Below are 44,985 nucleotides of genomic sequence, written 5' to 3'. Positions count from 1 at the left end.
GGTTACGGCGGTCATAGCGTGGGGGAAACGCCCGGTCCCATTCCGAACCCGGAAGCTAAGACCCACAGCGCCGATGGTACTGCACCCGGGAGGGTGTGGGAGAGTAGGACACCGCCGGACACACATTAGGTCGAGACCCCCCAACCCACACCGGGTCGGGGGGTCTCCCACATTAACCAACAAACCAGACAGGACAAGCCCCGACCACCACGGCCGGGGCTTCCCCCATTTAAGACCCCAAAAGGCGCAGCGCCAACAAGGCTGTGAGACTTGCCACGGGATGCCCCTGCAGGTGCCTTGACGTTCGGCGCCTGAGGCGCTGTCGCCTAGAATTGCATAAGACATACGAGTCGGCAGCCCAGTGCTGCAGACGGCGTGACAACGAAATAAGGGTTATGAGCGACTACGCACGCGCCAGTGGTCGGCTCGCAACAGGAGGAATCCACCATGGCTGAGCACAACGGCGGCAATCGCGACGGCAACCGCGGAAACTTTGGCGGGAATCGCGGTGAGCGCGGTTCTTTCCGCCCCAACAACAACTCCGGTGGAGACCCTCGCGGATTCCGTTCCAGGGAGAATCGCGACGGTAGTGAGCAGGGTCGTTCCTTCGGTGGCGATCGTGATCGTAAGCCCTTTGGTGACCGCGGTGACCGCGGCGAGCGTCCGGCGCGCGATGGTGAGCGTCGTCCGTTCAACAGTGACCGTGGCGAGCGCAAGCCGTTCGGTGACCGCCCGCCCCGCGATGGTGAGCGTCGTTCCTTCGGTGGCGACCGTGATCGTAAGCCCTTTGGTGACCGTGGTGATCGTCCGGCCCGTGATGGTGAGCGTCGTCCGTTCAACAGTGACCGTGGCGAGCGCAAGCCGTTCGGTGACCGCCCGCCCCGCGATGGTGAGCGTCGTTCCTTCGGTGGCGATCGTGATCGTAAGCCGTTCGGTGACCGTGGTGACCGTGGTGACCGTCCGGCCCGTGATGGTGAGCGTCGTCCCTTCAACAACGACCGCGGCGAGCGTAAACCCTTCGGTGACCGTCCCGAGCGTGGCCCACGGAACTTCGATGGCCCGCGTCGAGATGGCGATGAGCGTCGTCCCTTCAACAATGACCGTGGTGACCGTCCCGCGCGCGATGGTGAGCGTCGTCCGTTCAACAGCGACCGTGGCGAGCGTAAGCCGTTTGGTGACCGTCCCGAGCGTGGTGGCGAGCGTCGTCCGTTCAACAGTGACCGTGGCGAGCGTAAGCCCTTCGGTAGCCGCCCTGAGCGTGGCCCGCGGAACTTTGATGGCCCGCGTCGTGATGGCGAGGAGCGTCGTCCGTTCAGCAATGATCGTGGCGAGCGTAAGCCGTTTGGTGACCGTCCCGAGCGTGGTGGCGAGCGTCGTCCGTTCAACAATGACCGCTCCAACTCCTGGGAAGACCGTCCCGCCCGCGTTCCCAACGCGAAGGACATTCGCAGCGCCAACCGCCCTGACCGCGAACGTTCTCCGGAGATCGATGAGGATGTCACGGGCAAGGAACTTGACCGCGCCACCGGGCACCAGATCAAGACCCTCGAAGAGCAGAGCGCAGGCTGGGTGGCGAAGCACCTGGTCATGGCTGGTCGCTTGATCGACATCGAGCCGGAGCTGGCCTTCCAGCACGCTTTGGCCGCCAGTCGCAGGGGTGGCCGGCTGTCGGCTGTCCGGGAAGCTGTTGGCTTGACGGCTTACGCTGCAGGTCACTATGGCGAAGCGCTGCGCGAATTCCGTACGTACCGCCGCATCAGCGGATCCAACGTTCACCTGCCCGTCATGGCGGACTGTGAGCGTGGCCTTGGCCGCCCTGACCGTGCACTGGACATGGTCCGGTCTCCTGAAGCGCAGGATCTGGATGCTCCGGGCAAGGTAGAGCTGGCGATTGTGGCTTCGGGCGCCCGTGCTGACCTCAACCAACTTGATGCTGCTGTAGCCGAGCTTGAGATCCCGCAGCTGGACATTAACAGGGCATTCTCTTACAGCCCCCGTCTGTTCCGCGCGTATGCAGAAGCACTGACTGCTGTGGGTCGCACTGAGGAAGCCGAAAAGTGGGCTCGTCAGGCACTGGTAGCTGAGAATGCCCTCGGCGTTGGTGACTTCGCCGAACCGGAAATTCTTGACCTCGGCTGGGACGAGCAGGAAGAAGCAGCGGCTGCGCGGAAGCCACGCTTCGAGAAGCGCGGCGAGGATTCCGATGTCGTGAGGCCGGAAAGCGAAACGGTGATCGCGGAGGCGGCTGCTGCAGACGCCGAACACGACGACGTTGACATTGATGATGCAGAGTCGGACTACTTCGAGTCGGACGACGCCGAGTCGGACATTGATTCAGCCGACGAAGCCGAAGAAGCTGACGAATCAGAAGAAGCCGAGGAAGCAGTGGCCCATTCGGAATCCACCGAGGAACAGGGCACTGACTCACAGCATGGCTGATTCACTCATTTCGTCCTTTGACGCGGTTCTTTCCGATCTTGATGGTGTCGTTTACGCAGGTCCCCATGCCATTCCCGGGGCTGTGGAGTCGCTGCAGCGCCTGGAGACCGTAGGCGTCGGGTTGGGTTACGTGACGAACAACGCCTCGCGTACTCCGGCCCAGGTTGCCGCGCACTTGCGGGAACTGGGGGCTCCTGCGGAGGATCACCAGGTGGTCAGTTCTTCGCAGGCTGCCGGGGAGCTGCTTGCTTCCATGCTGCCTGCGGGGGCTCACGTGCTCATTACTGGCAGTGCGGCGTTGGCCCACGAGATCGAACTGGTGGGCCTCAAGCCCGTGCATAGTGCGGCGGAATCGCCGGTAGCTGTTGTCCAGGGCTTCAACCCTGAGATCGGCTGGAAGGACCTCGCTGAGGCCTCCTATGTTGTTGCCGGTGGCGCCCAGTGGTTTGCGACCAACACGGATATGTCGATCCCGCAGGCGCGCGGTATGGCTCCTGGCAACGGTACTCTCGTTGCCGCAGTTGCGGCCGCAACGGGCAAGACGCCGATGGTGGCCGGTAAACCGGAGGCGCCGTTGTTCCACGCTGCTGCCAAGCGCCTGAAGTCTGATCGCCCTTTGGTGGTGGGGGACCGTTTGGATACGGACATCCTGGGCGGCAACCGTGCCGGATTTGCGACGGCGGCGGTACTCACCGGCGTCGATACGACGCTGTCGATTCTGGCTGCCCGGACGGAAGAGCGTCCCGACTATCTTCTGGCAGACTTGGGGGACCTTTACGCCCCTTACCCGGAAATCGTCAACGACGCCGGCACTTACCGTTGCGGTGCAGCGTCAGCAGTTGCTGAGGATGGCAAGGTCACGTTGACCGGGGATAAGGATGACCTCGACGCGTGGCGTGCTGCCTGCGCGGCCTGGTGGGCTGCGGTTCCGGATACTGCTGTAGCGCAGGCGCCCCAGCTGGAATGGCGAACTTACTAGACTGGTGCGATGACCGAGCCCAACAATTACCCGGAAGCTGAGGCTGAACGGCCCCCTGTGCGCTGGCCAGAGGCTCTTGAAGCCACCGGCGACGTCCCTGTGGACCGCGCCCTTGGCTTGCTGGAGGGCGTTCATGGGGCTCCGGTGGCAGACCACGCTGGGTTGTACACGGCAATTCATGACTCCCTCCTGGAGGCTCTGGATGCTGAGCCCGGCCTGCCGCCGGTAGTGGACCGGGATACCGCTCGTACCCGCCCGGAAGGCGAGAATTAGCGAATGGCAAGACTTGATCAGGAACTCGTCACCCGTGGGCTGGCGAGGTCCCGGACGCACGCTGCCAAGCTCATTAGCGACGGCAAGGTGAGTTCAGGCGGGGTTGTCTTCGCCAAAGCGGCCCAGCAAGTGGACGCCGACACAGACCTGGACGTCCAATCCCACCTTGAGGACATTTACGTGAGCCGCGCCGGGCACAAACTGGCCGGCGCGCTGGCCGCGTTTCCGGCGGTAGCAGTATCCGGTCGCCGGTGTCTCGACGCCGGAGCCTCCACTGGCGGCTTCACGGACGTGCTGCTTCGGCAGGGAGCCGCGCAAGTGGTGGCGGTCGACGTCGGGCATGGCCAACTGGTGCCGCTGCTCCGCGATGATCCCCGGGTGGTGGTCCATGAAGGGCTCAATGTCAGGTATATGACGCCGGACCAGATCGGTGGCACCGCAAGCCTGACTGTCGCAGACCTGTCCTTCATTTCCCTGACGTTGGTCCTGGGCCCCCTTGCTGCCTGCACGGAACCTGGCGGAGACCTTGTCCTGATGGTCAAGCCGCAGTTTGAAGTCGGCAAGGAGCGGCTAAGCCGCACGGGCGTCGTGTCTTCCGAGAATGAACGACGCCGGGCGGTGGCCCAGGTTGCCCGCGCTGCAGTTGATGCGGGGCTGCAACTTCATGGCCTGGCGGCAAGTCCACTTCCGGGCCAGGACGGAAATGTTGAGTACTTCCTGTGGATGAAGCGCAGGATGTCCGCTGTGTTGCCTAAGATCGAAGAGCGGGACGAGGACGTTGCTGCATTGATAAAGAACCTCTGGCCAAACGACTAGAAAGCAGAACCCGATGAGCAGGCATGTACTTGTCCTTGCCCACACAGGGCGGGAGGAATCGCTCCGGGCGGCGTGGGATGCTTGTACGCAATTGCACTCGTCGGGCCTGGTGCCGGTCCTTCAGAAGTCAGAATTGGCAGATGTCGAGCGCTTCTTTGGTGCCGTTGATACCCCCATTGAGATCCTCCACGACGACGTGAGTTTGGAAGACGTGGAATTGGTGATGGTTCTGGGTGGCGACGGAACCATCCTGCGCGCGGCGGAACTTGTGCGGGAAGTGGACGTTCCCTTGCTGGGCGTCAACCTCGGCCATGTGGGCTTCCTTGCAGAGAGCGAACGTGCTGACCTGGCCCAGACGGTCGAATGGATCGCGAGCCGCCAGTACACCGTTGAAGAGCGCATGACGATCGATGTCCAGGTGTGGATCAAGGGCCAGAAGATCTGGCATACCTGGGCCTTGAACGAGGCCGCAATTGAGAAGGCCAACCGGGAACGGATGCTCGAAGTCGTCACTGAGGTGGATGAACGGCCGTTGACCTCGTTCGGCTGTGATGGCGTGGTCCTTGCGACGCCAACGGGATCGACGGCGTACGCGTTTTCGTCTGGTGGGCCGGTGGTGTGGCCTGAGGTGGAGGCGCTCGTCATTGTGCCGATCAGCGCCCATGCCCTTTTTGCCAAACCCTTGGTGGTCTCTCCGCGATCCAAGCTGGCTGTGGAAATCATGAACCGGACGGATGCCTTGGGGGTCCTCTGGTGCGATGGCAGGCGCTCCGTTGACTTGCCTCCGGGAGCGCGTGTCGAGGTGACCCGCTCAGCCACGCCTGTACGACTCGCACGGACGCACAAGACTCCTTTCTCGGCACGGCTTGTGCGCAAGTTCCAGCTTCCCATCCACGGCTGGCGTGGTCCGGCTCCCCGCTCAGGGGAAGTCCACACCGGCCCCATCCCCGTGATTCGAACACTTTCACCGGCTCCTTTGCCTACCCCCCGGGACGCGAGTGATCTCCGGGATACTGAAACGTCCCTGAACCCGGGGCACGGTGAGCCATCCGACCCCACGAATGCGAAGTGAAGCATGCTTGAAGAACTCCGAATCCGTGATCTCGGTGTCATCACCGATGCCGCCCTGCCGCTAGGGCCCGGCCTCAGCGTCGTAACCGGTGAAACTGGTGCCGGCAAGACCATGGTGGTGACCGCCGTCGGGCTTCTCCTGGGTGCTCGTTCGGATGCCGGCGCAGTCCGGAGCGGCGCCAAATCTGCGTCCGCCGAGGCAGTCCTGAAGCTTGATCCAGGCCACACCGCGGTGGAGCGGGCCAAGGAGGCCGGCGGTGAGGCTGAGGAGTTCGACGGCGTCGCTGAACTCCTGCTGGCCCGCACCGTTGGTGCCGACGGCCGCAGCCGGGCTTACGTTGGGGGACGGGCGGCACCGGTAGGGGTTCTGGCCGAACTTGGCGAGAGCCTGGTGGTGGTGCATGGACAATCGGACCAGATCCGGCTGAAAAGCGCTACGGCACAGCGACACGCCCTGGATCGCTTCGCTGGTGCACCGCTGGCCAAGGTCCTGGGGGAGTACCAGAACCTGTACAACCACTGGAAGTCCATTCAGGCCGAGCTGGAGACACTTCGCAGCGAAGCGCGGGAACGGCTTCGTGAGGCGGAATCGCTGGACGCCGCTCTCAAAGAGATCGATGACGTGGATCCCCAGCCTGGCGAGGATGAGACCCTCAAGGCTGAGGCCGTAAAGCTTGCCAACGTTGAAGAACTCCGGCTCGCAGCGGCAGCGGCACATGAGTCGCTCATCGCCGAGGAATTCGGCGATGCCGGCGATGCCACATCGATGGTGGATGCGGCCAAGCGGACGCTGGAGCACGTTGCAGAACACGACGAGGCGTTGGGGGCTGCTGCTGCACGTCTTGCAGAAGTTGGCTTCCTGCTGAACGATATCGCCGCTGACTTGTCCAGCTACCAAGCTGCATTGGACACTGAAGGCCCGGAGCGGCTCTCTGAAATTGAGGAACGCCGCGCAGCCTTGGCCAAACTGATCCGCAAGTACGCCCCCAGCATCGACGAGGTGTTGGAGTGGGCGACTACGGCCCGGATGCGTTTGGACGAGCTGCAGGACGATTCAAGCCGCATCGAATCCTTGGATGCCGAGGTGGCTTCGAGCGAAGCTACCCTGCGCAAGCAGGCCGCAGCGATCAGCAAGGCCCGGCTGAAGGCGGCCAAGGACCTCTCAGCCCGCGTGAGTTCAGAGTTGAAGGCTTTGGCCATGGCGGATGCCACATTGATCATCCAGATAGAGGACAGCGGATCGCTTGGCCCCTGGGGGACTGACGAGATCGCCTTCCTCCTCCAGCCACACTCCGGCGCTCCGGCGCGCCCACTGGGCAAGGGAGCCTCCGGCGGTGAACTCTCAAGGGTGATGCTGGCCATCGAGGTGGTGCTCGCGGCGGTGGATCCTGTTCCTACGTTCGTCTTTGACGAGGTGGACGCCGGTGTGGGTGGACGGGCCGCCGTCGAGATCGGGCGTCGGCTGGCCATGTTGGCCCGCCACGTCCAGGTCCTCGTGGTGACGCACCTGCCGCAGGTTGCCGCCTTCGCTGATCAGCACATCCGGGTTACCAAAACCTCAGTGCGGGGCGCCGACGGAAAAACGTCCACCGGATTCACCTCCAGCGATGTGCAACTGCTGGATGACGACGAGCGCGTGAAGGAGCTTGCCCGTATGTTGGCCGGGCAGGAGGACTCAGAATCTGCCCAGGCACACGCGCAGGAATTGTTGGACGATGCGAAATTGCTTCCCCAGCGGGCCTAGGAAATTCCCGGCACGGGGCTGATTAAGGACTGCGACCACTATCACATCCGTGCACTTGGTCCCGCCCGGCTCTTGATTGCAGGCATGGTCTTGGGCAACTATTGACCATTTGGGGAATCCGGACGGACGCTTGGAAGGCGTAATTGATGATAAGCTCGAATTCCGTGGTGCAGCGATCAAATTCCCGTGTAAATTCCCGGTTCCCGGGCTCGTCCAAGACGACCAAACACATCTTCGTCACCGGTGGTGTGGCGTCCTCGCTCGGTAAGGGTCTGACGGCTTCCAGCCTCGGCCACCTGCTGCGGGCACGCGGTTTGTCTGTAACTATGCAGAAGCTCGATCCCTATTTGAACGTGGATCCGGGCACGATGAATCCCTTCCAGCACGGCGAAGTTTTCGTGACTGATGATGGCGCCGAAACCGACCTCGACATCGGACACTACGAGCGCTTCCTCGATGAAAACCTCGAAGGTTCGGCCAACGTCACAACGGGCCAGATCTACTCCACGGTCATCGCAAAGGAACGCCGCGGTGAATACCTCGGAGACACCGTTCAGGTCATCCCGCACATCACGGATGAAATCAAGCGCCGCATGCGCCTTCCCGCCGAAGGCAAGAACGCTCCGGATGTCATCATCACTGAAATCGGTGGCACGGTGGGCGACATCGAATCGCAGCCCTTCCTTGAGTCGGCCCGCCAGGTGCGCCAGGACATCGGCCGAAACAACGTCTTCTTCCTCCACGTTTCCCTGGTTCCGTACATCGGTCCTTCCCAGGAACTGAAGACCAAGCCGACGCAGCACTCCGTGGCAGCCCTTCGTTCCATCGGTATCCAGCCCGAAGCCATCGTGATCCGTTCCGACCGCGAAGTGCCGGACGCCATGCGCGAGAAAATCGGCCGCATGTGCGACGTCGATATTGACGCCGTGGTCAACGCCGCTGACGCACCCAGCATCTACGACATCCCCAAGACGCTGCACTCCCAAGGCCTGGACTCCTACATCGTCCGTGCGCTGGACCTGCCGTTCAAGGACGTTGACTGGAGCAAGTGGGACAAGCTGCTCGAAGCTGTCCACAACCCCAAGCATGAGGTCGAAGTTGCCCTGGTGGGCAAGTACATCGATCTTCCCGATGCTTACCTTTCGGTGACCGAGGCCCTCCGCGCCGGTGGGTTCGCGAATGAAACCAAAGTCAAGATCCGTTGGGTTCCCTCTGACGAGTGCGAAACCCTTGCCGGCGCCACCAAGTCCCTTGCCGGCGTCGACGCCATCTGCGTGCCGGGAGGCTTCGGCATCCGTGGCCTGGAGGGCAAGTTGGGCGCGTTGAAGTTTGCCCGCGAATCCAAGCTCCCGGTTCTGGGCCTGTGCCTTGGCCTTCAGTGCATGGTGATCGAGTACGCCCGCAACGTGGTTGGCCTGGAAGGCGCCTCGTCCAGTGAGTTCGAGCCGGACTCCAAGTACCCGGTTATCGCCACCATGGAAGAGCAGCTGGACATTGTGGAAGGCAAGGGAGACCTCGGCGGCACCATGCGCCTGGGCCTCTACGAAGCCAAGCTGGACGAGGGCTCCGTAGTCGCAGAGACGTACGGCACCACTTCGGTGAGCGAACGCCACCGCCACCGCTACGAGGTTAACAACAAGTATCGTGACCAGATCGCGGCAGAGGGCCTGGTCTTCTCAGGTACCTCTCCTGACGGCAAGCTGGTTGAGTACGTTGAACTTCCCCGCGAAGTGCACCCGTACTACGTCGCGACGCAGGCACACCCTGAGCTCAGCTCCCGCCCGACGCGCCCGCACCCGCTCTTCGCAGGCCTCGTGAAGGCTGCCTTGGAGCGTCGTGAAGGCGCCGTTGTGGGAACCAAGACGGGTGCCCGCGCGGTAGCTGCCAAATAAACGGTAAACGCAAGCACTAACGAAGGACGGCGCGATGCCCGGCATTTCTGAAACCCCCAGCACCTCAAGGCAGGTTTCGGATATGCCGAGCCCGCGCCGTCTTTTGTCCACCAGCAAGGTCTACGAAGGCCGTATCTGGGATGTGGTCAGCGACGCCTTCCAGCTCAGCGAGGATACGGACACCCTGGTCCGGGATTACATCGACCACCCTGGGGCGGTGGCCGTGCTGCCCATGAACGTTGACGGCGAAATCCTGCTCCTGAAGCAGTACAGGCACCCCGTTGGTATGGACCTCTGGGAAATCCCCGCCGGCTTGCTGGACATTGAGGGCGAGGATTTCGTCGTGGGTGCTGCCAGGGAGCTCGCTGAGGAAGCTGATCTTGTTGCTGCCACCTGGAATGTCCTGGTGGACTTCTTCAACTCTCCGGGATCCTCCAGCGAGGCTGTTCGCATCTATCTGGCTCGTGGGCTGAGCGCTGTTCCCGAGGCTGACCTGCATGTCCGCACGGACGAAGAGTCAGAAATTGAGTTCCACTGGATTCCGCTCGACGACGCCGTGAAAGCGGTCCTGGAAGGGCGCCTGCACAATCCGTCCGCGGTCCTGGGAATCCTTGCAGCCGCCGCCGCGAAGGCCGATGGCTTTTCCAGCCTGCGCCCCGCTGACGCGCCGTGGCCCGCGCACCCGAGCCAGCGCTGAGAATGGCCGAGGCCGCCACCCGCACCGCCAACGGCATCGATCGCGGAGTTACGGACTACCTCCAGCACGTCGGGGTGGAACGTGGCCTGGCTGCCAACACCTTGGCTGCCTATCGCCGTGACCTTGCCCGCTATTCGAACTTCCTGGCGGGTCAAGGAGTGGAACGGCCCGGAGACATCACACGGCATCATGTCACCGCCTTTGCCCAGGCCTTGTCCGACGGCTCCGATGGGGCTGCGGCCCTCGGCGTCCGCTCTGCCGCCAGAACCGTCGTGGCCGTGCGGGGGCTCCATAAGTTTTGGGCCCTTGAGGGAACCACGACGTCGGATCCCGCCAGCGATGTCCACCCGCCGATGCCGGGCAAACGGCTTCCGAAAGCCATCAGCGTTGGTGAAGTAACGCGGATCCTTGAAGCTGCGGGTTCGGACTCTGCGACCGGCCTAAGGGACCGGGCCTTGCTTGAATTTCTCTACTCCACCGGTGCGCGCATCAGTGAGGCCGTAGGGCTGGACGTTGACGATGTATCCCTGGAGCACGCCGGTGGCGAACCTGCAATCGTCAGGCTCTTCGGCAAAGGTTCCAAGGAGCGGTTGGTTCCTTTGGGCTCTTACGGTGCACGCGCAGTCGGAGCCTATGTGGTCCGGGGAAGGCCGCTGCTGGCATCCAAGGGCAAGGGCACTCCCGCCTTGTTCCTCAATGCCCGTGGCGGCAGGATCAGCAGGCAAAGTGCCTGGACAATCCTCAAGACTGCCGCGGAGAAGGCAAACATCACCAAGGATGTTTCGCCACACACCTTGCGGCACTCTTTTGCCACGCATCTTCTGGAAGGCGGGGCTGACGTGCGCGTAGTCCAGGAGCTGTTGGGGCACGCGTCGGTGACTACCACCCAGGTCTACACGTTGGTCACGGCCGATACTTTGCGGGAAGTTTACGCTGCTGCCCATCCCAGGGCGCTCGGCTGAACCTGTGGTCGGCAGGAGTCGCAACTAGTCCAGGACACTGAACGTCAATTCCACGGCATCGACGAACAAGGCCAGCAGCGACGTCCCCAATCCGGCCACCAGCAGCAGCCCGGGGTGGGCCAGCCCCACCACCACCCGCTTCAGCCGTGGCTGACCCTTGAGGAACTTTTTGGGTACCCGCGTCTTCAGGGGTATTTGCCGCCAACCGCGTAGCCGGCGGAGGAACCAGGCGCACCGCACTATGAACGCCATCCACAGGACAGAGAGCACCAGCGGGACCGAAGCCAGCATGAGGTTGAAGCCGAGTGCGGTCACCTCCTTTTCGGAGTCGCCGATGACGGTTTGCACGGTGGTCGAGATGGAAGCACTCATCACCACAGAGGCGGCCCACACCATGAAGGCCACTACCAGGGCGAGGAAGCGGACGAAAAAATGGCCCAGGACAGTGGCATCCACTGCCTTGAGGTGGCTGCGGGGCGTGGCATGCAGCACAGCCAGCGTGGACAGCAGCGTTGGCAAAGCAGCGGCGAGGACCAGCAAATACCAGGTCCATCCGGCCAGGTCCACCACTTCATCCAGAACAATGAGCCCGGCCCAGACCACCGTCCAGGCCCAGCCGACGTATAGCGGATGCGCTACCACCCAACGGGGCAGCCAGGCATCGCGCTCCTGCCCGGCTCGGACGTGTGCTGGTGACTCGGCCACAGGAACTGTTTCGACATCTTCCGCTGCCTGAGGCTTCGCAGGGTGATTGATGGCCTGCGCCTGCGTCTCGGCGCGCGCTTCGCTGCCACCTTCGTTCATGGGCTCACTGTAGGCAACTGCGCTCACGGTAGCAATTGGGCTGACGGTCGCAATGCCAGCCTTGGTAGAGGAGATCGGGTTAAGGTAGGCAGCATGACAGCAGCCCATGTGACACTGTGCTTCCTCCTCCGCGATGACGCGGACGGGGAACACGTCCTCCTCGGCACCAAGAAGACCGGTTTTGGGCGCGGCAAAGTGGTGGGCGTGGGTGGGCACGTGGAACCGGGGGAGACCGCAATCCAGGCGGTGTGCCGCGAGGTCATGGAGGAGATCAGCGTGGTGGTCCAGGCTGCGGACCTCATCCCCGCCGGCATCATTGATTTCGTGTTTCCTGCCAGACCGGAATGGAACATGGCCACCACCGTCTACCTGACGCGGATTTGGGAGGGTGAACCGGTTGAAAGCGATGAGATCGCGCCGGAATGGTTCCCAGTGTCCAAGCTACCGGTGGAACGGATGTGGGCCGACGCCGAGCATTGGCTGCCCGCGATGATTTCCGGGCAGCGGATCGCAGTTCGAGTGGACCTGGCTGCCGATAACGAGAGCGTGGCCAATGTCCACACCATCGATTGGATCGGAACAGAGCAGTAGAAAAGGTTTCCCAGCGTACGACGGCGGGCCGGTCGCCTTTCGGTGACCGACCCGCCGTCGTTTGCTTCCTTGGCAGTCAGGCGCCAATAGGCTAGGGCACGTGCCGCTCTTCGGGTCCGTTGTATTCGCTGAGCGGACGGATCAGGGAGTTGGAGGCAAACTGTTCCATGATGTGCGCTGTCCAGCCCGTGATCCGGCTGGCGACGAACAACGGAGTGAACGTCTGGGTGTCGAAGCCCATGAGGTGATACGTGGGTCCGGCCGGGTAATCCAGGTTGGGCTTGATGGCCTTGGCTTCGTCCATGGCTTGTTCGAGGCCGTTGTAGAGTCCCAGGAGTTCGGGCCGTCCGTAGTGGGCGATCATTTTGTCCAGGGCGGCCTTCATGGTGGGCACACGGGAGTCGCCGTGCTTGTAAACGCGGTGCCCGAAGCCCATGACTTTCTTCTTCTGGGCCAGGGCGTCTTCCATCCATGCCCGGGCACGTACTGCGGCTTCCTCCATGGATTCTTCGCTGCGGATGCCGATCTCATCGAACGTGTGCATCACGGCCTCGTTGGCGCCGCCGTGCAGCGGGCCTTTGAGGGCGCCGATAGCAGCGGTCACGGCCGAGTGCAGGTCCGAGAGCGTGGAGGTGACCACGCGGGCTGTGAACGTGGAGGCGTTGAAGGAGTGCTCCGCGTACAGGATCATCGAGACGTTGAACGCCTCCACAACCTCCACCACAGCTTCTTCACCGAACGTCATCCACAGGAAGTTCGCGGAGTAGTCCAGGTCCTCCCGCGGTTCCACTGCGTCCTGGCCGCGTCGGCGGCGCTGGTCATAGGCCACGACGGCAGGCATCGCAGCCCAGAGGTCAATCGCCTTCTTCATGTTGGCATCGGGAGATGAATCCTCGGCCAGCTCGTGCCGGGCTCCCAGCACGGACGCTGCCGTACGGCAAACATCCATGGGATGTGAGGTGGTGGGCAACGTGTCTATAACTGACTTGACCACAAGGTCCAGGGCACGCCCCGCGCGTTCGCGGGCAACAAATTCAGCCAGTTGGGCATCGTCGGGCAGTTCGCCGTTCCACAGCAGGTAGGCAACTTCTTCGAAGCTGCACTTGGCGGCCAGTTCCTGGACCGGGTATCCCCGGTACAGCAGCGAGTTGGTGTCCGGGTTGACCTTCGAGACGGCGGTGTAGTCCACCACGACGCCGGCAAGGCCTTTTTTAATGTCTTCAGCAGCCATGCTGAACTCCTTCGTTCATTATGCAAGCGCCCCGGTTTGCCGGAGTGCCTGCTGTCCCCTTGGTGATTCCCGGACCTAGCGGATGCCAGGAACCTGGAAGTTGAAAACGCCGGTATCGAACTGGTTGTATGCCTCGTAATCCACGAGTTCATAGAGGCGCGCACGCGTGAGCATGTTTTCCACTTGTGCCTCTTGAGTCCCCGCAGCCTTAATCGATTCCAGCGTACGCTCTGCAGCGCCCATGGCAATGCGGAGGAGGGTGACGGGGTAGATGACCATGTTTACCCCGACGCCCTGGAGTTGGTCCACGGTGAAGAGGTCGCTTTTGCCGAACTCTGTCATGTTGGCCAGGATGGGCACGTCCACGGCGTCCCGGATGGCCTGGAATTCGCTCAAATCGGCCATGGCTTCGGGGAAGATCGCGTCGGCGCCGGCGTCCACGAGGGCTTTGGCGCGGTCCTGGGCTGCTTGGATTCCTTCGACGGCGCGGATATCGGTGCGGGCCATGATGAGGAAGTTCGGGTCCCGGCGTGCGTCTGCTGCGGCGCGGATGCGTTTGGTGGCGGTGTCGATGTCCACGACGTTTTTGCCGTCCAGGTGGCCGCAGCGTTTGGGGTTGAACTGGTCCTCGATGTGGCAGCCGGCCAGGCCTGCGTTTTCGAGTTCCTGGATGGTGCGGGCCACGTTCATGGGTTCACCGAAGCCGGTGTCGGCGTCCACGAGGGAGGGCAGGTCGGTCATGCGGGCGATCTGCCCGGCGCGGGTGGCCACCTCTGTGAGGGTGGTCAGGCCGATGTCGGGCAGGCCGAGGTCGTTGGCCAGGACCGCGCCGGAGATGTAGACCCCCGCGAAGCCCTTTTCCTCGATCAGGCGTGCCGAGAGCGGGTTGAACGCGCCGGGGAACTGGTGCACGGTCCCGGAGGCCAGCAGTTCCCTGAGCTTCAGCCGTTTCTGTTCCGGGGTGACTTTGGAGTACAGCATTTAGAACAGTCCCTTCGGCGCGTTGGTGGGGTCGATGATGCCGGGGGCTGCGGTGATGTTCAGCTGGTCCAGTTCGCCGGCGGCCAGTTCGGTGACGCGTTCGACGGCGGTGAGGAACCGTTCGATTTCGGCTTCCTCGACCAAACCGGCAGCGAGGGTGCGGAACTTGTTGATGTATTGCTCGCGGGCGAACGGCCGGGCGCCGAGCGGGTGCGCGTCGGCCACGGCGATTTCATCGGTGATGACGGTGCCGTCCGTGAGGGTGATTTCCACAGTGCCGCCGAAGGCCTTCTCGGCGATGTCCAGGGAGTGGTAGCGGCGGGTCCATTCGGGGTCTTCCACGGTGCTGACTTTCTGCCAGAGTTCCACGGTGTCCGGGCGGGAGGCGCGTTCAGGGGCGTAGGAGTCCACATGGTGCCAGGCGCCGTCCTGCAGGGCGACGGTGAAGATGTATGGGATGGAGTGGTCCAGGGTTTCCCGGGACGCGGTGGGGGAGTACTTCTGGGGATCGTTCGCGCCGGAACCGATCACGTAGTGCGTGTGATGGCTGGTCTTGATCAGCACCGAGGCTACGTTGGCAGGGTCGGTGGTTTCGGGGTGCTCGCGGTTGAGCTTGCGGGCGAGGTCGATCCAGGCCTGGGCCTGGTATTCGGCGGAGTGCTCCTTGGTGTAGGTGTCCAGGATGGCGCGCTTCGCTTCACCGGGCAGCGGCAGCGGGACCTCGTAGGAGGCGTCCGGGCCGTCCAGCATCCAGGCGATCACGCCGTCTTCGCCTTCGTAGATCGGCACGGGCGAGGTCTGTCCGCGCATGGAGCGGTCCACGGCTTCGACGGCCATCTTGCCCGCGAACGCCGGGGCGTGGGCCTTCCAGGTGGAGATTTCGCCCTTGCGGGACTGCCGGGTCGCTGTCGTGGTGTGCAGGGCCTGGCCCACGGACTGGAAGATCGTCTCAACATCCAACCCCAACAACGTGCCGATCCCGGCTGCGGCGGACGGGCCGAGATGGGCCACATGGTCGATCTTGTGCTTGTGAAGGCAGATGGCCTTGACCAGGTTTACCTGGATCTCATACCCGGTGGCGATGGCACGGACCAGGTCCTTGCCGTTGGAGCCTACGTGCTGGGCGACGGAGAGGATCGGCGGGATGTTATCTCCCGGGTGGGAGTAGTCCGCGGCCAGGAACGTGTCGTGGTAATCCAGTTCGCGCACGGCCACCCCGTTTGCCCACGCCGCCCATTCGGGAGAGACCCGTTCCGTGATCCCGAAAACGTGTCCGCCCTTGCCGTTCGTGGACGGCCCATGCGTCAATGCCTGGGCACGTGCCGCGACAATCGGGGCCCGGTTCAACGAGGCAATAGCCACCGACGCGTTGTCGATGATCCGGTTGATCACCATATCCGTGACCTCGGGAGTGACGTCGACGGGGTCAGCGGCGACCACGGCGATCTTGTGCGCCAACTGCTCCTCACGCGGGAGGTTCTCTTCGGACTTGTAAACGCGGACGTGGTTGTTCTTGACCATGGTGCTCCTTCTAGGCAGGGGGTGGTTCTAGGCAGGGTCTTTAGCGGGCCACATGAGCGGCTTTGACGTGGGTAAGGCTTCGGTGCAAATGAAGTGTGGTGGCTGCTTCGGCCAGCCGGGGATTCCCTGCCGCGATCGCTTCGGCAATGGCCGCATGCTCCGCGGCCGCGGCATGAAGCCTGGCAGCATCATCGGCTGCCAGCCGGCGCACCCGTACCAGATGCACGCGCAGGCTCCGCATCGCCTGGGCAAGGTAGGAGTTGGAGATCGCAGCATCGATGGCCTCATCGAGCCGGCTAACCAACGCGTAATACTCGTGCCGGCCAGGATCCTTCTCGCTGAGCAGATCCGGAGCCCTCAGCAGCTGCGCCTGCAGCTCGGCGAAGACGCCCGGCTCTCCGCGCTGTGCGGCCAACGCTGCGGCCCTGACTTCGAGTGTTTCGCGCAGTTCAAACAGTTCGTCGATGCTGTCCAGCGAGATATCGGTGACGACGACGCCGCGGCCGCCTGCCGCCGTCGTCAATCCCTCAGCCATCAGCCGGCCCAACGCCTCCCGCACCGGCGTGCGGGAGACCCCCAGCCGTTCGGACTGCTCGACTTCTGCCAGAACCGTGCCGGGCCGAAGGCGCCACTCAATGATGTCTTCACGGAGGGCCGCATAGGCCCGATCACTGGCGCGCATGATCTCAGTGTATACACAAACTTGAGGAAATTGGATAAATCTTCAAAAAGAGTGGAGCAATGTATACATTTGCAGGCTCTGTGGGGAACTTGAGGTCCAGATCGCGGGCGGACCAGTCGTTAAGGCGCGTGTTAGCCCCGGTTCCAGCCGTACTCGTTCTCCGGGCGGCCCGGTGTTCCGTAGCGCGGAGCCCTGGTGACCGTCCCGGCGTCGGCCAGGTACTCCAGATACCGGCGCGCTGTGACCCGGGACATTCCAAGGGCATCCATCACTTCACTAGCGGATACGGCTTGTTGCCGTGCGCGGACAAGATCCTTCACCGCCTCCAATGTGGAACCCGACAACCCCTTCGGCAGTGGTAGTTCCGTGGGTGCCCGGAGACTCGCGAAGGCCTGGTCCACGTCGCTCTGGGATGCTCCGGCCTTGGAGATGCCGGACACCGAGCCCGCCAGTTGATCACGGAAAGTGCGGTAGCTGTTCAGCTTGTCGGCAAAGGTCGCGTAAGTGAAGGGCTTGATCAAATACTGCACGACGCCGATGGAAACGGCGCTGCGCACGATGTTCAATTCACGGACGGCTGTGATGGCAATAATGTCGGCGAAGACTCCCGCCGAGCGCATGCGTCGGGCAACATCCAACCCATGAAGATCCGGCAGGTTCATATCGAGCAGCACCAGGTCCACCGGCGAGCCGGACGCAGCGAATTCGCCAAGGATGCGCAGTGCAGACTGGCCATCCGGGGCCGTTCCCACCAGCGTGAACCCTTGGAGCCTGCCCACGTAAATAGAGTGGGCGTCTGAGGCGATGGGCTGGTCCTCGACCACCAGGACGCGGATGTCTGTCATGCCTTCTCTTCCTCGGTAACGGGCGCGGGCAGCACGACATGGAACTGGGCACCGCCTGGATTGCTGATCGTCATAGTACCGTTCAGCCGCTGGACCGCCTGCCGGACCAAGGCAAGGCCGACACCACGCCCATGGGCTCCCCGCGGATTGTCCTGGGCGGACTTGGTGCTGTACCCGTACTGCAACACATCATCGATCGAACCAGGATCGATACCGGCCCCGGAATCCCGAACAGTGAATCCAACACCGGCCACACTGGCTTCGACGTCCAGTTCCACCTTTCGGGGCATCTCACCGGACGCGGCAGCATCAATGGCGTTGTCCAGGAGGTTTCCCAGAATCGTCACAAGGTCCTGGATTTCCAGACCGCGGACGCCAGAACTCCCTGATGTCCGAACCACCAATTCCACGCCACGCTCATGTGCTTCGGCGGACTTGCCCATCACCAATGCACTCATCACCGGTTCATCCACCGAAGCAAGCATGTCGTCCGTGAGCTGCTGGCTGAGCTCCAGGTCCTTGGTGGCGAACTCGAGCGCTTGGGGCGTGCGGCCCAACTCAAGAAGGGAAACGATCATATGCAGGCGATTGGCATGTTCGTGGGTCTGGGCACGCAACGCATCCGAGAGAGTCTTCATGGTTTCCAGCTCGGTTCCCAACGACTCAATCTCAGTGCGGTCGCGAATGGTGGCCACTGTGCCGTAGACCGATGGCTTTTGCCGGCTCCGGGCAGGGACCGGGCCCACGGCAGGGGCTTGGTTGACCACCAGGATCCGTGAACCAGTCAAATGGATTTCGTCATGGGCTGGCCTGCCGGATTCGAAAAGCGCTCGCAGGCTCCCGTCGAAGGGGAGGTCGGACAGCTTGGGAGCATCATCGGGGGAGCGGTCGGCCTCGGAAGGTTCCAGTCCCAGCAACTCCGCGGCTTGATCGTTGTACATCACTGCTTTTCCGCGGGTATCGATCAGGATCACGCCTTCACGGACGGAGTGCAGGACTGATTCGTAGTAGGCGAAGAGCTGCGCGAGCTGTTCGGGACCCCAGCCGCGGGTCACGGATCGCAGGTAACGTCCGAGCAGCCAGGAGGCTATGGAGCCGAAGAACAAGACCACCAGCGCGATGCCGCCAATCACTCCCAGCCTTTCGGCGACATCGGTATCCACGGTTCTTACGGTGATGCCTGCCGCCACCAAGGCCTTGACGGTTCCACCGGAGTCCTTCACAGGCACGATCGTGCGGACCGAGGGCCCCAATGTACCCGCAGTGACTTCCGTGAAAGTCTCACCCCGCAGGGCAGGATCGATCGTGCCGATATAGGGCTTGCCCAGCTCTTCGGGACGGGGATGGGTCCATCGGGTCCGGTCGGGAGCCATGATGGTGATGAAATCTGCGTCCGCGTCCTTCATGACCTCCAGCGCATAGGGCTGCAGTATGGCTGACGGATCAGAAGTTGCCGCCGCCTGCAACACCAGTGGGTTGTTGGCAATGGACGTCGCGATCGCAAGCATCCGGCTGCCCGCATCCTCGTATGCCCTGTCCCGTGCCTCCAGTACCGAGAACGCGCCGAAGACAGCTGTCAGCACCAGCACGAACAGCAGGTTTGCCACAAACAAGCGGCGGGCGATGCTCCAGCGATGAAACAAGTAGGCCTCCCATGACCAATATGACCGCAACGGTGATGTGTGTCACCCATGGCTGAATGATGGATATCACACAAGGGCAGCGGATTGGACACAAGTGCAGGACCGCAGCGCCTTACACAGTATCCAGAAGGAGAATCCCATGACCTCTCAACGAGGAGAGTCGGCAGTAGCCACCACCGGTGGACGCAGGGGGCTCGACAAGTCGCATTACCTGTACATCGCGGTCATCCTGGCCGTAGTGCTCGGTGCCGTGGTCGGCCTGCTGTTCCCTGAGGTTGGAAAGTCCCTGAAGCCGCTCGGTGATGGCTTCATCAAGCTCATCAAAATGATGATCGCTCCGGTCATCTTCTGCACCATCGTCCTGGGCATCGGTTCCATCGCCAAAGCCGCAACCGTCGGCAAGGTAGGTGGACTCGCACTTGGCTACTTCGTAGCCATGTCAACCTTCGCACTGGCTATCGGCCTCGTGGTCGGCAACCTCATCCACCCGGGTGAGGGCTTGAAGCTGACTCCGTACGACCCCAACAAGAAGGCGGCCACGGACAGCACCGTGGACTTCCTTATGGGCATCATCCCCAGCGACATTCCCGTCCTGCCCACCCTCCTTGCGGCCATCCTGGTGGGCTTCGCGCTCCAGAAGATGGGTAAGCAGGGCACCCCGATCCTCACCGCCATCGGCCACGGACAGCGACTTGTCTTCCGGATCCTCATCATGATCATGTGGCTGGCTCCCGTCGGCGCCTTCGGTGCGATCGCCGCCGTCGTTGGTGCCACTGGCGTCCAAGCAATCCTCGGCATGTTCACCCTGATGGTGGCCTTCTACATCACCTGCGCAGTGTTCATCGTGGTCATCCTCGGCTCCCTGCTCCGTGCGGTGGCCGGTGTCAACATCTTCAAGCTGATGAAGTACCTGGCCCGTGAATACCTCCTCATCTTCTCCACGTCATCCTCCGAGGCAGCCCTGCCCCGCCTTATCGCCAAGATGGAACACCTGGGTGTCTCCAAGCCGGTTGTCGGCGTGACCGTGCCCACCGGCTACTCGTTCAACCTTGACGGCACGGCCATCTACCTGACCATGGCCTCCCTGTTCGTCGCCAACGCCATGGGTACGCCGCTGGACCTGGGTGCCCAGATCTCACTGCTCGTGTTCATGATCATCGCTTCCAAGGGCGCCGCAGGCGTCACTGGAGCTGGCCTGGCAACGCTTGCCGCCGGCCTGCAGGCACACAGGCCCGAGCTCCTGGGCGGCGTGGGCATGATCGTTGGCATCGACCGCTTCATGTCAGAGGCCCGTGCACTGACGAACTTCACCGGCAACGCCGTTGCCACCGTTCTGATCGGCACCTGGGTCAAGGAAATCGACAACGCCCAGGTGGAGCGTGTCCTCTCCGGCAGCGAACCGTTTGACGAGACGACAATGATCGCCCACGGCGCCGAGGCTGAGACGGCTCCGGAAGCTGAAACCCGTCACAAGGCAACCATCTAGCAGGATCAGCTTCACGCGCTACAAAGCAACGAGGGCCGACACCCATGCAGGGTGTCGGCCCTCTGCCGTTCGCGATGGAAGCCACGCAAGCCAGGGAGCCCAGGAGGCCAAGGAAAACAAGCCTCCATTCTCGTAACCTTCGACCTCAACTAGAGGGTCAAGGCTCAAAGATCAACGAAAGTCAAGTTCCCCGAAATGCCGTGTCGGGCGCTGTAGCCTAGGTGGGTAGCAGCGCTGTACCCAGGGGGACAGCGGCAGGGAAGATCGTCGTCGAAAGAGTGGTTAGATACGTGAGCAGCGAACGGGGAACAGCTACGCTGGGAGACACCGAGCTCGATCTGGAAGACGCCATCATGGGGCCTACGGGCCGTCCTTACCGCGACTTCCCGGAACCGGCTCCACTAGCCTCCCACGGCCCGGCCAGGGTCATCGCCATGGTTAACCAGAAGGGCGGGGTGGGCAAAACCACGTCCACCATCAACCTCGCGGCGGCGCTCGCGGAATATGGCCGGCGGGTGCTTTTGGTGGACTTTGATCCCCAAGGTGCCCTTTCGGCAGGGCTCGGCGCCAATCCGCACGAACTCGATCTCACCGTCTACAACGTCCTCATGGACCGCAAAGTGAACATCCGGGATGCTATCCAGCAGACCGGCGTGGAAGGTGTGGACCTTCTGCCTGCAAACATCGACCTCTCCGCTGCTGAAGTACAGCTCGTCAACGAAGTCGCCCGCGAGCAAGTCCTGGACCGCGCACTCAAGAGTGTTGAAGATGACTACGACGTCGTGCTGATCGACTGCCAGCCGTCGCTCGGCCTGTTGACTGTCAACGCACTGACCGCCGCCCATGGCGTCATCATTCCGTTGATTTGCGAGTTCTTCGCGCTTCGCGCAGTGGCCCTCCTCGTGGAAACCATCGAGAAGGTGCAGGACCGTTTGAATCCACGTCTGCAGGTGGACGGCGTCCTCGCCACCATGTACGACGCCCGCACCCTGCACAGCCGCGAAGTCATCTCGCGCCTCGTGGAGGCCTTCGGTGACAAGGTTTTCGAGACCGTCATCAAGCGTTCCATTAAGTTCGCGGACGCCACAGTGGCCGCGGAACCCATTACGAGCTACGCCGGCAACCACATCGGTGCAGACGCCTACCGCCGCCTCGCAAAAGAACTTATCTCGCGCGGCGGCGCGCCGTAGCGGACACGTGGGACGGTCACTCGCCGAGGCGGCAAGTCCGGAGAAAACGTCCGACGCCGGCACCTCCGACACCCGTAAGGCGGGCTTTGAGGTTCGGCTCGCAAACTTTACCGGGCCGTTCGACCTCCTGCTGGGCCTGATATCCAAGCACAAGCTGGACATCACCGAGGTTTCCTTGGCCACCGTCACCGATGAGTTCATCAAGTACATCCGCCGCCTCCAGGAACTGGGGGAGGACTGGGCGTTGGACGAGGCCAGCGAATTCCTGGTGATCGCTGCCACTCTCCTGGACCTCAAAGCTGCCCGGCTCCTTCCCGCTGGCGAAGTAGAGGACGACGAAGATATTGCTCTCCTGGAAGCCCGGGACTTGCTCTTCGCCCGGCTGCTCCAGTACAAGGCGTTCAAGCAAGTGGCAGGTCTCATCAGTGAAACCCTGGAACAGGAAGAGCGGAGATACCCGCGCCAAGTGGCACTGGAGGCCCATTTCGCCGCGCTGCTGCCCGAACTTGTGTGGCGGCACACCCCTGAACAGTTCGCGGAGCTTGCCGCCAAGGCACTGAAGCCAAAGGACTCGGCGCCCGCAGAGGTGGGATTGGACCATCTCCACGCACCCCCGGTGAGCGTCAAGGAGCAAGCCGAGATCATCGGATACCGGCTTCAACTTGGAGCCCCCCTCTCCTTCCGCGTGCTGATAGCCGACGCCGAGACAACATTGGTGGTGGTGGCCCGCTTCCTGGCCTTGCTGGAGATGTTCCGGGACAGGGTTGTGGCATTCGAGCAGGCAGGTCCGTTGGCAGAACTGACAGTGCGATGGACCGCGGATGTGGCCGAATGGGACAGCTCGAACCTGAGCGAAGAGTACGAGGAAACGACCGAAGGGGACAGCGAATGACTGAGCAGGACATGGCCGCAGCCGGCCTTGCTGAGCTCGAAACCCTGCCTGGCGGGGCGCGGGCAGCGTTGGAAGCTGTGCTCATGGTCATCGATGAGCCAGCCACCTCGGAGGAGTTGGCTGCGGGATTGAACGTAACGGTCGCCGTCGTCGAGGATTTGCTGCAGGACCTGCAGCGGGAGTATAGCGGCTATACTGTTAAAGCCCCGGACGTGGATGCTGTCGGCTTTGCCGTTGCCAGCTCTGCCCCCCGGGGTTTTGAATTGCGGAACGTCGCCGGTGGGTGGCGGATCTATTCACGGTCTGACTTTGCGGACATCGTGGGCAGGTTCGTCCTCGAAGGGCAGACCACCAGGCTCACTCAGGCAGCGCTTGAAACTCTGGCGGTCATTGCCTACAGGCAACCGGTCTCCAGGGCCCGGGTGTCCGCAATTCGAGGCGTCAACGTCGATTCTGTGGTCCGGACTCTTACCCAGCGTGGTCTGATCGAAGACTCCGGGAACGATCCCGAATCAGGGGCTGTCCTGTACAGGACAACCTCCTACTTCCTGGAACGGATGGGCATCGGCTCGGTGGCGGAACTGCCCCAACTCTCGCCGCACCTTCCGGGTTTGGAAGGGATCGACGAGTACTACGACGCCAGCCGGATGTAAGCCCGGCAACGCACGAAAACTACATACTGATTCACGGCACCGCATGGACGGTGCCACGGCAACAAGGGGCAGACGATGTCTGCCCGGCTGGCTAGTGTTGATTGCAGCACTAATTGCCGGCCATTACTACACAAGGACGGGTCATGACACAGGCGGGACGCCAGGGTTCACCACGTAACAGTTCGGGACGCAACAGTTCTGGACGCAATGAGGCAAGGGGCGGCACAGGCCGCTCCAACGCCGGCGGCTTCTCCGGCCGCGGCGGCAGTGCCGGCGCTGGAAAGCGCAACTTCACTCAGGGCGAGGGCCGCCCGTTCAAGGCTTCAAAGCCACGGGAAGCGGCCCCATTCGATCCCGATAACCCTACAACGGCTGGCGATTACGATCGCGGCCAGGCCGCCAGGCCTGCCAAGCCCTTCCGCAAGCCCGGCTCCAACAAGCCCGGTTACGGCAAGGCTCCCGGAACACCCGGTGCGTTGAAGCCCAAGGCGAAGCCCGCCAGGCAGTATGGCTCCAAGGCTTTCGGCAGCGAACGCTTCGGCCAGAACCTGGGCCCCATCCGCAAGCCTGCCCGCAACCGCGGTCCGCGCCAGGAAGTCCCGCAGTCGGACCTCCACGATGTCGACGGCGTGCGCCTGCAGAAGGTCATGGCCCAGGCCGGCGTGGCTTCCCGCCGCGTGTGTGAGGAAATGATCCTCGAAGGCCGCGTCGAGGTAGATGGCGTGGTCACTACCGAGCTTGGCATGCGTGTGGATCCCAAGACCGCCGTGATTCACGTTGACGGTATCCGGATCCAGCTGGACGAAACCCTTGTCTACATGGTCTTCAACAAGCCCAAGGGCGTTGTCTCCACCATGGAAGACCCCGAGGGCCGCCCGTGCATCAGCGATTTCCTGAAGAACGCCAAGGGGGAGAGGCTCTTCCACGTCGGGCGCTTGGATGTCGGCACCGAAGGGCTGCTGTTGTTGACCAACGACGGCGAACTCGCCAACCGCCTGACCCACCCGTCCTATGAGGTTCCCAAGACGTACCTGGTTCAGGTTCGCGGTCCCTTCCCGCAGGGCGTCGGCGCGCAGCTGAAGTCCGGCGTCGAGCTTGAAGACGGTCTGGCAACAGTGGATTCCTTCCGCCTGGTTGACTCCACACCTGGCCACGTCCTCATTGAGGTTGTCCTGCACTCCGGCAAGAACCGAATCGTTCGCCGTATGTTTGATGCTGTTGGTTTCCCGGTAGAGCGACTTGTCCGTGTCAAGATCGGTCCCATTGGCCTGGGAGACCAGCGCCAAGGAAGCATCCGCAACCTCGGCAGGCAGGAAGTCGGTCACCTTCTGGCATCTGTGGGGCTCTAGGGCATGTCGGCATTCCGCTCGCACGGCCGCGGCCATCTTGATGGCCCGGTCGTGGTTCTTGGTACAGGCTTGCTTGGAGCCAGCATTGGCCTCGGCCTGCGCGGACGCGGTGTTCCCGTTTTCCTTTTCGACCCCTCGCCGACCAACCAGGCGGTCGCGGTGGACATTGGTGCCGGCAGGCCGTTGGCCGAGCTTGATGAGCAACCTCAGTTGGTTGTTGTCGCTGCACCGCCTGACGTGACGGCCGACGTCGTGGAGAAGGCCCTGGCGGACTACCCCTCCGCCGTCGTCGTTGACATTGCCAGCGTCAAGGCCACTATTCAATCCCAATTGCGGGAGCGCGGCGTGGATTTGGCCAGGTACGTGGGGACCCATCCGATGGCCGGCAGGGAGAAGTCGGGGCCCGTTGCGGCCAGGGGCGAGCTTTTCACATCCATGCCCTGGGTCGTTTGCCCATCCGAGGAAACCGACACCGACGCCCTGCAAACGGCACGTTCGCTGGCGGGGGATTTGGGAGCAATCGTCTCCCAGTTCACCGCTGATGAGCACGATGAAGCGGTGGCTCTCGTGTCTCATCTGCCGCAGATCATGTCTTCGCTTCTGGCGAGCCGCTTGCAGGGAACGCCCTTGCATGCCCTGTCCTTGGCCGGGAACGGGTTGCGGGACACCACCCGCATCGCTGCCAGTGATCCAACCCTTTGGGTGCAGATACTGGGTGGCAATGCGGAAAAGGTTGTTTCCATCCTGCACGGCGTTCGTGAGGACCTAAATCGATTGATTGGGACTTTGGAAGCGCCGCTTGCACCGGGAGCGCGGTTGGATCTTGCACAGCTCATCAGCGAAGGGAACGCCGGGCAGGCCCGGATTCCGGGCAAGCACGGCGGGCCTCCACAAGCGTATTCCTGGCTTACGATCCTCGTGGATGACAAGCCCGGACAGATCGCGCAGCTCCTTACCGAAATTGGCGAGATCGGCGTGAACGTCGAAGACCTCCGGCTCGATCACTCCTCGGGTCAGAACGTGGGCATGGTGGAGCTCTCAGTCCTGCCGAGCAAGCACGACCTCCTTGTTGAAGCCTTGACCGATCGTGGATGGCGGGTACTCCAGTAATGACGCGTGAATTCTTTGGGCCGGAGACAGTTGCCCGCCCCGGCAAGCCGCTCGTGATCGCGATCGACGGCCCCTCGGGGTCGGGCAAATCCAGCGTCAGCAAGGAAGTTGCCCGGCGCTTGAAGCTGGCGTACCTGGATACCGGTGCGATGTACCGCGCACTCACGTGGTACTGCCTCAAAACAGGGCTCGACCTCCAGGACGGCGCCGCTGTGGAGCAGGCTTCCAAAGTCATGCCCCTGGAAATCAGCACCAGCACTGCTACCGAGTACGTGGCAGTGGACGGTACGGACATTACCGATGAAATCCGCGATCCCTTGATCTCGTCCTCCGTGAGCGCCGTCGCTACTACGCTGGGTGCCCGCACGGAGCTGATCCGCCGCCAGCGCCAGCTCATCGATCAGCACCATCACCGGATGGTGGTGGAGGGACGCGACATCACCACGGTGGTTGCACCCAACGCCGAGGTCCGTATGCTCCTGACCGCGAGTGAAGAAGCGAGGCTCCGGCGTCGTGGTATTCAGTTGGGCGGTACGCAAAGCAAGGAACAGCTTGCCGCACAGGTGACACAGCGCGATGCCAAGGACTCCACAGTGGTGAACTTCACCCAAGCGGCCGACGGCGTTGTGACCCTCGATTCCTCGGACCTCGACTTTGAGGAAACAGTGGAAACAGCGCTGGCGATCGTTAGCAAGGTCATCTATGGCGACTAAGAACCAGCTTTCAGCACCACTCCTTCCAGCCAAGTGGACACGCATCTGGAGCCGTCCCGTTGGCTGGATCCTGGATCATGTCATCTACCGGACGGTCGTGGCGGGCAAGGGCAACATACCCGCTGCTGGTCCAGTGATATTTGCAGGCAACCACATCAGCTTCCTCGACGGTCCCGTGATGTTCGGCGCTTCGCCGCGCCCCATGCACATCCTGGTCAAGAAAGAGATGTTCCAGGGATTCCTGGGCCGCGTCCTCAGGGGATCAGGGCAGATTCCGGTGGACCGAAGCGGTGACCGCAGCGCACTGCACATAGGCAAGCAATTGCTCGACGCCGGCCGTTGCGTTGGGATCCTTCCTGAAGGAACCCGGGGGAGCGGCTCCGCTGACAACATCAGCAATGGTGTCGCCTGGCTGGCTATCAACTCCGGCGCCACGGTCATACCCGTCGCGATTCTCGGAACCCGTGCGGGTGATGAGCACCGCGACCATATTCCCAAACCCCGCCGCAGGCTGTATGTCAGCTTCGGCGAACCCCTCACGGTGCAGCGCCGGAAGGGCGAACCGGGGCGTGTTTCAATGGACAGGGCGGCTGCGGCAATCCGCGATGCACTGGCCGGACACGTCCAGGATGCAGTCAGGACTACAGGGCAGGGCCTTCCCCAGGAACCTCCGTCCGGACCATCCACAACGCAGCACCGCCAAACAGAAGTAGCCGGGACGCCGGCAGACCACCATTAAGGAACGTGCAATGAGCGATACGACTCAAAAATCCGGCCTCCACGGAGCCGGCGACGACGAATACACGCCCACCGGCACCGACCAGGTGGCTGAAAACCTGGCTGCCCTGGACGATGAAGAGGCCGAACTCCGTGCGGCCACCCTCCGGGCCGGTCTGGATGATTACGACCTCGACGAAGACGACGCAGCGCTGCTTAGCGGCGATTACGACGACGAAGGCGACGAAGGTCCCCTCAAGCTGGACCCGGTTTTGGCCATCATCGGCCGCCCGAACGTGGGCAAGTCCACCTTGGTCAACCGCATCCTTGGCCGCCGCGAAGCCGTCGTGGAGGACACCCCGGGTGTTACCCGCGACCGCGTCATGTACTCCGCACGTTGGAATGGCCGTAACTTCACGTTGGTAGACACCGGCGGATGGGAACACGATGCCAAGGGCATCCACGCCCGAGTTGCCGAGCAGGCCGAAATGGCTGTTGAGCTTGCCGACGCTGTTCTCTTCGTGGTGGACTCCGCCGTTGGCGCGACTGCGACGGATGAAGGCGTCATGAAGATGCTGCGCAAGAGCAAGAAGCCGGTCATCATGGTGGCCAACAAGGTGGATGACTTCGCACAGGAAGCTGACTCCGCTGCATTGTGGGGCCTTGGTTTCGGCCAGCCTTACCCGGTGTCCGCCCTTCACGGCCGCGGCGTAGCCGACCTCCTGGACCACGTCATGGACACGCTTCCCGAGTATTCCTTGGTGGAAGGTGTGGAGCGCTCCGGCGGTCCTCGCCGCATCGCCCTGATCGGTCGCCCGAACGTGGGTAAGTCCTCCTTGCTGAACAAGCTTGCAGGCTCCGAGCGCGTAGTGGTTGATCCGCTGGCCGGCACCACGCGTGACCCGGTTGACGAGTTCATTGAACTTGGCGACCGCACGTGGCGCTTCGTGGACACCGCAGGTATCCGCCGGCGCCAGCACATGGCACAGGGCGCCGACTTCTACGCGTCCCTGCGTACGCAGGCCGCCCTCGAAAAGGCGGAGGTCGCCGTCGTGCTCCTCGCAGTGGACGAGGTCCTCAGCGAACAGGACGTCCGCATTCTGCAGTTGGCCATTGAGTCCGGCCGTGCGCTGGTACTCGCGTTCAACAAGTGGGACCTGCTGGACGACGAACGCCGCCGTTACCTCGAGCGTGAAATCGAGCAGGACCTGGCCCACGTTGAGTGGGCTCCCCGGGTCAACATTTCCGCGAAAACCGGTTGGCACAAGGACCGCCTGGTTCCTGCCTTGGATACTGCGCTGGAGAGCTGGGACCGCCGTATCCCCACTGGCCGCCTGAACGCGTTCCTCGGTGAACTGGTTGCTGCCCACCCGCACCCGGTTCGCGGTGGCAAGCAGCCGCGCATCCTCTTCGGCACCCAGGCCTCCAGCCGGCCGCCGAAATTCGTGCTGTTCACCACCGGTTTCCTGGACCCCGGATACCGCCGCTTCATCACGCGTCGCTTGCGCGAAACGTTCGGCTTCGAAGGCACGCCCATCGAGGTCAACATGCGTGTCCGTGAGAAGCGCGGCAAGAAGCGCTAAATGAGACGGGCATCACAGTCGAGTTTGGCTCTGATGGCATTGGCACCCTCCAACTTCGTGTAAGCTTTTGGAGGTGGTTCGGCCGGACTGCTTAGGTGGGATTCTTCGGAGGAAAACCTAGGCGGAGAACGGTGGAACCAGCGGGCTGTAGCGCAGCTTGGTAGCGCACTTGACTGGGGGTCAAGGGGTCGCAGGTTCAAATCCTGTCAGCCCGACCATAAAGGCCGGAATCACGCGGAAACGCGGGGTTCCGGCCTTTGGTCGTTAACGTTTGGCTTGGTCCCGGTCTTGTTCGTATCAAGGGGTTGAATGCCGGGGATACAACCAGGACCGGGATCGTGCTAGACCTTCTACAGGCGCCGAGCTCGAGCTCGCGTACGGACGGCCATTCGTGGATGCCAAAGTCTCATGGTGCACCGGCTTTGCTCCCCGGCTGGCCGGGTATCCGCTGTGTATAGGATGGCTCGTTTATGAGAATTCATTGCTGTACCGCTGACCCTTGTCGTCATGGGGGCAGACACTGAGGCGACGTTGCACTCGAGGTCGAGTTCCACGTCCGAGCTGATAAGTGGGTCCATGTTTCGTCCCATGATGGCGAACAAGGCTGCATGTTCAACATAGGCTCAGAATCGTCCTGTTCCTGCCGTATGGGAGGGGGAGGGAGGTGCGGCTCTGGCTTTCATATCAAGAGATAGCCCACTGCAAGCAACCACTACAATCAGCGTTGAGGGGTCAGAGGGTCCATTCTGACCCCTCAGCATTTTGGTTCGCACTCCTCTTGCGTAGCTATACAAATTGGGCTGACCCCTGACATCCTTGGAAACCAAAAGATTCAGACCTACGCTGACACGTCAACCTTGGTTCAGGACTTGCCGAGGCTGTTATCGACCTGTTACCGTGTCTTGCCATAGGTGGCTGCTATACGGCCCCTAGCCTGAATTCGGGTGGCAAAGGTGTCAGTCGATTCTTAAAGAGTGCAGACGCGGAGGACCGGATGATTCCGATTAAAACCACCATTGACGACCTTGAAAAGTTGACTTCATACCTCCGCCCCAACTTCGGATGGGTGTCTCTTGCGAAGGTGAAGTCGAACCTAGAGAAAGTCAGCGACAATCGCAAGATCGAGGCCGCTCGGTGGCTCGGTCTGATTCAGCGCGATGGTCAGAACGTCGAGATCACCGACGTTGGACGAGCCTGGGCGTCGGCGCAGGAAGAGGATGCAAAGGCAAAGCTCATGGCTGGGGTGCTCGCCTCCGCCCCGCTCTATTGTCAGACCTTGGAATGGATGTACCATGCCAACAAAACTGATGCCACGAAGACGGACGTTGGCGATCAGTGGTATAGGCACTACACGGACCAGCTGGAAGGCGCGCAGGGCGCGGCCTTGGGCGACGGAGTCATCATGTTTATGCGAGTCGCTGAGAGTTCGGGGCTGGGTAAATTCATTACTGCAGGCAAGAATCGCCCTGAGACATACTTCAAAGGCGACCGCGCCGCAATCGAGCAGTTCTACAACGACTACGTTCTCAAGCGAGCCGGAAGCCAGGCGGCGCCCGAGGGTTCGGTAGACAAAGAAGCCGGTGAGCAGTCGGCTTCGCCCCATGGCACCAAGCCCGTTGTGTCTTCCCATCAGGAGTTGCCGAGCACTTTCGGGCCCTCGCAGGTTACGTTGCAAGCCAGTCCAGCGGTTCATGTCAATCTTGAGATTCACATCGCCGCAGACGCAACGGCTGAAACGGTGGCGGAGATCTTTCGGAACATGCGTAAATACGTCCTAAATGATGGAACGGTCGAGGCTGCGACCGGTGAATAACGCCGCGCCGCGACTTGCCTCGCTAGCCGAGTTCCAACGGCTACATGCAGTGCCGGTCAAGGACGTGACGCGGGAAGCTCCGGCGCAGGCGCTTCATTCTCTTCATCAGGCGGCAGCAGCAGCCCCCTCGGACTACAGGGACTACTTGGAGGAGGCGGTACGGTGCTACGAAGGAGGTATGTACAGAGCCGCTGTCCTAATGGTGTGGTCGGCGTGCATCCAGCACCTGCTGTCAGTGGTCCAAGACCATAGGGGCGGGATTCGAGCGGTTGAAAAGGCGAACTTCGCGCGCTTCGGTACGTCTACCGCCTACCGTAAGGTTCGTAAGACGGATGACCTGCTATACCTCAAAGAGTCCGCCCTCATTTTGATTGCAGAAGATGCAGGGATGCTAAACAGAAACGCTCGTGCCCTGCTTGATGAGAAGTTAACCCTTCGTAACCGCTGCGGCCACCCGACTCGATACAAGCCAGGTCGCGAAGAGACGGTGATATTCATTGAGTCTCTCGTGCTCAATATCATCGGAGGGGCCATGATTAACTGGCAGATGAAGCCTGGTGCGGGGTAGTTGGACTCCTTCGGTTAGGTGTGGGGTCTGGAAACCAGCCCTCACCGACGATTGGTGCAGGATCTGTAAAGAATCCACAGCTGAATAGATCTTTGATCTCAGTCTTTTCGCGGAAGGGCTGTTGAGTTTATCGCGGTAGAGATCGGGCTAGGCCTTCTGCAGCGCTCCCAGTGCGCGTACCAGGGGTTCGAGTTCCGGAACCTGCTCAGCGGCTTCCAGGGCCGACGCCAAGGTCTCATCATGGACAGGCTTTGCTGCCTCAAGCAGCTTTTGGCCGGCGACCGTGAGCTCGGTGTAGATCCCACGACGATCATCCGCGCAGAGGATCCGCGTCAGCAGTCCCCGGTCCTCCAGGCGGTTGACCAGTCGGGTGGTTGCACTGCTGGAAAGAGCCGTGGCGCGGGCAAGCTGCTGCATGCGCATGTGCCATCCGTCCTGACGGCTCAGGGCGTCAAGAACTGTGTATTCGACGACCGACAGCTCGGTGGAAGCCTGGAGTGCTTTCTCGAGTTCAGCCTCGATGCTTCCGTGCAGGGCAGCGAGGGTGCGCCATCCCTGTGCGCGTACTTCTACGGCGTCATCCTTGATGCCCATGCTTATTGTGCTCCTGCCTTGGTTTGCGTATCAGTGCAGCCGATCGAAAGTAGTTGCTTGCGCAATTATCTAGCGTGTGCAACTATATATACAGCGTCTGCAACTATTATTCTACGGGTTTCCAGAGGCGCACATCTACCTTGCTTTTGGGAGCCACCCAACTAAGGAGTTCCACATGCCCGCAGGGTTGATAGCCCTCGCCCTTGGCGGATTTGGCATCGGATTAACCGAGTTCGTCATCATGGGCCTTTTGCCGGAAGTAGCGGCAGATTTCCAAGTGAGCGAGGCCTCGGCGGGCTGGTTCATTTCCGGTTATGCGCTAAGCGTGACAGTCGGCGCCCTTCTGGTTACTGCCGCCGTTACCAGGCTTCCGCGCAAGCCCGTCCTTGTTGGGCTGCTTGTTCTGTTCATCGTCGGCAACTTCCTCTCCGCCATCGCCGACTCGTACACGGCGATGCTTGTAGGCCGCATCATTGCGGCGTTGTGCCACGGTGCGTTCTTCGGAATCGGCTCTGTGGTGGCAGCCAGCCTGGTTCCTCGGCACAAAAAAGCCGGTGCCATTGCCATCATGTTCACAGGACTTACTGCCGCCAACGTCCTCGGCGTTCCGTTCGGTACCCTCCTTGGCCAGAACCTGGGTTGGCGTTCAACATTCTGGGCCATCACCGGAATCGGCGTGGTGGCACTGCTCGGAATAGCGCTGATGGTGCCGAAGGGGAGTACGGAGCCGACCAAAGACCTCCGAAGCGAACTGGGAGCCTTCAAATCCGGCCAGGTCTGGCTGTCCCTCGTCGTGACGATTTTGGGCTTTGGCGGCATGTTCGGCGCGTTCACCTACATCGCATTCACGCTTACTGAAATTTCCGGGTTTGAGCCGGGCGCCGTCCCATGGTTGTTGGTGCTCTTCGGTGGCGGACTGTTCGTCGGCAACTTCCTGGGCGGGAAGGCGGCCGACAAAAACCTGGACGGATCCCTCGTCATAATCCTCGCCGGCTTGGTGCTGGTCCTGGGCTTCTTCGCCCTCACCGCGTCCAGCAGCATCGCTACCTTGATCTCGCTGGCCCTCATGGGCGGCTTCGGTTTTGCTACCGTCCCCGGTCTGCAGATGCGCGTGATGCACTTTGCCTCCTCCGCTCCCACCCTGGCATCCGGGGCCAACATTGGCGCCTTCAACCTGGGGAATGCGCTGGGCGCCTGGCTCGGAGGGGTCACCATTTCAGCCGGCCTCGGCTACACCTCGCCCATCTGGGCAGGGACCGCGATCACTGTAGCCGCGTTGTTGGTCATGCTTGCTGCCACCGCAGCAGCCAAGCGCAAGGAAGTTGGAGCAGCAAAGACCAGGCCCGACGTCGAACGCGAACCTCAGGGGGCGGCAGTCTCCTGACGCTGGGCTGCAAAACTGCCGCTGGGCTGCAAAACCAAAAAGCCCGCCACGGACAATATCCGTGGCGGGCTTTCGCGTCCTAGGGGTTGGGGGCAGCGTCCCGGGCTTCCTGCTCTGCTCTCTTCGCAGCCTTGGTTCGTTCGCTCTCAGCCTGCCTCAACGCCCGCATTTGCTTGCCTCGCCGGCGCCACAGGGCCCAAAGAACAGTAACCACCGCAAAAATCACCGCAGCCGCTACCGCCGAGATCGCCGTCCACGTAGTGAAGAATCCGGCATCCACGCTCAAGGTGCGCTGGCCGGCGTGCGCAGATTCGGTTGAACCGAACACAATGCCTGCCGTCAGCAGGTTCGGCGTGGCGATTGCGACAGCCGCCAGCAGGATGACTATCTTCCAAGGCCAGGAGACAGCCTTGTGGGTTGCCTGCCACGCCACCACGAGGGGAACGAAGGTGAAGACGAAGCCGTAGAACATGCCCACCAATACGCTCGCGCCGAGGTCCCGCCGGATCTGCCCCGCGACGACGTCGGACCACCATCGGGGCAGAATGGCCCCAAGGATAAAGTAGGCTGCCACAGCGACAAGCAATGCCACCAGGATCAGAATAATTTTGACGCCCCAATTGCGTTTTTTCCGAGCCGGTACTTGTGCTTGTTCAGTCATGGGTCAATCATGGCAGAGACCTCATCAGGCACAGGGGAATTGTGCCTATACTTTCAGCGGTGGCCGGATGCCCGGGCCGCCGTCGAGATCCGTAAATGTCCCGATGAAAGGCGACCCATGAGCAATATTCCAGCCGATCTTTCCTACACCGCAGAGCACGAGTGGGTTTCTGCCCCTGACGCCGATGGCGTGGTGCGGATTGGTATTACCGACTTCGCGCAGGACGCCCTGGGTGACGTTGTTTACGCCCAGATGCCCGAACCCGGGACAAAGATCACCGGGAATGAAGTTGTTGGGGAGGTTGAGTCCACCAAGAGCGTCAGTGATATCTATGCTCCCGTTAGCGGTGAAGTCATTAACCGCAATGACTCTTTGGACCAGGATCCGGCCCTGATCAACTCTGATCCTTACGGCGATGGTTGGCTTTTTGAAGTAAAGCTTGCAGAAGCCGACGCAGTGGATTCCCTGCTCAGTGCATCCGAGTACGAACAACAGGTAGGCTAAAGTTATCTGGCCCGCCCGGCTGCATTCTTTTAGCCAAGGACGCGGGAAGGCGGGCCAGCAACCGATTTGCCCGGCGGTACCGGGAGGCGGAAGTGGCCGGCAAGGTTTGGAATTGCCGGCGGATGAGGAGGAAATTCCATGGTTGGCGGCGAACAGAACCAAGCCAATGTCGGAAGGGGCGCGGAAGAGCAACCCACGTCGGAGACCACCTCGATCAGCATCACGCCAACGTGGGACGAGCCAAGCGTTGCACCCCGGCTCGCACCCGAAGAGCGTGCCTCCGTTGATGCCCTGCCGCCGGACTCTGCCTTGCTCATTGCGCACAGCGGACCAAACGCGGGGGCCCGGTTCCTTCTGGACGCCGATACCACTACGGCCGGCAGGCACCCGGACGCAGACATCTTCCTGGATGACGTCACGGTGTCCCGCAAGCACGTGGAGTTCCACCGCACCCCAACGGGCTTCGAACTCGTGGATATGGGTAGCCTCAATGGAACCTATGTGAACCACGACCGCGTGGATCGGGTGCTGCTGAAGAGTGGCAACGAGGTGCAGATCGGCAAGTTCCGGCTGACCTACTACTTCAGCCCTGGCCGCCCGGCGGGCCAAGTCTGACCCCGGGGTACCTGCCTGTGGCAATGGCCCAGCCGGAACGTCGCGGACCGCAGGTCCTGAACATCGGGGAAGTCCTGGCGCAGTTGAGCGACGACTTCCCAGGGATGACTGCGTCCAAAATCCGCTTTCTTGAGGAAAAGGGCCTCATTAATCCGAAGCGGACCCCTGCCGGGTACCGGCAGTACGCGGACAGTGATGTTGAGCGCCTCCGTTTCGTCCTTGCCCTTCAACGGGACCAGTACTTGCCGCTCAAGGTCATCAAGGATTACTTGGACGCGATCGATCGCGGGGAGCGTCCCGAAAACCTGCCTCCAGGCGTCACGGTGTCACCCCGCGTAGTTTCGGCGGAAATGGCTGCCGAAATCCAAGGCCGTGCCCGCGCATTGACCGAGGAGCAGCTCCGGGCCGAATCGGGTGCAAGCGTACCCTTGCTGGAGTCACTCCTGAGCTTCGGACTAATAAGCCATGTTGGCGGCAAGTTCGACGAACACGCCCTCCAGGTTGCGCGTGCCTGCGTCCAGTTGGAGGGTCATGGTTTGGAGCCGCGCCATCTCCGGCCGTTCCAGGCTGCAGCCGAGCGTGAGTTCGGCCTGGTGGAGAGAGCGGTTGCGCCCCTGACGTCCAGGCGCGACGCCGCCTCCCAAGCACGGGCTGCCGAGGCAGCACGTGAAATCAGCGAACTGTGCCTGACGCTGCACAGGGCGCTCGTCCACGACCGTATCTCCCGGATGGACACCTGATGATCGAAGTTGAAATTGTCGGCGTCCGGATCGAACTGCCGTCCAACCAGCCTTTGGTCCTCCTGCGGGAGATCAAGGGTGAACGGCATGTCCCCATCTGGATTGGAACACCCGAGGCCAGCGCCATTGCCCTGGCCCAGCAAGGTGTGGTCCCACCGCGGCCGATGACCCACGATCTCCTGATTGACGTCGTAGAATCCTTGGGGCATTCAATCATCAGCGTTAACATCGTGGCGGTCGAAGACAACATCTTCTACGGGCAACTGCAATTCGACGACGGCACTGTAGTGAGTTCGCGCGCTTCCGATGCGTTGGCCCTTGCATTGCGGGCCAAATGCCGCATTTGGTGCGCGGATGCGGTGATGGAGGAAGCAGGAGTCCGGATCACTGAGCATGACGAAGGCGAAGATTCAGAGCCGGATCCCAGTGTGGACGAAGAACGTGAAATGCGGCGTTTCCGCGAGTTCCTGGACGACGTGGAACCTGAGGATTTCGAAGGCTGAATCACCCTAAGCCTAAAGTTGAGGGTGAAACTTTCGACACGACCGGATTTTGCGCCCGAGGTCTTTGACCTAACGCCCTCCCGGGCCTAACGTCGAAGGTATCAAGTTCCCGTTGCATACACTGCCCGCGCAAGTCACACTGGAAGGTGCCGACTTGTGGGAATTACACGGCTGAATTTCGGCGTTGTGATCAGTGGTAAGCACCGTCCCCAAGGGAACTGAGAACAAGGAGGTCACGTGAGTCCGAAAGGCGAAGCAGGCGAGCTGAAGCAGGCCTCGACCGGCATTGCTGCGCCCGCATCCGGCGCCCAAGGTTTGCTCTTCACAGAGGACCTTCCAGTGCTGGACGAGGACGCGGGCTACCGTGGGCCCACTGCCTGCAAGGCTGCAGGTATCACGTACCGTCAGCTGGACTATTGGGCGCGCACCGGTTTGGTTGAGCCGGCCGTCCGTGGTGCTGCGGGTTCCGGCTCGCAACGTCTCTATGGATTCCGCGACATCCTGGTGCTCAAGGTAGTCAAGCGACTACTTGATACCGGTGTTTCCCTGCAGCAGATCCGCACAGCCGTGGAGCATCTTCGCGAGCGTGGTGTTGAAGACCTTGCGCAGATTACGCTTATGAGCGATGGCGCCAGTGTTTACGAATGTACCTCTGCCGACGAGGTCATTGACCTCGTGCAAGGCGGACAGGGTGTCTTTGGCATCGCGGTGGGACGTGTATGGCGGGAAGTCGAGGGAAGCCTTGCCGCGCTTCCGAGCGAGCACGCCGCCGAGCAGTCCTTTCCGGACGACGAATTGAGCAAGCGGCGCGTTGCCCGCCGTATCGGCTAAATAAGCCCAACTGGATGTCTTGGTAACGGATGAAGCCGCCCCTTGGATAGAGGGTGCGGCTTCTTCCGTCATATGGCTGGCGCGTGGGGGCTAGCGCTGCTGGCGATTCCGCAAGCCGGCTTGACCCTCAAGTAGGCTCTGCAAGAGTGCGTCGAAGAGTTTTGCGGAGTTCTTGGCTGAATCGCCAGGCCAGTGGTGCACGGAGTGGGCTGCGCCTTGGATTTGCTGCCAGTTTGCCTGCTCCGGAATGTGCGGCGTCAGGAGCAGCTCGCCGAACATGGACTCCATCTCGGACAGCCGGAAGGTGTGCTCTGCTGAGCCGGTGCGAACGCGGTTGGCGACGATTCCCGCTGGCGCCAGATGAGGAGCGAATTCCTGTCGGAACAACTGGATGGCGCGCATGGTCCGTTCGGTACCGGCCACGGAGAACAGGCCGGGCTCGGCCACGAGCACTACGCGGTCGCTGGCGCTCCATGCCATGCGGGTGAGCCCGTTCAGCGAAGGAGGGCAGTCCACAAGAATCAGTTCATAGTTGGTGGTTCCTGCAAGAACGGCCGAGAGCCTGCGAAGGTCGCGGCGGCCGAGATCCGGGCGGTCATAGATACCCGTGAACGCTGATCCAACAGCAACGTCAAGCTTGCCGCCGCTGGAACCGTTGGAAACCCAGCTGCTGCTGGCGACGTTCTCGGGAAGTTTCGCTTTCCGGGGACTCTTGAGCATGCGGCCAATGTCCAACTGGTCACCTCGCTGGACGCCGAGTGCCGTCGTAGCGTCGGCATGGGGATCGAGGTCCACCACGAGGGTTGGAATGCCGGCCGCGAGGGCCGCGGACGCCAGGCCGGTGGTCACTGACGTCTTTCCCACTCCGCCTTTGAGGCTGCTGATGCTGACTACTTGCACTTGAAAACCCAAAACCTAACGCCGGTTGCCGTATCGCGCTGTTTTCCGCTCCGGGACCGCCGGAGCCGGGGCTTGCCGAAGCCCCTCCAACATCATATGGGGCGGGGCCGTGGATTCCCGCTTTCTACGCGCCCGGGTGCCGGAGGATGCTGCGGCCATTAGCACGGTGGGGAGTCGCGCGCACGCATATACAGCCCAGATGACGATTCCATTGTGATGGTTGCCACAAAGATTTGTGTTTGATGCTGGCGGCACTACACACTGTGACCACCGACCGATCCACCCGCAATGATGCAGGAGAAGTATGTTTTCGAAAATTCTGGTGGCCAATCGCGGCGAAATCGCGATCAGGGCGTTTCGCGCTGGTTATGAACTGGGCGCCAAGACCGTAGCCGTCTTTCCGCATGAGGATCGCAACTCGATCCACCGGCAGAAGGCCGACGAAGCTTACCTGATCGGCGAGGTGGGCCACCCTGTCCGCGCCTACCTGGACGTCGAGGAGGTTGTCCGCGTCGCCAAGGAAGCCGGCGCCGACGCCATCTACCCCGGCTATGGCTTCCTCTCGGAAAACCCTGACCTGGCCCGTGCGGCCAAGGCCGCGGGAATCACCTTCGTGGGCCCGCCTGCCGAGGTCCTGGAACTCGCAGGCAACAAGGTTGCTGCCCTGGAAGCTGCCCGCAAGGCCGGTGTCCCCGTGCTGAAGTCGAGCAAGCCTTCAAAGGACCTCGATGAACTGATCGCGGCAGCCGACGAAATCGGCTTCCCGATCTTCGCCAAGGCTGTTGCCGGCGGTGGTGGACGTGGCATGCGTCGCGTGGAGACCCGTGAAGCCCTCCCCGAAGCCCTGCAGTCCGCCATGCGCGAGGCCGATGCTGCTTTCGGCGATCCCACCATGTTCCTCGAGCAGGCCGTGTTGCGCCCGCGCCACATCGAAGTGCAGATCCTGGCCGACGCCGAGGGTAACGTCATGCACCTGTTCGAGCGTGACTGTTCCTTGCAGCGCCGCCACCAGAAGGTAGTGGAAATCGCGCCGGCGCCCAACCTGGATGAAAACATCCGCCAGGCGCTCTACCGTGACGCCGTGGCCTTCGCCAAGGCCCTGAACTACGTCAACGCCGGAACGGTTGAGTTCCTGGTAGACACCGAAGGCGAGCGTGCAGGCCAGCACGTGTTCATCGAAATGAACCCGCGCATCCAGGTGGAGCACACTGTCACCGAGGAAATCACGGATGTGGACCTCGTGCAGGCACAGATGCGTATTGCCTCGGGTGAGACCCTCGCGGACCTTGGCCTGAGCCAGGAGACAGTATCCATCAAGGGCGCCGCCCTGCAGTGCCGCATCACCACGGAGGATCCGGCCAACGGCTTCCGCCCGGACGTCGGAAAGATCACCGGCTACCGTTCCGCAGGTGGCGCGGGCGTGCGTCTCGACGGCGGCACCGTCTACTCCGGTGCCGAGATCAGCCCGCACTTCGACTCCATGCTCGTCAAGCTGACCTGCCGTGGCCGCGATTACCCGGCTGCAGTTGCCCGTGCGCGGCGTGGCCTGGCGGAATTCCGCATTCGTGGCGTGTCCACGAACATTCCTTTCCTGCAAGCCGTCCTCGCTGATCCGGACTTCAACGCCGGGAACGTGGCCACGGACTTCATCGACAAGCGCCCTGAACTGCTCAAGTCGCACATCTCTGCCGACCGTGGAACCAAGCTGCTCACGTGGCTGGCCGAGGTCACTGTGAACAAGCCGAACGGTGAGCTCAAGGTCCACTCCGACCCCGCCAGCAAGCTGCCCGTGATCGAGGGACCGGTGCCCACGTCCGGTTCGCGCCAGAAGCTCCGGGAGCTCGGCCCTGAGGGCTTTGCGAAAGCGCTGCGTGAGCAGCAGGCAGTCGCCGTCACGGACACCACGTTCCGTGACGCCCACCAGTCCTTGCTGGCTACCCGTGTCCGTACCCGCGACCTCGTGGCTGCCGGCCCGGCCGTCACGGCGTTGCTGCCGGAGCTGCTTTCCGTCGAGGCCTGGGGTGGTGCAACGTACGACGTCGCGCTCCGCTTCCTTGGCGAGGACCCTTGGGACCGCTTGGCTGCTCTGCGGCAGGCACTGCCGAACACGTGTATCCAGATGCTGCTCCGTGGACGGAACACTGTTGGTTACACTCCTTACCCGGAAGAGGTGACCGAGGCCTTCGTCAACGAAGCAGCGGCTACCGGCATCGACATCTTCCGCATCTTCGACGCCCTCAATGACGTCAACCAGATGGCCCCGGCAATCCGGGCTGTGCGTGCAACAGGGACTGCCGTCGCAGAGGTCGCACTCTGCTACACCGGCAACCTCCTTGACCCCAACGAGGACCTGTACACCCTCGACTACTACCTGGACCTTGCCCAGAAGATCGTCGACGCCGGTGCCCACATCCTCGCCATCAAGGACATGGCAGGACTCCTGCGTCCCGCCGCGGCTGCCAAGCTCGTCTCCGCCCTGCGAGAGCGTTTCGACCTGCCCGTGCACTTGCACACGCACGACACCGCCGGTGGCCAGCTCGCAACGCTTCTGGCGGCCGTCGACGCCGGTGTGGACGCCGTTGACGTCGCTGCTGCCTCCCTGGCCGGGACTACAAGCCAGCCTGCCGCTTCGGCGCTGGTGGCAGCATTGGCCAATACACCGCGCGACACCGGGATGAGTCTTGCCAACGTCGGTGCACTGGAGCCTTACTGGGAAGCGGTTCGGCGGGTCTACGCGCCCTTCGAGTCCGGCCTGCCGGGTCCCACAGGCCGTGTGTACCAGCACGAGATCCCAGGTGGCCAGCTGTCCAACCTTCGCCAGCAGGCCATCGCCTTGGGCTTGGGGGAGCAGTTCGAAGCCATCGAGGACATGTACACGGCGGCAGACCGCATCCTGGGCCGCCTGGTCAAGGTGACTCCTTCCTCCAAGGTGGTGGGCGATCTCGCACTGCACCTTGTCGGCCTGAACGCTGACCCTGCGGACTTCAACGAGAACCCGCAGAACTACGACATCCCGGACTCCGTCATCGGCTTCCTTTCCGGCGAACTCGGAGATCCTCCCGGAGGCTGGCCCGAGCCGTTCCGTACCAAGGCCCTTCAAGGCCGCAGCATCAAGGTCCGGGACGTTGAGATCAGTTCAGAGGACAGCGCCGCGCTGAAGGGTGATTCGAAGACGCGCCAGCACACCCTGAACCGCTTGCTCTTCGCAGGTCCTACCAAGGACTACCTCAAGAGCGTGGAGACCTACGGCAATATCTCCGTGCTGGACACCCGTGATTACCTCTACGGTTTCCAGCAGGGCTCGGAGCACGTGATCGAGCTGGAGAAGGGCGTCCGCCTCATTGCCCAGCTTGAGGCCGTGTCCGAAGCTGACGAAAAGGGCATGCGTACGGTGATGTGTACGCTGAACGGCCAGTCGCGTCCAGTGGTTGTCCGCGACCGTTCCGTGGTGAGCAACGTCAAGGCGGCAGAGAAGGCCGACCCAGCACAGCCAGGCCAGGTTGCAGCCCCGTTCGCCGGGGCGGTCACCGTTACGGTCAAGGCAGGCGATGTCGTCAACGCCGGCGACACGGTTGCCACCATCGAGGCCATGAAGATGGAAGCATCCATCACGACGCCGGTGGCCGGCACGGTCTCCCGCCTCGCCATCTCCTCGGTGGAGCAGGTCCAGGGCGGCGATTTGCTGCTGGTGATCGGCTAACGATCAACCAACGAAAAACCCCTTCCGGAGGAATTCCGGAAGGGGTTTTTCGTTTGCTGTAACGCCGTAGCTACTGCGCGCGGGGCGCTGAATACATTTCTTCGATCACGACGTCAAAGTCCTTCATGACTTGGGCGCGCTTGACCTTCAGCGACGGAGTGAGGTGGCCGGAGGCCTCGGTGAAGTCCGCGGGGACTATCCGGAAGGACTTGATGGCCTCCGCCTGGGAAACTGACTGATTCGCTTTGCTGATGAGGTCCTGGACGGCAGCCCTTACTACCGGGTTCTCGGCGGCTTCAGTCAAAGTGGTGCCGGATGCAAGCCCGTGGCGTTCCAGCCATCCCGGCAAGGCCTCTTCATCCAACGTGACCAGGGCGCCGATGAACGGGCGGTTATCGCCCACCACCAGAACCTGGGAAACCAAGGCGTCTGCACGGATCTGGTCTTCCAGCAGCGCAGGAACCACGTTCTTCCCACCTGCCGTGACGATGATCTCCTTCTTGCGCCCGGTGATCTTGAGGAAGCCATTACTGTCCAGCTCGCCGATGTCCCCGGTGCGGAACCACCCGTCGGCAAAGGTTTCCTCCGTGAGGTCTTCGCGTTTGTAGTAGCCACGCATGACACAGACACCCTTGGCGAGAATTTCGCCGTCGTCTGCGATCTTGACGGCGTTGCCCGGAAGCGGGGCCCCCACGGTGCCGATCCTGATCATCGAGGGTGTGTTGACCGAGATCGGTGCTGTGGTTTCCGTCAGGCCGTATCCCTCCAGGATCTGCAGGCCGATGCCTTGGAAGAAGTGGCCCAGGCGTTCGCCCAAGGGGCCGCCACCCGAAACAGCGTGTGCCACATGTCCGCCCATGGCGTCGCGGAGCTTGCCGTAGACGAGTTTGTCGAACACTGCATGCTTGAGCTTCAACCCCAAGCCCAGGGAACCGGCCTGGCGCGCTTTGGAGTACTCGATCGCAGTGTCCACTGCACGGTGGAAGATGGCGCCCTTTCCGCCGTCCTCGGCTTTGGTCAGTGCTGAGTTGTAGACCTTCTCGAAGACACGCGGCACCGCAAGGATGAATGTTGGCTGGAAGCTCTGCAGATCGGCCAGCAGATGCTTGATATCCGGAGTGTGGGCTACTTTGACGCCCCCTGCGACGGCCAGCACGGAGATGAACCGCGCAAAGACGTGGGCCAGCGGGAGGAACATGATGGTCTTGGCGGACTCGTTGATGATCTCGCCCAGCGCCGCACGGGCATTCTCGGAGAGCTCCACGAAGTTTCCGTGGGTCAGCTCGCAGCCCTTGGGCCTTCCTGTGGTTCCGGAGGTGTAGATGATGGTGGCAAGGTCCGTCAGGCCTGCAGCGGAGCGACGCGTCTCCAGTTCCTCATCGGTGACACTGGTGCCAGCGGAGCGAAGGGCATCAAGGCCGGCACCCTCAAGCTGCCAAACGTTGGCCACTGACTGGATGTCTTCGGCTGCGACAGCTTGCCTGATGATGTCCTCGTGGTGGGCGGCTTCACCGAAGGCGGCCACAGCACCGGAATCGCCCAGGTTCCAGGCCACCTGCGATGGGGAAGAGGTCTCGTAAATCGGGACAGAAACGGCTCCTGCGAACCAGATGGCAAAGTCCACCAGCGACCATTCATAACGGGTCCGGGACATGATGCCGACGCGGTCGCCGGCGCCCACTCCACTGGCGATAAGGCCCTTTGCCAAGGCCCTGACATCGGCGAGGAAATCCGTGGCCCGGATGTCCTGCCATTGTGCGTTGCTGTCCAGTTTGGCGAACAGAGCCGGGTTTGAAGGCTTGGCCGCTTCCCGCACAACGAGGTCCGTGATGTTGGTTTCAGGGGCAACATTGACAAGAGGCGGAACACTGAATTCACGCACGGTAGCTCCTTTGATATCCATGGGCCGCGAGAGGCTGCTTTCACTCTAGTATGCCCACCCGCGGAGGTGTGTCCTATTTAACCTACTGGCGAGTAACTTTACGGATGACCGTCCGTTTCGAGCAACTTGGCGTTGTCCAGCGCTTGGCGATGTCTGCCTCCCCGGGCCCGGCAGAATAGGATGTTGGGATGCCTTCATTACGGTCCAGTTCCCGTGCCCGGCCCCGGCCACCAGTCGCTGCCTTGAAGGATGTTCCCTGGGCTGGGCGCAGGAGTCATTTGGGCCGGCGCGGGCTGGCCATCGGCATTGACATCGGCGGCACCAAGGTAGCTGCCGGGGTTGTTGACGCCGAGGGCAGGATCCTTGCCGAGGCACGCAGGTCCACGCCAGGCGCGGACCCCCGGGCCGTGGAGCAGACCATCGTGGAACTCGTTGATGAACTCAGCGCAGAGCACCGGATTGCCTCCGTGGGTATTGGCGCGGCCGGTTGGATGGACCTCGACGGCGGTACCGTACTGTTCAGTCCGCACCTTGCCTGGCGCAACGAGCCCCTGAGGGAAAGCCTTCAGAATCTGTTGAGGCGCCCGGTTTTACTAACGAACGACGCCGACGCAGCCGCCTGGGCAGAGTGGCGCTTTGGCGCCGGCCAAGGTGAGAGCCGCCTGGTGTGCATCACGTTGGGCACAGGCATCGGCGGCGCAATGGTGATGGACGGGAGGGTTGAACGCGGCCGCTACGGTGTGGCAGGCGAATTCGGCCACCAGATCATTTTCCCCGGCGGGCACCGTTGCGAATGCGGCAACCGTGGCTGTTGGGAGCAATACGCGTCGGGGAACGCCCTCGGCCGCGAGGCCCGCCAGCTGGTGCGAACCAACTCGCCTGAGGGCCGCGCACTCCTTGAACGTGCAGGCGGTGTGGAGGAGAGCATCACAGGGGCTGCAGTTACAACATTGGCGCTGGCCGGCGACTCTACGTCAAGGGAACTGTTGGCGGACCAAGGTGAATGGTTGGGCTTGGGGCTGGCCAACCTGGCGGCGGCACTGGATCCCGGGATGTTCGTGATTGGAGGCGGATTGTGCGACGCCGGGGACCTGCTCGCCGGACCGGCCCGTGAAGCATTCGCCCGGAATTTGACGGGGCGTGGATTCCGTCCGATGGCAAGGATTGAGCTCGCCGCTCTGGGACCCCGTGCAGGCATGATCGGCGCTGCTGACCTTTCGAGGGTCAGCGGCCGTGCCCACAGCTAAGCCGGCCGACAACCAAGTGGGCGCGCGCACCTAGTGCCGCGTGTTTGAAGTTGTCTTTGGCTTGGCTTTCGCCAGGATTTCTTCGGGTGATTTGGTCCAGGTGAAGGGGTGGCTGCGTTTGTTCCAGCCGGTGATGAATTGCCGGATCTTGCGCATCAGGTCCGTGACCGAGGTGAACG

At 62.2% G+C, this 44,985-nt stretch carries 41 protein-coding genes, 1 tRNA gene and 1 rRNA gene; 31 read left to right on the top strand and 12 right to left on the bottom strand.

Features of this window, described 5'->3' with window-relative positions:
- Window positions 1-3: 3 nt before the first annotated feature.
- Window positions 4-120: ribosomal RNA gene (rrf, locus tag AC1DD5_RS23530) — 5S ribosomal RNA — on the top strand.
- A gap of 273 nt (window positions 121-393) precedes the next feature.
- Here the strand turns inward: rrf and AC1DD5_RS23525 are convergent.
- Window positions 394-1,581 (bottom strand): hypothetical protein, encoded by a 1,188-nt coding sequence (locus tag AC1DD5_RS23525; protein ID WP_477522891.1) that lies wholly within the window; start codon window positions 1,579-1,581, stop codon window positions 394-396.
- A gap of 6 nt (window positions 1,582-1,587) precedes the next feature.
- Between AC1DD5_RS23525 and AC1DD5_RS23520 the strand changes: the two genes are divergently transcribed.
- The 9 genes from AC1DD5_RS23520 (at window position 1,588) to xerD (ending at window position 10,873) form a co-directional block, all read left to right on the top strand.
- Complete coding sequence (locus AC1DD5_RS23520; protein WP_477522890.1) at window positions 1,588-2,439, top strand: hypothetical protein; 852 nt, start codon at window positions 1,588-1,590, stop codon at window positions 2,437-2,439.
- Window positions 2,432-3,418, top strand: coding sequence for an HAD-IIA family hydrolase (locus AC1DD5_RS23515; RefSeq protein WP_477522889.1), 987 nt, complete (start codon window positions 2,432-2,434; stop codon window positions 3,416-3,418). Before AC1DD5_RS23520 ends, AC1DD5_RS23515 begins: the two co-directional genes overlap by 8 nt.
- 9 nt (window positions 3,419-3,427) lie before the next feature.
- Window positions 3,428-3,691, top strand: a complete 264-nt coding sequence (locus tag AC1DD5_RS23510) for a hypothetical protein (RefSeq protein ID WP_477522888.1) — start codon at window positions 3,428-3,430, stop codon at window positions 3,689-3,691.
- Window positions 3,692-3,694: 3 nt separating this feature from the next.
- Window positions 3,695-4,507, top strand: coding sequence for a TlyA family RNA methyltransferase (locus AC1DD5_RS23505; RefSeq protein WP_477522887.1), 813 nt, complete (start codon window positions 3,695-3,697; stop codon window positions 4,505-4,507).
- 13 nt (window positions 4,508-4,520) lie between these two features.
- On the top strand, window positions 4,521-5,579 hold the full coding sequence (locus AC1DD5_RS23500; RefSeq protein WP_442005628.1) for an NAD kinase: 1,059 nt from the start codon (window positions 4,521-4,523) through the stop codon (window positions 5,577-5,579).
- A 3-nt stretch (window positions 5,580-5,582) separates the two neighbouring features.
- Window positions 5,583-7,322 (top strand): DNA repair protein RecN, encoded by a 1,740-nt coding sequence (gene recN, locus AC1DD5_RS23495; RefSeq protein WP_477522886.1) that lies wholly within the window; start codon window positions 5,583-5,585, stop codon window positions 7,320-7,322.
- A 146-nt stretch (window positions 7,323-7,468) separates the two neighbouring features.
- Complete coding sequence (locus tag AC1DD5_RS23490) at window positions 7,469-9,214, top strand: CTP synthase (protein ID WP_442017613.1); 1,746 nt, start codon at window positions 7,469-7,471, stop codon at window positions 9,212-9,214.
- A gap of 34 nt (window positions 9,215-9,248) precedes the next feature.
- Window positions 9,249-9,911, top strand: a complete 663-nt coding sequence (locus AC1DD5_RS23485) for an NUDIX domain-containing protein (RefSeq protein ID WP_442017612.1) — start codon at window positions 9,249-9,251, stop codon at window positions 9,909-9,911.
- A gap of 2 nt (window positions 9,912-9,913) precedes the next feature.
- On the top strand, window positions 9,914-10,873 hold the full coding sequence (xerD, locus tag AC1DD5_RS23480) for a site-specific tyrosine recombinase XerD (protein ID WP_477522892.1): 960 nt from the start codon (window positions 9,914-9,916) through the stop codon (window positions 10,871-10,873).
- 24 nt (window positions 10,874-10,897) lie between these two features.
- On the opposite strand, the gene AC1DD5_RS23475 is transcribed toward xerD, so the two are convergent.
- Complete coding sequence (locus tag AC1DD5_RS23475; RefSeq protein WP_477522885.1) at window positions 10,898-11,677, bottom strand: hypothetical protein; 780 nt, start codon at window positions 11,675-11,677, stop codon at window positions 10,898-10,900.
- A 93-nt stretch (window positions 11,678-11,770) separates the two neighbouring features.
- Between AC1DD5_RS23475 and AC1DD5_RS23470 the strand changes: the two genes are divergently transcribed.
- Window positions 11,771-12,268, top strand: coding sequence for an 8-oxo-dGTP diphosphatase (locus AC1DD5_RS23470; RefSeq protein ID WP_477522884.1), 498 nt, complete (start codon window positions 11,771-11,773; stop codon window positions 12,266-12,268).
- A 91-nt stretch (window positions 12,269-12,359) separates the two neighbouring features.
- On the opposite strand, the gene AC1DD5_RS23465 is transcribed toward AC1DD5_RS23470, so the two are convergent.
- The 6 genes from AC1DD5_RS23465 to AC1DD5_RS23440 all read right to left on the bottom strand — a co-directional run bounded on the left by AC1DD5_RS23465 (window position 12,360) and on the right by AC1DD5_RS23440 (window position 19,171).
- Window positions 12,360-13,499, bottom strand: a complete 1,140-nt coding sequence (locus AC1DD5_RS23465) for a bifunctional 2-methylcitrate synthase/citrate synthase (protein ID WP_477522883.1) — start codon at window positions 13,497-13,499, stop codon at window positions 12,360-12,362.
- 75 nt (window positions 13,500-13,574) lie between these two features.
- A complete protein-coding gene (prpB, locus tag AC1DD5_RS23460) occupies window positions 13,575-14,480 on the bottom strand; it encodes a methylisocitrate lyase (RefSeq protein ID WP_477522882.1) in 906 nt (301 codons plus the stop codon).
- A complete protein-coding gene (locus tag AC1DD5_RS23455) occupies window positions 14,481-16,001 on the bottom strand; it encodes an MmgE/PrpD family protein (protein ID WP_477522881.1) in 1,521 nt (506 codons plus the stop codon).
- Window positions 16,002-16,041: 40 nt separating this feature from the next.
- The gene (locus AC1DD5_RS23450; RefSeq protein WP_477522880.1) at window positions 16,042-16,683 is read right to left on the bottom strand and encodes a GntR family transcriptional regulator; all 642 of its coding nucleotides are present in this window, start codon (window positions 16,681-16,683) and stop codon (window positions 16,042-16,044) included.
- 131 nt (window positions 16,684-16,814) lie between these two features.
- Complete coding sequence (locus tag AC1DD5_RS23445) at window positions 16,815-17,528, bottom strand: response regulator (RefSeq protein WP_477522879.1); 714 nt, start codon at window positions 17,526-17,528, stop codon at window positions 16,815-16,817.
- Window positions 17,525-19,171 carry a sensor histidine kinase gene (locus AC1DD5_RS23440; protein WP_477522878.1) on the bottom strand — a complete coding sequence of 549 codons (1,647 nt, stop codon included), beginning with the start codon at window positions 19,169-19,171 and terminating at the stop codon, window positions 17,525-17,527. Before AC1DD5_RS23440 ends, AC1DD5_RS23445 begins: the two co-directional genes overlap by 4 nt.
- Window positions 19,172-19,310: 139 nt before the next feature.
- On the opposite strand from AC1DD5_RS23440, the gene AC1DD5_RS23435 reads away from it, so the two are divergent.
- The 12 genes from AC1DD5_RS23435 to AC1DD5_RS23380 all read left to right on the top strand — a co-directional run bounded on the left by AC1DD5_RS23435 (window position 19,311) and on the right by AC1DD5_RS23380 (window position 31,245).
- Window positions 19,311-20,657, top strand: a complete 1,347-nt coding sequence (locus tag AC1DD5_RS23435) for a cation:dicarboxylate symporter family transporter (protein WP_442005616.1) — start codon at window positions 19,311-19,313, stop codon at window positions 20,655-20,657.
- A 290-nt stretch (window positions 20,658-20,947) separates the two neighbouring features.
- Complete coding sequence (locus AC1DD5_RS23430; RefSeq protein ID WP_442005615.1) at window positions 20,948-21,847, top strand: ParA family protein; 900 nt, start codon at window positions 20,948-20,950, stop codon at window positions 21,845-21,847.
- A gap of 7 nt (window positions 21,848-21,854) precedes the next feature.
- Window positions 21,855-22,739, top strand: a complete 885-nt coding sequence (locus AC1DD5_RS23425) for a segregation and condensation protein A (protein ID WP_477522877.1) — start codon at window positions 21,855-21,857, stop codon at window positions 22,737-22,739.
- On the top strand, window positions 22,736-23,392 hold the full coding sequence (gene scpB / locus AC1DD5_RS23420; protein ID WP_477522876.1) for an SMC-Scp complex subunit ScpB: 657 nt from the start codon (window positions 22,736-22,738) through the stop codon (window positions 23,390-23,392). The genes AC1DD5_RS23425 and scpB overlap by 4 nt, the downstream gene beginning before the upstream one ends.
- A gap of 143 nt (window positions 23,393-23,535) precedes the next feature.
- Window positions 23,536-24,741, top strand: coding sequence for a pseudouridine synthase (locus tag AC1DD5_RS23415; protein WP_477522875.1), 1,206 nt, complete (start codon window positions 23,536-23,538; stop codon window positions 24,739-24,741).
- Window positions 24,742-24,744: 3 nt separating this feature from the next.
- On the top strand, window positions 24,745-25,851 hold the full coding sequence (locus tag AC1DD5_RS23410) for a prephenate dehydrogenase (RefSeq protein ID WP_442005613.1): 1,107 nt from the start codon (window positions 24,745-24,747) through the stop codon (window positions 25,849-25,851).
- Window positions 25,851-26,564 (top strand): (d)CMP kinase, encoded by a 714-nt coding sequence (gene cmk, locus AC1DD5_RS23405; RefSeq protein WP_216922906.1) that lies wholly within the window; start codon window positions 25,851-25,853, stop codon window positions 26,562-26,564. The genes AC1DD5_RS23410 and cmk overlap by 1 nt, the downstream gene beginning before the upstream one ends.
- Window positions 26,554-27,303 (top strand): lysophospholipid acyltransferase family protein, encoded by a 750-nt coding sequence (locus AC1DD5_RS23400; protein WP_477522874.1) that lies wholly within the window; start codon window positions 26,554-26,556, stop codon window positions 27,301-27,303. The genes cmk and AC1DD5_RS23400 overlap by 11 nt, the downstream gene beginning before the upstream one ends.
- Window positions 27,304-27,313: 10 nt before the next feature.
- Window positions 27,314-28,864: a ribosome biogenesis GTPase Der gene (der, locus tag AC1DD5_RS23395; RefSeq protein ID WP_442017599.1), complete on the top strand. Its 1,551-nt coding sequence runs from the start codon at window positions 27,314-27,316 to the stop codon at window positions 28,862-28,864.
- Between the two features lie 141 nt (window positions 28,865-29,005).
- Window positions 29,006-29,082 (top strand) — tRNA-Pro (locus tag AC1DD5_RS23390).
- Window positions 29,083-29,858: 776 nt separating this feature from the next.
- Window positions 29,859-30,677 (top strand): AAA-associated domain-containing protein, encoded by an 819-nt coding sequence (locus AC1DD5_RS23385; protein WP_477522873.1) that lies wholly within the window; start codon window positions 29,859-29,861, stop codon window positions 30,675-30,677.
- Window positions 30,670-31,245 carry a hypothetical protein gene (locus AC1DD5_RS23380; RefSeq protein WP_477522872.1) on the top strand — a complete coding sequence of 192 codons (576 nt, stop codon included), beginning with the start codon at window positions 30,670-30,672 and terminating at the stop codon, window positions 31,243-31,245. The genes AC1DD5_RS23385 and AC1DD5_RS23380 overlap by 8 nt, the downstream gene beginning before the upstream one ends.
- Before the next feature lie 147 nt (window positions 31,246-31,392).
- On the opposite strand, the gene AC1DD5_RS23375 is transcribed toward AC1DD5_RS23380, so the two are convergent.
- The gene (locus AC1DD5_RS23375; RefSeq protein ID WP_216922909.1) at window positions 31,393-31,839 is read right to left on the bottom strand and encodes a MarR family winged helix-turn-helix transcriptional regulator; all 447 of its coding nucleotides are present in this window, start codon (window positions 31,837-31,839) and stop codon (window positions 31,393-31,395) included.
- A gap of 175 nt (window positions 31,840-32,014) precedes the next feature.
- Between AC1DD5_RS23375 and AC1DD5_RS23370 the strand changes: the two genes are divergently transcribed.
- Window positions 32,015-33,223 (top strand): MFS transporter, encoded by a 1,209-nt coding sequence (locus tag AC1DD5_RS23370; protein WP_477522871.1) that lies wholly within the window; start codon window positions 32,015-32,017, stop codon window positions 33,221-33,223.
- A gap of 79 nt (window positions 33,224-33,302) precedes the next feature.
- Here the strand turns inward: AC1DD5_RS23370 and AC1DD5_RS23365 are convergent, their stop codons facing one another.
- Window positions 33,303-33,884, bottom strand: a complete 582-nt coding sequence (locus AC1DD5_RS23365) for a hypothetical protein (protein ID WP_477522870.1) — start codon at window positions 33,882-33,884, stop codon at window positions 33,303-33,305.
- 117 nt (window positions 33,885-34,001) lie between these two features.
- On the opposite strand from AC1DD5_RS23365, the gene gcvH reads away from it, so the two are divergent.
- The 5 genes from gcvH (at window position 34,002) to AC1DD5_RS23340 (ending at window position 37,077) form a co-directional block, all read left to right on the top strand.
- The gene (gcvH, locus tag AC1DD5_RS23360) at window positions 34,002-34,388 is read left to right on the top strand and encodes a glycine cleavage system protein GcvH (protein ID WP_216922914.1); all 387 of its coding nucleotides are present in this window, start codon (window positions 34,002-34,004) and stop codon (window positions 34,386-34,388) included.
- Window positions 34,389-34,526: 138 nt separating this feature from the next.
- Window positions 34,527-35,003, top strand: a complete 477-nt coding sequence (locus tag AC1DD5_RS23355; protein WP_442005600.1) for an FHA domain-containing protein — start codon at window positions 34,527-34,529, stop codon at window positions 35,001-35,003.
- Between the two features lie 23 nt (window positions 35,004-35,026).
- A complete protein-coding gene (gene ftsR / locus AC1DD5_RS23350) occupies window positions 35,027-35,743 on the top strand; it encodes a transcriptional regulator FtsR (RefSeq protein WP_442017595.1) in 717 nt (238 codons plus the stop codon).
- Window positions 35,743-36,246 (top strand): bifunctional nuclease family protein, encoded by a 504-nt coding sequence (locus tag AC1DD5_RS23345; protein ID WP_216922920.1) that lies wholly within the window; start codon window positions 35,743-35,745, stop codon window positions 36,244-36,246. The genes ftsR and AC1DD5_RS23345 overlap by 1 nt, the downstream gene beginning before the upstream one ends.
- A gap of 237 nt (window positions 36,247-36,483) precedes the next feature.
- Window positions 36,484-37,077, top strand: coding sequence for a MerR family transcriptional regulator (locus AC1DD5_RS23340; protein WP_275965381.1), 594 nt, complete (start codon window positions 36,484-36,486; stop codon window positions 37,075-37,077).
- Between the two features lie 90 nt (window positions 37,078-37,167).
- On the opposite strand, the gene AC1DD5_RS23335 is transcribed toward AC1DD5_RS23340, so the two are convergent.
- On the bottom strand, window positions 37,168-37,977 hold the full coding sequence (locus tag AC1DD5_RS23335) for a ParA family protein (RefSeq protein WP_442005598.1): 810 nt from the start codon (window positions 37,975-37,977) through the stop codon (window positions 37,168-37,170).
- A gap of 304 nt (window positions 37,978-38,281) precedes the next feature.
- Between AC1DD5_RS23335 and AC1DD5_RS23330 the strand changes: the two genes are divergently transcribed.
- Window positions 38,282-41,677, top strand: a complete 3,396-nt coding sequence (locus AC1DD5_RS23330; protein ID WP_477522869.1) for a pyruvate carboxylase — start codon at window positions 38,282-38,284, stop codon at window positions 41,675-41,677.
- 70 nt (window positions 41,678-41,747) lie between these two features.
- Here AC1DD5_RS23330 and AC1DD5_RS23325 read toward each other — a convergent pair whose 3' ends face one another.
- Window positions 41,748-43,559 (bottom strand): AMP-dependent synthetase/ligase, encoded by a 1,812-nt coding sequence (locus tag AC1DD5_RS23325; RefSeq protein ID WP_477522868.1) that lies wholly within the window; start codon window positions 43,557-43,559, stop codon window positions 41,748-41,750.
- Between the two features lie 188 nt (window positions 43,560-43,747).
- On the opposite strand from AC1DD5_RS23325, the gene AC1DD5_RS23320 reads away from it, so the two are divergent.
- Window positions 43,748-44,806: an ROK family protein gene (locus AC1DD5_RS23320; RefSeq protein WP_442017592.1), complete on the top strand. Its 1,059-nt coding sequence runs from the start codon at window positions 43,748-43,750 to the stop codon at window positions 44,804-44,806.
- Window positions 44,807-44,985: the final 179 nt, after the last annotated feature.

It is taken from the genome of Paenarthrobacter sp. 10L420, from assembly GCF_056395385.1.
Note: the sequence above shows the minus strand (reverse complement) of the source record. Positions and strands in the feature narration are given on the sequence as shown.

Bases quoted from the DNA above. Each gene is read 5' to 3' on its own strand.
- AC1DD5_RS23520 (WP_477522890.1), top strand. From the start codon at position 1,588: ATGGCTGGTCGCTTGATCGACATCGAGCCGGAGCTGGCCTTCCAGCAC.
- AC1DD5_RS23515 (WP_477522889.1), top strand. From the start codon at position 2,432: ATGGCTGATTCACTCATTTCGTCCTTTGACGCGGTTCTTTCCGATCTT.
- AC1DD5_RS23510 (WP_477522888.1), top strand. From the start codon at position 3,428: ATGACCGAGCCCAACAATTACCCGGAAGCTGAGGCTGAACGGCCCCCT.
- AC1DD5_RS23505 (WP_477522887.1), top strand. From the start codon at position 3,695: ATGGCAAGACTTGATCAGGAACTCGTCACCCGTGGGCTGGCGAGGTCC.
- AC1DD5_RS23500 (WP_442005628.1), top strand. From the start codon at position 4,521: ATGAGCAGGCATGTACTTGTCCTTGCCCACACAGGGCGGGAGGAATCG.
- recN (WP_477522886.1), top strand. From the start codon at position 5,583: ATGCTTGAAGAACTCCGAATCCGTGATCTCGGTGTCATCACCGATGCC.
- AC1DD5_RS23490 (WP_442017613.1), top strand. From the start codon at position 7,469: ATGATAAGCTCGAATTCCGTGGTGCAGCGATCAAATTCCCGTGTAAAT.
- AC1DD5_RS23485 (WP_442017612.1), top strand. From the start codon at position 9,249: ATGCCCGGCATTTCTGAAACCCCCAGCACCTCAAGGCAGGTTTCGGAT.
- xerD (WP_477522892.1), top strand. From the start codon at position 9,914: ATGGCCGAGGCCGCCACCCGCACCGCCAACGGCATCGATCGCGGAGTT.
- AC1DD5_RS23475 (WP_477522885.1), bottom strand. From the start codon at position 11,677: ATGAACGAAGGTGGCAGCGAAGCGCGCGCCGAGACGCAGGCGCAGGCC.
- AC1DD5_RS23470 (WP_477522884.1), top strand. From the start codon at position 11,771: ATGACAGCAGCCCATGTGACACTGTGCTTCCTCCTCCGCGATGACGCG.
- AC1DD5_RS23465 (WP_477522883.1), bottom strand. From the start codon at position 13,499: ATGGCTGCTGAAGACATTAAAAAAGGCCTTGCCGGCGTCGTGGTGGAC.
- prpB (WP_477522882.1), bottom strand. From the start codon at position 14,480: ATGCTGTACTCCAAAGTCACCCCGGAACAGAAACGGCTGAAGCTCAGG.
- AC1DD5_RS23455 (WP_477522881.1), bottom strand. From the start codon at position 16,001: ATGGTCAAGAACAACCACGTCCGCGTTTACAAGTCCGAAGAGAACCTC.
- AC1DD5_RS23450 (WP_477522880.1), bottom strand. From the start codon at position 16,683: ATGCGCGCCAGTGATCGGGCCTATGCGGCCCTCCGTGAAGACATCATT.
- AC1DD5_RS23445 (WP_477522879.1), bottom strand. From the start codon at position 17,528: ATGACAGACATCCGCGTCCTGGTGGTCGAGGACCAGCCCATCGCCTCA.
- AC1DD5_RS23435 (WP_442005616.1), top strand. From the start codon at position 19,311: ATGACCTCTCAACGAGGAGAGTCGGCAGTAGCCACCACCGGTGGACGC.
- scpB (WP_477522876.1), top strand. From the start codon at position 22,736: ATGACTGAGCAGGACATGGCCGCAGCCGGCCTTGCTGAGCTCGAAACC.
- AC1DD5_RS23415 (WP_477522875.1), top strand. From the start codon at position 23,536: ATGACACAGGCGGGACGCCAGGGTTCACCACGTAACAGTTCGGGACGC.
- AC1DD5_RS23410 (WP_442005613.1), top strand. From the start codon at position 24,745: ATGTCGGCATTCCGCTCGCACGGCCGCGGCCATCTTGATGGCCCGGTC.
- cmk (WP_216922906.1), top strand. From the start codon at position 25,851: ATGACGCGTGAATTCTTTGGGCCGGAGACAGTTGCCCGCCCCGGCAAG.
- AC1DD5_RS23400 (WP_477522874.1), top strand. From the start codon at position 26,554: ATGGCGACTAAGAACCAGCTTTCAGCACCACTCCTTCCAGCCAAGTGG.
- der (WP_442017599.1), top strand. From the start codon at position 27,314: ATGAGCGATACGACTCAAAAATCCGGCCTCCACGGAGCCGGCGACGAC.
- AC1DD5_RS23385 (WP_477522873.1), top strand. From the start codon at position 29,859: ATGATTCCGATTAAAACCACCATTGACGACCTTGAAAAGTTGACTTCA.
- AC1DD5_RS23375 (WP_216922909.1), bottom strand. From the start codon at position 31,839: ATGGGCATCAAGGATGACGCCGTAGAAGTACGCGCACAGGGATGGCGC.
- AC1DD5_RS23370 (WP_477522871.1), top strand. From the start codon at position 32,015: ATGCCCGCAGGGTTGATAGCCCTCGCCCTTGGCGGATTTGGCATCGGA.
- AC1DD5_RS23365 (WP_477522870.1), bottom strand. From the start codon at position 33,884: ATGACTGAACAAGCACAAGTACCGGCTCGGAAAAAACGCAATTGGGGC.
- gcvH (WP_216922914.1), top strand. From the start codon at position 34,002: ATGAGCAATATTCCAGCCGATCTTTCCTACACCGCAGAGCACGAGTGG.
- AC1DD5_RS23355 (WP_442005600.1), top strand. From the start codon at position 34,527: ATGGTTGGCGGCGAACAGAACCAAGCCAATGTCGGAAGGGGCGCGGAA.
- ftsR (WP_442017595.1), top strand. From the start codon at position 35,027: ATGGCCCAGCCGGAACGTCGCGGACCGCAGGTCCTGAACATCGGGGAA.
- AC1DD5_RS23345 (WP_216922920.1), top strand. From the start codon at position 35,743: ATGATCGAAGTTGAAATTGTCGGCGTCCGGATCGAACTGCCGTCCAAC.
- AC1DD5_RS23330 (WP_477522869.1), top strand. From the start codon at position 38,282: ATGTTTTCGAAAATTCTGGTGGCCAATCGCGGCGAAATCGCGATCAGG.
- AC1DD5_RS23320 (WP_442017592.1), top strand. From the start codon at position 43,748: ATGCCTTCATTACGGTCCAGTTCCCGTGCCCGGCCCCGGCCACCAGTC.